Raw genomic sequence first — 54,779 nt, 5'->3', positions numbered from 1 at the left:
CCCCGCCGTTTCCGGCCGGGCGGCCTCGCGATTCCTGCCGCACGCTTCGAAAGGGCTGCCTCCATGGCCCCCGTCCGTCATACCCACCGCCCCGCCCGGCCCCGCATGGTCGAGGCGACCTTCCTGCCCGGGCTCGGGCGCTTCCTCGCCGACGAGCTCCGCGAACGGCTCCCCGGCGTCCGACCCCGGCCGGTGCCCGACCGCGACGACGCCCTCCGCTTCCCGTACGCCGGCCCCCTGTCGCGGCTGCGGTCGCTGCGGACGGCCGTCGCGGTCTTCACCGTGCTCGGCTTCGGGGTCGCCCGGCCCGCCTCGCTGCTGCACGGCGACCACCTGCGTCGCATCGCGGCCGCCGTCCGCGACGGGGCCGACGGAGCCGACCCGGCCCGGTCGTTCCGCATCGAGGCGGCCGGGCGGGACTCCATGGCGTTCCGGCACCTCGCGGTCGAACTCGCCCGCGTCACCGGCCTGGCGTTCGATCCGCACGGCGGCGACCTGGTGCTGCGGTTCCGCCGGTCGCCCGCCGCCGCGACCGGCTGGGACGTGCTGGTGCGCGCCTCGACGCGCCCGCTGTCGGCGCGGCGGTGGCGCGTGGCCGACTACCCGGGGGCCGCCAACGCCACGATCGCCGCGGCGATGGCGCGGGCCCTGCCGCTGCGGTCGGGCGACCGCGTCCTCAACCTCATGTGCGGGTCCGGGACGCTCCTGGTCGAGCGGCTCCTGGCGGGCCCGGCCCGGGCCGCCGTCGGCGTCGACGCCGACGAGTCGGCGCTCGCGGCCTGCCGGGCCAACCTGGACGCCGCCGGGGTGCGGGCCGACCTCGTGCACGCGGACGCGGCCGCACCGGACCTGCTGCCGCGGCGGCGGTTCGAGGTGATCCTGGCCGACCCTCCCTGGGGCACGCGCCACGGGGACCACGCCGCCAACGAGGCCCTGTACGGGGCGATGCTGCGCACCGCCCGCCGCCTCGCGGCCCCCGGCGCCCGGTTCGCGGTCCTCACCCACGAGGTGCGGCTGATGGAGCGGCTCCTCCCCCGGCACGAGCGCCATTGGCACGCCGAAGAGGTGCACCGCGCCTTCCAGAAGGGGCACCATCCGAGGATCTACGTGCTCGGAGCCGTACCGCCGTCCGACGACCATGCAGGAGAACGACGATGACCGAACCGACCCTCACCTACGACGACTTCTTCCGCCTCGCCGCCGCCGACCCGGCGGTGGTCGGGCTCGTCCTCATCGGCTCGCAGGCCCACGAGGGCCTGGCCACCGGGCGCTCGGACCACGACCTGTGGGTGGTCCTCGCCGACGGCGCCGCGACCGGCCTCGAACGGTTCAGGGAGCACCGCACGGCCCTGCTCGACCTGGTCTTCGTAACGCTCGCGCAGTTCAGGGGGGCCGGGATGCCCGGGTTCTGCCGCTACGCGCTCGCCCGCGGCCGCGTCGAACTCGATCGCCTCGACGGCGAGATCGCCGCGATCCTCGCGGCCAAGCGGCGGTTCGCGCCGGAGGAGGCGTTCCAGCGGTCCGCCGAGACCCTCGACGACTACATGAACTCGCTGTACCGCTCGCTCAAGAACGCCCGCGACGGCTTCGCGCTCGCCTCCCGGCTCGACGCCGCCGACAGCGTCGGCGCCCTGTTCGAGCTGCTCTTCGCGATGGACCGGCGCCCGAGGCCCTACAACAAGTACCTGGAGTGGGAGCTCGAGCGCCACCCGCTCCCCGGCTGGGACGCCCGCGGCCTGCTCGACGCCGCCGGGCGGATCGCGGCGACGGCCGACACGGCGGTCCAGCGGCGGCTGTTCGGCGAGGTGGAGGCCAGGGCGCGCGAGGCCGGGCACGGCGCCGTGCTCGACGCCTGGGGCGAGGACCTCGCCCTGATGCGGCCGCAGGGGTGAGCGGCGAGCGCCGCCGGGGCCCGGCCCCGGCGGCGCGCCGTCGTCTATCGGATCGGGTTCCAGCCGTCACTGCCCGCCAGGTAGCGCTGCGGCGTGTAGTTCGCCGCCTCGCCGGAGGACAGCTGCGGCCGGTTGCCGTTCACCGTGGCGCCCGGGCCGGTGTTCTGGTACTCGCGCAGCCGCGCGTCCTCCCAGGCCAGGCCCGACATGTCCGACCACGGCTCGGCGGTGCGGAAGTGCGCGCCGAGGTAGGTCTCGCGGTAGAGGACCTGGCCGCGCGCGGTGGTCGAGCCGCCGGCGGGCCAGGGGCGGCCGAGGTACACCGAGTTGTTCGGCGCGTTGCTGGTCATCTCGGACTGGTAGATGAGGATGCCGTACGGGTTGCTCAGCTCGGTGCTCGCGGCCGTCACGTAGCCGTTGTTGCTGCTGGAGCCGCGGCTGAGCGAGTGGATCGTGCACTCGTCGAACACGGCGGTGCCGCGCCCGAAGATGAAGTCGACGTCGCCTTCGACGTAGCAGTCGTGGTAGTACTGGCGCGAGACGGTCGAGGACGAGGGCGAGTCGGTCAGGAGCGTGTCCTGGTTGCCGAGGAACCGCACGTTGTCGAAGACCATCCGGTCGCCCTGGACCTTGACGGCGACGGCCTGGCTGTTGCCGTTCGCCGCCTCGTCGTAGGTGTTGGCGAAGGTCAGGTCCTCGGCGGTGAAGTCCGCCCCCTGCAAGAGGACGCTGGCGCTGCCGCTGGTCCCCCACGTGCCGCCGTTGCCGTTGTCGCAGCCGGCGCAGCGGTTCTCGTGGATGACGACGTCGCGGGCGTTGCCGGTGGCGCCGATGAGGGTGAGGCCGGTCTTGGAGGAGGGCACGACGACCGCGCCCTTGTAGACGCCGGCCTTGATGAGGATGGTGGAACCCGAGGAGGCGGCGTTCACCGCGGCCTGGACACCGGTGTAGTCGCCCGAGCCGTCGGCGGCGACCACGATGTCGGCGTCGATGTCGCCGCCGTCGCCGTCGACGGGCACGAGCCGCCACTGCTGGTTGGTGCCGCCGGTGGGCGCGTACTGGGAGATCCGGCCGCCCTTGGCCGTCGACCACTCCCACACGTCCAGCGCCTTACCCGAAGCCCGGTTGACGAACGTCGCATACCCGCCCGACTCGGTGACCCGCCACTGCTGGTTCGTCGAGTTCGCATCACCCCACTGCTGAACCAGCGCACCGTCCGCGGTACTCCCCGAGGCGACGTCCAGGACCTTATTCGAGTGCCGGGCCTGAATACGGTAATAGCCCCCGCCTGAGTCCAGGAACCGGAACTGCTGATCGGTCGAACCGTTCGAATCCCACTGGACGAGTTCGGCGCCGCTCTCGATGGAGGCGGCCCGGATGCCCATGACGAGCCCCGAATGGCGCGACTCGATGTTGTACCAGACCCCGGTCTCGAACGCCTGGGCGCTGGAGGTGGCGAAGAGGGCCCCGGTGGCGGCCAGGACGAGGCCCAGGAACAGGGACAGGAGCGCCGCGATGCGGCGCCCGCGCGGATACGTGAGGGTGTGCGATGGCATGACGACTCCATGGTGAGGCGCCCGGTCGCCGAGACATGCCGGGAGTTCCTCGGCGAAGCGGGCAATTATGTATGTCCATGAAACAATATAGGGCAGTCGTCGCCCGAAGTCGATCCCTCCGTGGGGAACACGTCTAGACGCTCACTCCCACGCCGCCGTCTCCGGGTCGACGCCGTTGGCCGCCGCGTTGGCCGACAGCACCTGCCGCAGCCACTCGGCCAGGCCGGGCGCGAGGCCGTCGTAGTGGGCCGCGAACCCGGGGTCCTCGGCGAACATGCGGCCCATGCACACCTGCATCGCGTGGGTGCAGTCGAAGTACGTCGACATCAGCGCGCGGTGGCGCTCGGCGAGCGCGTTCGCCTCGGCCGAGCCGGGCGCGACGCCGGCGCGCCCGGCCGCCGCCAGGTCCGCCTGCAGCGCGTCGGTCGCGGCCGCGACCCGCTCCCAGTCGGCGGGCGAGAGCGCGGCGGCCCGCTGGGCGTACTGGGCCCACTGGGCCGTCCCGCCCCAGCGCTCCTCGGCCTCGCCGACCCGTTCGGGCCGCCAGTCGTCGCCGAAGATCGCGACCTGCTCCTCGGGGCTCAGCCGCATCCCCGTCGCCGAGGCCTCCAGCATCCGGTCCACCGCGCCCACCATCCGCTCCAGCCGCTCGATCCGGTCCAGCAGCTCGCCGCGCTGGCGGCGCAGGTGGTGGTTCGCGTCGGCGCCGGGGTCGTCGAGGAGGCGCCCGATCTGGGCGAGCGGGAACCCGAGCTCGCGGTACACCAGGACCCGGTGGACGCGGGCCACGTCCTCGCCCGAGTAGACGCGGTACCCGGCCCGCATGAGTCCGTCCGCGGCGTCGTCGGGCCCGGGCCGGGCCGGCCGGGGGATGCGGAAGCCCTCGCCGCGCAGCCGTTCGGCGAGTTCGCCGTCGGGGTCGATCGGCCGGGCGGCGGTCATGACGACCCGGGTGCGCTCGGGGGTGGTCACGGTCAGCTCGACCGAGTTCCAGGGCATCTCGCGCGGTCCGTCGGTGCAGCCGGGGACCAGCCGCTCGCACCGCTCCCGGATCTCCTCGATACGGTCAGCCGTTGTCGGTGCGGCCCACGTAGACGTTGCGGGCCTTGAAATAGGTGTCGCCGCCCGGGCCCGAGCCGCCCGAGGAGCCCTCCATCTGGAGGTTGACGATGACGTTCATCGGCTTGCCGACGAAGTTCGAGCCGGTGTGGGCGGCCTTCCAGGTCCCGTCGAGGTAGTAGTGGATCTGCACGTCGGTGCCGGAGGTCTTGGTCATCCAGATCCGGTACTCGTGCCAGCTGCCGGGCGAGGAGACCGGGACGAGCGTGTTGTCCCAGGCGCCGTCGTAGGTGTTGAACCAGTTCCGGCTGTCGCCTTTGAACTCCAGGATGTCGCTCTCGGGCGGCCAGGAGTTCGCGCCGGTGATCCAGAAGGCCGGCCAGGTACCGGGCGAGGACGGCGCCTGGAACTCGCCGCGGATCTCGTAGTTCGGGTACCGGTCGTTCACCAGGACCTGGCGCTTGCCGTGGATCGCGGCCGAGTGGTAGCGGATGGGCAGGTACGGGTCCTTGGAGCTGCTGCCCTCGTCCCAGTCGATGCGGCTGGCCTTGATGTTGAGGACGCCGCCGGGCGAGAGGTACAAGTGGTTGTCGTCGGTGGGGCTCGCGTACATGCGGGCGGTGCCGTTGTGGTCGGAGCCCCACGGGTACAGGTAGTTCCAGGAGGCCTCCAGGGTGGCGCGGCTCGCGAACGAGGCGTCGATGAGGGTCTCCCAGGCCGCCGCGCCGACCCGGTCGGCGCTCGCGGCCGAGCCGATCAGCGGCGCGGCGGCCGCTGCCGCCGCCGCGGCCGCGATCCGCCTCAGGACCGCGCGCCGGGTGCCGCCCTCGGGGTTGTTCGTCATGATGACCGCCTTCACGTCGATGCGCGCCGATGCGACCGCGGTGGAACATTCGCGGTCACATCGACCATTTTCAATATATGGTGCGCATCGGGCGCTCAATTGTCAACGGTTTCCGACGGTTTCCAACGGTCAGTTGCGCAGGGCCACGACCACCATCGCGACGGCGATGAGGACGTCGAGGACGAGGCAGAACTCGGCCATCGAGCGGACCACGACCCGGTCGGCGCGGTGGTGGTGGAGGTCCCAGGCGGCGTGGCCGAGGAGTCCGGCGGCCACCAGGTACGCGCCGAGGTCGCCGCCGACCAGCAGGACGACCGCGGCGGCGCCGCCGAAGACGGCCATCCCGACCGCCTGGAGCGGCAGGCCCTCGGCCGGGCGGGCGGCCCCGCGCAGCAGGCCGTAGGCGGCGAACAGGGCGGCGAGTCCGATGAGGACCCACGTGGCCGCGTCCTCCCAGGGCGTGAACCCGGCCGCGCCGATGACGACGAAGGTCAGCGCGAACACCGGCCAGGCGGCCCCGCGCCGCCCGAGCGCGGCCGAGGCGAGGTAGACGAGGCCGGAGGCGGTGAGGACCGGCGCGAGGTCGGCCCCGGAGGCGAGGCCCCAGACCACGAAGGCGGCGAAGGCGATGCCGAAGGCGGTGGGCCAGCGCCGCAGGACCGCGCGGGCCGGGTCGCCGGATCGCGGCGGGCTGTCGGGGATAGCGGTGGTCATAACGGCTCCTCGTATACCTGGAGGGGGTATCTGATGCGTCCTACGATCCCGGGCCGGAGGGGGGCGGTCAAGCGCGGAGGGACGGCAGGTCCGAAATCTTGGGATCGTGGTCTTCCGGACCTAGGATGGAGGGCATGGACCGCCACCGCGTGCTCGTCGTGGGCTACGACGACGCCGAGCTGCTCGACATCGCCTGCGTGACCACGACCCTCGACGCGGTGCGCGTGATCGACCCCGCACGGGGCTACGACCTGGCCTTGGCGACGCCGGGCGGGCGGCCGGTCACCTGCTCGTCGGGGCTGGTGCTCAACGGGCAGGCGGTGCTGGAGCGCGTCCGGGGCCCGATCGGGACGCTGGTGGTCTCGGGCGGGCTGGGGCACGCGGACGCCGCGCGGGACGAGCGGTTCACGGGGCACGTGCGGCGGCTGGCGCGCGAGAGCGAGCGGGTGGCCTCGCTGTGCACGGGCGCGAGCGTGCTCGCGGCGGCGGGCCTGCTCGACGGGAGGCGGGCGACCACGCACTGGCGCTTCGCGCGGGAGCTCGCCGAGGAGTACGAGCGGGTCACCGTGGACCCCAGGCCGATCTGGGTGCAGGACGGGAACGTCTACACCGCCGCCGGGGTCACCAGCGCGCTGGACCTGTCGCTGTCGTTCATCGAGGCGGACTTCGGGGCCGACATGGCCCGCTGGGTCTCGCGGGCGATGGTCACCTACCTCCACCGGCCCGGGAACCAGGCGCAGATGAGCCTGTTCACGGCCGCGCCCGCGGCCGACCACGGCCTGGTCCGCAAGGTGACCGACCACGTGGCCGAGCGCCTCGACGGGGACCTGTCGACGGCGGCGCTGGCGCGGCTGGCGCGGGTCAGCCCCCGGCACCTGACGCGGCTGTTCCGCGCGGAGCTGCGGCAGACGCCGGGCCGGTACGTCAGGGGCGCGCGGCTCGCCGCGGCGGCGCAGCTGCTGGCGGCGTCGGGCCTGCCGGTGTCGCGCGTGGCGGCGCGGTGCGGGTTCGCCTCGGCGGAGGCGCTGCGGCAGGCGTTCACGCGCGAGTACGGGATCGCGCCCTCGCAGTACCGGTCGGTGGCCTCGACGGCCGCCTGAGCGCGCCGGTGCGCTGGACCGGCGCCGCGGCGTCACGGCACGGACTTGACCTTCCAGATCAGGAGGCCGCCCAGGAGCGTCACGGCGGCGGCGAGGGCGTAGAGGGACCCGTACCCGCCGAAGTGGGCGACGACCGGGGCCGCGAGCGCGGGGCCGAGGACCTGCGGGGCGGTGCTGGCGATGTTGATGATGCCGAGGTCCTTGGCGCGGTCGGCGGCCGCGGGCAGGACCTGGGTGATGAGGGCCTGGTCGACCGAGAGGTACACGCCGAAGCCCGCGCCCATGATCGCGGCCGCGGCGATCGCGGCGGGCCAGGTGTGCCAGAAGGTCAGCAGCAGGGCCGCGGACGCCATGACCGCGCAGGAGGCGGCGACCAGGGGCTTGCGGCGCCCGATCCGGTCGGAGACGACGCCGCCGGCGACCGCGGTGGCGACCGTGCCGAGGGTGTAGAGCACGACCAGGACCAGGACGCCCTCGTCGGCGCTGCGCCCGGGGAACAGCCGCTCGTAGCCGACCGCGTCCTGGAGGAAGTACAGGAGGTAGAGGGTGCCGATCGCGTTGCCGAGCATGACGAGGAAGCGCGTGAACCAGGCCCAGGCGAAGTCGGGGTGCTCGCGCGGGGAGACCCAGAACATGCCCCGAAGGGCCCGCCATGAGAAGGGCGCCCGGGCCGCGCGCGGCAGCGGCGGGTCGGGTGTGGACAGCACGAACGGGAGCGCCAGGGCGACGGCGGCGAGGCCGATGGCGAGGTAGCCGGCCGCGAGGTCGGTGACGAGCACGGTCACGACGACGGCGCCGAGGACGAGCCCGAGCGCCTGGGGGAAGCCGATCCAGCCGGAGACGACGGCGCGCTGGCGGACCGGGACGTGGTCGGGGATGCCCGCGTTGACGCTGGCGTACCCGGCGTTGAGCGCGGCCTGGGCGAGGCACCAGCAGACGAGGACGCCGAGGACGGTCCCCTGGTGGCCCAGGAGGGCGAGGGCGGCGGCGCCGAGGAGGACGCCGCCGAGGGTCCAGGGGTGGCGCCTGCCGAAGCGCCCGGAGGTGCGGTCGGAGAGGGCCCCGGCGAGCGGGTTGGCGACGACCGCGACGAGCGCGCCGACGCCGGTGACCAGGCCGAAGGCGGCGACCTTGCCGTCCTCGTCGATCGCGGCGAGCTGGAGCGGGAGCAGCACCTGGATCGGGGTGAAGAAGGCCGTGTAGAGGCCGAGGACGGCGGCGGTGATGCCGCCGATCCAGACGGGGCCCACCTCGCGGTCGGGTTCGGCGAGGGCGGCGGGCGGGGCGGGAGGGGCGGTGTCCACCGGTCAGGCCTGGGCGGCGATGAGGGACCGGTACCAGTGGTAGGAGGCCTTGGGGGTGCGGTCCCGGGTCTCGCCGTCCACGTGGACGAGGCCGAAGCGCTGGTGGAAGCCCTCGGCCCACTCGAAGTTGTCGAGCAGGCTCCACACGAGGTAGCCGCGGACGTCGGCGCCCTGGTCGACGGCGTCGGCGACGGCGCGCACGTGGGCGTCGAGGTAGTCGATGCGCTGCCGGTCGTCGACGGCGCCGTCGGGGCCGGGGGCGACGTCGTAGGAGCAGCCGTTCTCGGTGACCCACAAGGGGGGCAGGGCGTCGCCGTAGTCGCGGGTGAGGTCGACGAGGGTCTGGGTGAGGCCCGAGGGGATGACGGGCCAGCCGAAGTCGGTGGTCGGGGCGTGGTCGAACTCGGCGATGTCGAAGGGGAACACCGTCTCGGGGGACGGGGCGGCGAGGCGGGTGGGGTTGTAGTAGTTGACGCCGAGGCCGTCGAGGGGCTGGGCGACGGCCTCCAGGTCGCCGTCCCGGACGAAGGGCAGGGCGGACGGGTCTTCGGCGGTGTCGCCGAGGCCGAAGGCGGACAGGTCGGGGTAGCGGCCCAGGAGCACGGGGTCGGTGAAGACGCCGCGGTGGAGCGCGTCGTAGGCGTCGGCGGCGGCGAGGTCGGACTCGTTGCCGCTGAAGGGGACCGCGGGGGTGTAGCTGTTGGTGAGCATGACGTGCGGGGCGCCGGCGGCGCGGAGGGCCGCGGTGGCGAGGCCGTGGCCGAGCAGCTGGTGGTGGGCGGCGGGGAGGGCGTCGAGGAGGAGGGTGCGGCCGGGGGCGTGCTGCCCGAGCGCGTAGCCGAGGGCCATGTGCTCGAACGGCTCGTTCAGGGTGATCCAGTGGCGCACGCGGTCGCCGAGGCGGTCGGCGGCGAGGCGGGCGTACTCGGCGAAGCGGTGGGCGGTGTCGCGGTCGAGCCAGCCGCCGGGGGCGCCCGCGTCGTTGTCCTCGAGCGCCTGCGGGAGGTCCCAGTGGAAGAGGGTGGCCATGGGGGCGACGCCGGCGTCGAGGAGGGCGTCGACGAGCCGGTCGTAGAAGTCGAGGCCGGCCTCGTTGGCGGGGCCGGAGCCGGTGGGCTGGACGCGGGGCCAGCTGATGGAGAAGCGGTAGACGTCGATGCCGAGGTCCCTCATGAGGGCGACGTCCTCGGGGTAGCGGTGGTAGTGGTCGCAGGCGGTGCGGGCGGTGTGGCCGTCGCGGATCTTCCCCGGCGTGTCCGTGAAGGCGTCCCATACGGACGGACCCCGGCCGCCCTCGGTCGCAGCGCCTTCGATCTGGAAGGCCGATGTGGCGACCCCCCAGGCGAATCCGTCGGGCAGTCGCGACAGTGCGGCCACGGGAACCTCCGAGCGTGACGTGGATAACCTTCGTGAAGATACCATCCGTGCACCGCGCGTTAACCTCTGCGCGGCCTCGTGCCGCTCCCCCGCGGCCCGCACCGCGCGGGGCGAGGCGCCGAGCTCGCGGCGGCAGGCCTTGTTGAACGCCTGGAGGTCGGGGACGCCCACGGCCGCGGCGACGGCCGCGATCGACAGCGTCGAGTGCACCAGGAGGTGGCGGGCGCGCTCCAAGCGGCGGCGGCGGAGGTACGCGACCACGGTGGCGCCGGTCGCGGCGTGGAACAGGCGCGTCAGGTGGTTGTGCGACAGCCCGACCGCCGCGGCGATGTCCGGGACGGTGAGCGGCCGCGGCAGGTTCGCCTCGATGTGGGCCAGCGCGGCCGCGACGGCCGGGTGGGTGCCCTCGCGCGCGGGCGCCTCCCGGGGCGGCAGCTCGGTGAGCCGCCACAGGACGGTCCAGACCTCGGCGGCGGCCCTGGCGGGGGCCGCGGGGGCGGCGGCGACGGCGCGCCGCAGGGCCTCGGCGAGCGCGGGCGCGGCCGGCCCGGCGTCCTGCATGAGCGGGACGGTGTGCGCCGCGCCGGCCGCTTCGAGCCTGAAGTGGACGTAGAGGTGCTCGGAGGGGCCCCGGTAGCGGAAGCGGGCCTCGGTGTCGGGCGGGATGAGGCTGACGCGGCCGGGCCGGATCCGGTGGACCGCGCCGCCGACGACGAGTTCGGCCTCGTAGTCGTACAGGTGCAGCTGCCACAGGTCGGGCAGGCGGAAGACCTCCTCGCGCACGCCGCGGCCGTGCAGGCCGATGCCCGCCTGGGCGGGCGCGGGGGCCGCTTCGAGATGGAGTCGCACGTGATGCATGGTGAGAACAGACCACTTGTCGGTGATTCGGGCCAATGACAGCAACGAGATTAGTTCCTATGGTCGGTGCATGGCAACCACTGAACATCTGCTGACTTCGGTCGAGATGGCGCGGTTCGTCGCCTCCGGGTTCCACCGGATGGACGCCGTCGTGCCGCCCGACCTCAACGAGCGGGCCCTCGCCGAGTTCGAGGGACCACTCCCCCGCGTCGCGTACGGGACGCCGGTGGCGAAGGCCTTCCCCGAGGGCTCGTTCGCGCGGGCGCTCCTGGAGGTCCCGGCCGTGGCCGGGGCGCTCCGGAGCCTCGTGGGGCCCGACCCCGAGGTCGACCACCACTTCGTCCACGTCCGCGAGCCGCACGAAGGCTCGGCGCAGCCGCTCCACGCCGACGCGATCATCGACACCCGCGCCGACGCCTTCGACGTGCAGCTCATGTACTACCCGCACGAGGTCACCGGCGACATGGGCGGGACCCTGTCGGTGCCCGGCAGCCACCTGCGGCGCACCAACGAGAGCGACACCGGCCGGTACCAGAACCTGCGCGGGCAGAGCCGCCTGACCTGCCCGGCGGGCACGGTCGTGCTGCTGCACCACGGGATCTGGCACGGCGGGCGGCGCAACGACTCGGGGACGCGCCGGTACATGTACAAGATCCGGTTCAACCCGACCGTCCCGCAGGTGCGGACCTGGGACGCGGCCGACCTCGACGACCCGGCGGTGGCCGCCGAGCTCTCGCGCCAGTTCCCCTGGTACGAGACGGCGACCGGCCGCCTCGAGGTCTACAACCGCGTGCGGCTCTGGCGGGCGCTGACCGGGAACGCCGCCTTCGACATCGACCACTGGGCGACGCGCGTCGCCAACCGCCCCGGGAGGAGCGCATGAAGCAGCAGGTCCTCGTCCTCTACCTGAACACGTCGGCGCTGGACGCGGACGTGGTGGGCTGGGCGTTCTACGACGGCACCGGCCGGACGAGCCCGACCACCGGCGACGGCGACGTGCCGCCGTACGGCACGGGCGCCGAGGCGCTGCGGGACGGCTGGCGGCTCTTCCAGGCCTCGCAGCTCGTCCCGCCCTACCCGGGGCACGAGTACGACACGTCGTTCCTCAAGCACGAGTTCTGGTTCGAGAAGCTCGTCTAGGCCCTGCTCCGGCGGGCCCGGGCCGGTCCACCCAGTCCGGGTCCGCGCGGTCCGGAGCAGGCGCTCGCGCCGGTGGGCGTCGCGGACTGACCCCGGGTGGACCGGCCCGGCCGCGCGGGGTCGCCGCGCGGCCGGGCCGGTCCTTCTGGGAGGCAAGGTCAGGACAGGTAGGGGCCGTCGTCGCCGACCTGGCCGGGGGCGGGCGTCAGGGCGGTGTCGAGGACCCATACGGCCATGTCGCCCCGACCTGAGACCGAGGCGGTCAGGGTGCCGCCGGTGACCGTCTGCGTCGCGCCGGTGACGGCGTCGGTGTAGGTGCCGTCGGGGATGCCGCTGAACGTCGCCGATCCGGTGATCGCGACCAGGGCGAAGCTGTCGGTCGCGTCGTCGGTGTAGCGGCGCTTGAAGGCGATGCCTCCGCTGACGCCCTCGGTGGAGTACTGGCCCATGGACAGGGCCGGGACGGCGCGGCGGATCTCGTTGAGGCGCTGGAGGTGCTGGACCAGCGGCTGGTCCAGCGTGGCGGCGACGGCACCGGAGGCCGAGTCGACGCGGCCGAAGTCGCTCACCGCCAGGGCGCCCTCGAGGTGGTCGCCGAAGTAGGCGCGGCCGGTCTCGGCGAGCGGGCAGGTCGGCCCGCAGTCGATCCGAACGCCGGCCTGGAACTCGATCTCCGATCCATAGTAGAGGGTGGGGACGCCGCGGAAGGTCCACATGAGGTTCATGTTCTCGGCCCAGGCGTCGGTGCCGCCCGCGTAGCGGGTGCTGGACTTGTTGGGGCCGTAGTCGTGGGAGTCGACGTAGACGGCGTTGTAGGTCGCGTCGTTGACCCAGGCGTCGGAGTCCTTGCCGTTGAAGAACGCGTTCGAGGCCTCCCCGAAGTTCATGTGCATGCGCATGTCGATGATGTTCATGCCGGAGAACCGCGAGTGGTCCGGCTCGTGGTACTCGTTGCCGTCCAGGAAGGCGTTGTCGCTGGTGGGCTGGTTCTCGGTGCCCTGGGAGTTCTCCCACGCGTACTGCTCGAGCGCGGCGGCGGCGTCGTCCTGCGCGTACTCGCGGCGCTCCTGCCAGGTGTAGAACTGGGCGGAGTGGTTGACCGAGCCGCGGTTCCAGCGGTCGTGGACGAACGCGGCGACCTCGCCGAAGATGTAGAAGTCCTCGGCCTTCTCCTCCCCGTACTTGGCGACGAGGTGCTCCTCGAGGGCGGGCAGGAAGACCCGGTTCCAGGTGACGCGGGGGATGTGGACGGCCGTGTCCACGCGGAAGCCGTCGACGCCCATGTCGATGAACCGCTCGTAGGCGCCGAGCAGGTACTCCTGCACCGCCTCGTCCTCGGTGTTGAAGTCGGCGAGGTCCTCGTGGATCCAGCAGGAGCGGGCGTCCTCGCCCTCCCAGTTGCCGATCCAGCACTGGTGGTAGTTCGCGGCGGAGAACATGCCGGTGGTCGGGTTGGGCCACTGGCAGTGGTAGACCTTCCAGCCCTCGGCGCTGTGGTCGCCGGTGAACTGGCCCCAGTTGCGGCAGGTGTTGCCCGCGGGCTCCTCGGTGGACCACAGGTCGCCGTTGTAGTGCGAGCGGCCCGAGTTCGGCTCGACGGCGAGGCCGTCGTAGGCGAAGTCGGGGTTGTGCGTGTCGTAGAAGTCGCCCCACTGGTCGTCCTGGACGCCGTAGACGGTGGGCGTCTCCAGGCCGACCGCGCCCCACCGGGAGGAGTGGTTGAAGACGACGTCCTGGTAGATCTTCATGCCCTTGGCGTGAGCGGTGTCGATGAGGTCCTGGTAGGAGGCGCCCTCGGATTCGAGGCGGGCGTCGATCTCGTAGAAGTCGTACCCGTGGTAGCCGTGGTAGTCGTAGTCGGAGCGGTTGAGGACCACGGGGGTGATCCACACGGCGGAGAACCCGAGGGCCTTGATGTAGTCGAGTCGCTCGATGAGGCCGGAGAAGTCGCCGCGGAACATGGGGTCGTCGTATCCGGCGTTGCCGGAGGCCTCGTGCTTGGCGCCGCCGCGGTCGTTGGACGCGTCGCCGTCGTAGAAGCGGGCGGTCATGACGAAGTAGATGGGGTCTTGGCGGGGGTCGCCGCCGAGCATCTCGCCGGTGGTGGGCGCCTCGGGCTCGGGTTCGGGGTCGGGCGGTTCGGTGGCGGCGCAGGGGTCGCCGGAGCCGATCCGCCCGCCGGAGACGGTGATGTCCCCCGAGCCGATCCGGTAGTTCGCGCCGCGGTTGTTGTCCCAGGTGCCGGCGCCGTCGTTGAACACGATCTGCGCGCCGGTCGCGGTGCCGAGGTCGACGGTGTACGAGTGCCAGCCGGTGCAGGCGGGGGCCATGGCGACGCCGGGGACGGCGGTCCAGGAGCCGCCGTCGGGCGCGTAGTGGAGGTTGACGGCGGCCCAGTCGGCGGGGGCCCGGTAGTGAACGGTGGCCGTGGCGGCCGAAGCGGCCGAGGCGGGGCTGGTCAGCAGTGTTATGAGCATGGCGGCGAGGGCGAAGAGGGTGGCGAGCGGTCGGTGTCGCCGGGAGCGGCCGCGCAGTTCGCGTGTCATGTCGAACTCCTGTGGGCATGATCGTCGGTGAAGATGCTTCTTGCCATTCCCAGATGTTTTCTTGCAGTTCTTGCAAGAACTGACCGAACTTTAGCACAGGATTTTCTATATAGCCATGTATTGATATGTGGTCGAGGCGGGGGTACGACGACGACCGCCCGGCCCCTGGCGGGGGCCGGGCGGCGTTGATCGTCGCGCGCTAGTGGGACATGACGGCCTCGCCGGTCGGCGTGTCCGGCTTCCTGACCAGGAACGAGGCGGCCACGGACACCAGGGCCATGCCCGCGCCCCACAGGAACGCCTGGTGGATGCCCGCGGCCTCGGCGGCGATCCGGTCGGACCCGCCCTCGAGGCTCGCGGCGGCGCCGGTGGTCATCAGCGTGATGAACAGGGCGGTGCCCGCGGCCCCGGCGACCTGCTGGAGCGTGCTGACGATGGCGCTGCCGTGCGAGTACAGCTCCGGGCTCAGCGAACCGAGCGAGGAGGTCATGAGCGGGGTCATGAGCAGGCTCATGCTGAGGCTCATGGCGACGTGGATGACCACGACGAACCACGTCGGGCTGTCCTGGTCGAGCATCGTCATGAGGCCGAGCGCGCTCGCCACGCCGAACGCGCCCGGGATGACCAGGGGCCGGGGGCCGAAGCGGTCGAAGAGGCGCCCGACGACCGGGCCGGTGAGCCCCATCGCGAGGCCGCCGGGCAGGACCACCAGGCCGGTCTCCAGCGTGGTCAGCCCGAGCACGTTCTGAAGGTAGATCGGCAGCAGGATGAGCGAGCCGAACAGGGCCGCCATCGTCACCAGCAGCATGATCACGCCGACGGTGAAGGGGCGGCTGCGGAAGGCCCGCAGGTCCATCAGCGGCGAGCCGGTGCGCTGGAGCCGCAGCTGGCGGAGGACGAACAGGGCCAGCGAGAGGGCGCCGGCGCCGACCGCCGCGAGGGGCGGGACGGGCGTGTGCGCCCCGGCCGCGGACTCGCCGAAGCTGGAGAGGCCGTAGATGAGGCCGCCGAAGGCGACCGCGGAGAGCAGCGCCGACAGCAGGTCGAACTTGACCTGGCGGGGTTCGGCGAGGTTCTTGATGAGGACCGCGCCCAGGACCAGGCCGACCGCGGCGATCGGCAGCACGGCGATGAACATGAAGCGCCAGTTGAGCTGCGAGAGGATGAACCCGGAGAAGGTCGGGCCGAGCGCGGGGGCGACGGCGATGACGATCGTGATGAGCCCGATGGTGCGCCCGCGCCGGTCGGCGGGGATGAAGGTCATGACGGTGGTCATCAGGAGCGGCAGCATGACCGCGGTGCCGCTGGCCTGGATGACGCGGGCGGCGACGAGCACCGGGAAGACCGGGGCGGCCGCGGCCAGGACGGTGCCGGCGGTGAACAGGCCCAGCGAGGCGATGAAGACCGTCCGGGTGGTGAACCGCTGGAGGACGAGCCCGGTCATGGGGATGACCACGGCCATGGTCAGCATGAACGCGGTGGTCAGCCACTGGACGGTGGCCGCGGAGAGGCTGAACTCCTCCATCAGGGGCGGCAGGGCCACGCCCATCACGGTCTCGTTGAGGATCATGACGAACGCGGCGACGAGCAGCACGCCGAGCACGAGCTTGATCTGGCGCGGGACGGGCCCGGCCGGACCGGCCGGCGCGGCCGGGACGGGCTCGGGGGCCGCGTCGGGCGCCTCGGGGGTGTCGGGTGGTCGCTGGTCAACGGTCATGGGGAGGTTCCTTCGATGGTGGTGTTCCTGGACGGCGCCGAACCCGCCCAGTGCCCGGGTGTGGGGCGGGCGGGTCTTCCGTAAGTGTCAGCGACTGTCAATCATTGCAGTTGCTACCATCCGGTTATGGCCGCCGCTGGGAGTTTGCGAGAAGTGTCACGTCGGGCCGTGCAGTCGCGGATCGCACGGACCGCCGAGTCCCTGTTCGTGGCGAAGGGCTTCGAGGAGACGACGGTCGACGAGATCGCCGCGGCGGTCGGCATGTCGCAGCGCAGTTTCTTCCGGTACTTCGCCTCCAAGGATGAGGTGGTGCTCGACAGCCTGGCCCGGTTGGGCGAGGACATGGCCGAGCGGCTCACGGAGCGCCCCCGCGACGAACCGGAGTGGGACTCGCTGCGCCGCTCGTTCGATCCGATCGTAGAGCGCTACACCGACCCCGGTCACCGCGAGCACGACGCCGCGCTCCAGCGGATCGTCGAGTGCAGCCCGCGGCTGTTCGCCGCCTACCTGGGCAGGCTCGACCGGCTCCAGCGGACGCTGGCCGACCGGCTGGTGGCCCGCGCGGCGGACCGCACCGGATGCGAGCCGGACGCGCTGCTGCTGCGCGCGACCGTGGGCGGGGCGTTCGCGTGCCTGCACGCGACGATGCTTCACGCCGTGGCCGACCCGGAGGCGTTCGCGCGCTGCCTGGACCGGACGATGGCGGCGCTGCGCCCCGCCGCGGCCTGAGCCGCGCCCGATCAGGCCGGCCGCGCGGCGCTCCCCCCGGGGCGCCCGTTCCCGGCCGTTGCCCGGAAGTCGGGGGCCGTTCCGTAGGAGGATCCACAGTGCGTCGTGCGCCGCCCGCGCGCCCGAGGAGAGTGGAGCGCCCATGGAGCAGGCCCCGGCCGCCGGACCCCTGGAGCGGCTCGCGAGCACCCGCGGGTACCTGCGGGTGCTCGGTCTCTCCGCGCTCGTCGGCGTGCCCGTCTCGCTGGCGGCCTTCGCGTTCCTCGCGCTGCTGCACTGGCTGACCCACCAGGTGTGGGAGGGGCTGCCGTCGCGGTGGGGCCTGGACCCGGTCCCCTGGTGGTGGCCCGCGCCGTGGCTGCTGGTCGGCGGCGTCGTCGTCGCCGCGGCGATCACGCGGCTGCCGGGCGGGGGCGGGCACGTCCCGGTCCGGGGCCTGGGCGCCGACGCGGTCGCGCCCTCCCATCTGCCGGGGGTGCTGCTCGCCGCCGTGGGCGGCCTGCCGCTGGGGGTGGTGCTCGGGCCCGAGGCGCCGCTGATGGCGATCGGGGCCGGGCTGGCGGTCCTCCTGTCGCGGTGCTGGGGCCCCGCGGAGGGCACGCCCGAGAGCGGGGTGCTCGGGGTCTCGGGGTCGGCCGCCGCGGTCGCGGTGATCTTCGGCAGTCCCCTGGTCGCGGCCGTGTTCATCCTCGAAGCGGTCGGGTTCTCCGGTCCGAGGCCGACGCGGGTCGTGCTGCCGTGCCTGCTGTCGGCGGGCGTGGGCGCCCTGGTGTTCACCGGGCTCGGCGCCTGGACGGGCCTGCCGGTCGCCTCCCTGGCGCTGCCGGGACTCGAGGGCCCGGACCGGCCCGACGCCCCCGATCTTTTGTGGACGGTCCCTGCGGCGGCGCTCGTCGCGGCGGGCGCGGGCCTGGTCCACCGGCTCGGGCGCCGTCTCGAGCCGCTCGCCGCCGCGCGCCCGGCGCCGCTGGCCATGGCCGCGGTCGCGGTCACGGCCGTCTGCGCCGCCGCGTACGCGCTGCTGACGGGGCGCAGCCCGGTCGAGGTGCTCCTGTCGGGCCAGGACACGCTGGGAGTCCTCACGGCGGGGGCGGCGGCGCCCGCCGCGTGGGCGCTGGTGGCGCTCCTGGTCCTCAAGGGCCTGGCGTACGCGGTCTCGCTGGCCGCGCTGCGCGGCGGGCCGATCTTCCCGGCGCTGTTCCTGGGCGCGGCCTTCGGCGTCCTGCTCGGCGGCCTGCCGGGGTACGGGGCGGGCCCGGCGATGGCCGCGGGCATGGCCGCGGCGACCGCCGCGGTCCTGCCGCTGCCGGTCTCGGCGGCCGTGCTGGTCACGCTGCTGCTGGGGTCGGACGCCGCGGCGACGGCCCCGATCGTCCTCGTCGCGGTCGTGGTCGCGTTCGTGACCGCGCGGCTCGTCGACCGGCCGCGTGCCGCCGAGGGGTGATCGGCGGCCGCCGGGCCCGCGCCGCATTAGGCTCAGGGCGACGACGGACACCATGGAGGTGCGCATGGCCCTGCGGTCGCGGCTGGCGGCGGTGCGCCATCCGCTCATGTGCGCCGCGCTCGTCGCCGCCTACGCGGCGGTCCCGGTGCGGGCGGAGGGCGGCGTGCTCCCGCTGGTGCTGGGGTGGGCGCTGGCCCTGGTGCTGATCGGGGTGGTCGCCCTGGTGATCGGCCGCCAGACGGTGCGGCAGCTGCGCGACCCCGACGCGCCGCTGGGCGAACTGGTCGTCGGCGTCGTCGCCGGGCTCCTGCTGTTCGCGCTCGTCGACTACGCCGTCGCGGTGCACCGGCCCGGCGAGTTCACCGGCCTGGACACGCGGATCGACGCCCTCTACTTCGCGTTGAGCACCCTGTTGACCGTAGGGTTCGGCGACGTCTCGGCGCAGGGGCAGATCGCCCGGGCGGTGCTGTGCGCGCAGATGGCCTTCAACTTCACCGCGCTCGCCGGAGCGGCCTCGCTCGTGGCCCGCAGGGTCGCCTCGCGCGCAGCCAGGTCGGCCCGCCGGCGCGACCCGGCGTGACCCGGCGGCAGGCACGCTGTGCCTGCCGCCGGGGCGTCATTCGGCTGCGTCACTCGGCTGCGGCGCCGACCCGCGCGAGAGGTCGGCGCGCCGCCCGGGGCGCCGCGAGGAGGACGGCCGCGAGCACGAGCGCCGCGCCGACCAGGACCGGGCCGCGTGGACCGTACGCGTCGAGCCCGATCCCGGCGAGGACGGGGCCGAGCATCGCGCCGACGTTGAGCGCGGCGGTCGCGTAGGCCCCGCCCATCGTCGGCGCGCCCTCGGCGGCGGCCATGGCGCGCCCGATGAGCGTGGCGCCCACCGCGAACGAGAGCGCCCCTTGCGTGAACGCGAGCGCGTACAGGGCGGCGGGCCAGGCCGCGGCGGACGCGAGCAGGACCCAGCCCAGGAGCAGCAGCGGCGCGCCCGCGGCCAGGAGCGCCCGCCAGTGCCGGTCGGCGAGCCGCCCGGCCGTCCGCACCCCGGCGAACGCGCCGGCGCCGAACAGTGCCAGCACGATCGGGACCGAGGACGCCCCGAGCCCGGCGGGCCCGGTGGCGAGGGGCGCGAGGAAGGTGAACGCGCCGAACGTCGCGCCGTTCACCAGGACGCCGAGGGCCAGGACGAGCCGGAGCCCGGGCCGGGCGAGGACCCGCAGTTCGGCCCGCAGCACCGGCCGCGGGCCGCCGTCCCCGACGCGGGCGGGGACGGCGGCGAGCACGGCGGCCAGGGCCGGGGCGGCGGCGATCGCGACGGCCCACAGCGCCGCGCGCCAGCCGAGGGCGTCGCCGAGCAGCGCCCCGGCGGGGGCCCCGGCGACGAGCGCGAGCGTGGTCCCGCCCAGCACCGCGGCGAGCGCCCGCGCCCGCGACTGCGGCGGGACGAGGGCGGCGACGGTGGACAGGGCGAGGGCCAGGAAGCCCGCGTTCGCCGCGGCCGCGATCGCGCGGGTGGCGAGCAGCAGCCCGAAGTCGCCGGTGAGGGCGCCGACGACGTGCGCGGCGATGAACAGGCCGAGGAAACCCGCGAGGGCCGCGCGGGGCGGCCAGCGGCGGCCGAGCGCGGCCATGGCCGGCGCGCCGGCCACCATGCCGGCGGCGAACGCCGAGGTGAGCAGGCCCGCCTGGGCGACGGTGACGCCGAGTTCGGCGGCGATGCCGGGCAGCAGCCCGGCGAGCATGAACTCCGAGCAGCCCTGCGCGAAGACGGCGACGGCGAGCATGTGGAGGAGGAACGGCATGGAAAGGACTCCGAAGCGTGGAAGGAACGGGCGGGCGCATGGGTCGCCGGTGCTTCGGACGCGCGGAGGGCGGCCCTGCCGTTCACTGGGCAGGGCGGTGTGCCCGGGGGACCCGGGACCGGGTCGGCGGGCGGCGTCGCGGGCTACCGGCGGACCGGCAGCCCCCGTCTGGACGCTTCGGGAGCGGACATGGGCGGGAACCTATCACGCGGCGCGGCGGCGGCGCACCGCGTTTTCGGCGCCGTCAGCCGGCGGCCTCCATCAGGACCGCGTAGAGGGTGAGGCCGGGGCCGAAGGCCAGGGCCACGAGCGGGCCCGGCGGCAGGCCGCGGTCCATGAGCTCGCGCAGGACCAGCAGCACCGTGGCCGAGGAGCAGTTGCCGTGCTCGGCGAGCACCCGCCGCGAGACCTCCAGCGCGGCGGGGTCGAGGTCGAGGCCCTCCTGGATCGCGTCGACCACGCGGGGCCCGCCGGGGTGGACGGCCCACGAGCGCACGTCGGACGGGTCGAGGCCGTGCCGGGCCAGGAGGTCCTTCACCATGGGCCCCACGTGCTCGGCGAGCGCGTCGGGCACCTGCGGGGACAGTCCCATCCGGAAGCCCAGGTCGGTGACGCGCCAGGTCATGTACTCGGTCCTGGCGGTGTCGGTGCGGGCGGCGACGTCCACGACCCGCAGGCCCGGGGCGCCGTCGCCGGGGCGCACGACGACCGCGGCGGCGGCGTCGCTGAACAGCGCGTGGGTGACCGCCTGCTCGATGTCGGTCGAGCCCGGCTGGAGGTGCAGCGAGGTCAGCTCGAGGCACAGGAGCACGGCGGGCCGGTCGTTGGCCGCGACGTACTCGCTCACGGCGCCGAGCGCGGGCAGCGCCGCGTGGCAGCCCATGTGGCCCACCAGGAGGCGGCGCGCGTCGGGGCGCAGCGGGAGCGCGGCGGCCAGTTCGATGTCGGTGCCGGGCGTGCCGTAGCCGGTGCACGTGGCGACGGCGAGCAGCCCGATCTCGTCGGCCGCGGTGCCGGCCTCGGCCAGGGCCGTGCGGACGGCCCGCAGGCCCAGGGCGGGGGCCCGGTCGGCGTAGCGGCGCATGCGCGCCTCGGTGGACCAGGCGGCGACGTCGGCGAACTCGTAGGGGGCCGTGGCCGAGTGGCGGCGGTCGACGCCGGAGCCGTCGAACATGCGCTTGGCGATCCGGCTGCCGTTGAAGTGGGTGCGGAAGACGTTGTCCCACAGCCATTCCTGCGTGTACTCGGGCGGCAGGGCGGTGCCGAGCCCGGTGATGGCCGCGGTCACCACCGCGGCGTCCCGGTGTCGTGGTCGGGGTCGGCGCCGAGGGCGGCGGCGCCGAGCCAGTCGGCGCACACGTCGGAGGTCGCCGGTTGGAGCGCGCCGCAGCGGGCGTCGCGGTAGAGCCGCTCGAGCGGGTGGCCGCGGCGCGAGGCCGAGGTCCCGGCGGCCTCGAGCATCGAGGAGGCGACCTGGAAGGCCGTGTCCCCGGCGGTGAGCTTGGCGCGCCACACCCAGCGGTTGGTGTCGGGGGCGCCCGGGTCGGCGTCGACGCGGGCGGCCGCCTCGGCGACGACGAGTTCGGCGGCGGCGACGGCGGCCTCGGCGCGGCCCAGGCGGGCGCGCACCGGCGCGAGGCCGTCGAGGCCGCGGGAGCGGGCGTGGTCGGCCGCGGCGTCCACGGCGGCGCGCGCGACCCCGGCGTACACCGCCGAGTAGGAGGCGACCAGCCACTGCGGCATCGTCTCGGCGAGGACGAGCGCGAGGCCCTCGATGCCGCCCAGGAGCGCGTCGGCCCCCACTTCGGCGTCGAGGTGGAGGTCGTGGCTGCCGGTGGCGCGCATGCCGAGCGAGTCCCAGGTCTCCTCGACGCGGACGCCGTCGCCGGCGGGCACCAGGAAGTGCGAGACCTGCGGCTCCCCGTCGCCGTCGTCGTCGCGGGCGGTCACGAGGTAGGCGTCGGCGTGCCCGGCGCCGGAGACGAAGGCCTTGCTGCCGGTGATCCGGTAGCCGCCTTCGACGGCGCGGTAGCGGGTCTGGGTGCGCGAGAGGCGCGAGCCGCCGCCGCGCTCGCTCATGGCGACCGCGTAGAGGGCGCCGTCGGCGGCGGCCGCGAGCGCCTTGTCGCGGGCCTCGAAGGAGCTCTCGGGCGCGCCGAGCGAGCGGATGAGGTGGTCGGGGGTATGGGCGAGCGCGCCGGTGACCGAGGCGTGCATGTTGAAGATGAGCGCGGTCGAGCCCGCGCCGCGGGCCAGTTCCCGCGCCACGGCGGCGTACTGGGCGAAGGACGCGCCGAAGCCGCCGAGCCGGGCGGGGACCATCAGGCCCAGGAGCCCGGCCTCGCGCAGGTCGGCGAAGTCCGCCTCGGGGAACCGCCCCCGCTCGTCGTGGGCCGCGGCGCGGTCGGCGAAGCGCGGTGCGATCTCGCGGGCCGGCGCGAGCGCCGGATTGTCGTCGGGGCTGGTTCCGGTCGTCACGGGCGCACTCCTCCGGTCGGCGGTCCCGGCCGCGCGGCGGCCGTTCCGTGACCAGTGCCCTGGGGGTCCGCTTTGAAACCGGACCGGGGCACCGATCCCGCCGGTCTAGGAGAGCCCCGGGCCGGCGGCGACCCCAGTATGGAGGAGGAGCACGACGTCGACAAGGGCAACGAGCAGCACGGCGCGGAACGCGGCCCGGGAGCCGGGCCGGCGGCCCAGGAGCAGTCCGGCGGCGAGCACGGCCGCGGCGAAGGGCACGGCGGCGAGGCCGAGGGCCGAGGGCGGCCCGGGCGGGGCGAACGCCAGGAGCGCCGAGGCGGTCAGGACCAGGGCCGCGGCGGCGAGCACGGTCGGCCCCGGGCCCATGCGGTGCGGGAGGCCGCGGATGCCGGTGGCGGCGTCGTCGTCGAGGTCGGGCAGGACGTTGACGAAGTGGGCGGCGCTGCCGAGCGCGGCCGCGGCGGCCGTGAGCCAGAGCGGCGGCCAGGGGGCGCCGGGCCCGCCGAGCGAGACGATCGCCGGGAGCAGCCCGAAGGAGACCGCGAAGGGGACCACGGAGTACGCGGTGGCCTTGACGCCGAGGTCGTAGGCCCACGCAGAGGCGAGGGCGGCGAGGTGGGCGAGCGCGGCGGGGACGCCGGAGGCGAGCGTGAGGAGCACGGCGGCGGGCGCCGCCGCGGCGATGGCCGTGCTGACGATCGCGGGGTGGACCTCCCCCGCCGCCACCGGCTTCCCGGCGCGGCCGGTCGCGGCGTCGCGGGGCGCGTCGACGAGGTCGTTGAGCCAGCCGACGGAGAGCTGCCCGGCGAGGACGGCGGCCGCGAGGACGAGCACGCCGGGCAACGGGCGGCCCGCGGTGGCGGCGAGCCCGGCCGCGACGAGGGTGACCGCGAGCGCCGGGAGCGGATGGGACGCGAGGACGAGCGCCCTGGTCGTCTCGACTGCCCGTTTCATGTCCGCCAGTGTGCCATCCTGGCGGTATGCGCCGCCAGAACGAGTCTTCGCCCCGTCGGCCGGTTCCGGACGACCCCGAGTTCTACGAGCGGCACGCCGACGAGTGGTGGCGGCCCCGCGGGAAGTTCGCGATGCTCCACTGGCTCGCCGCCGCCCGGGCCTCGCTCATCCCCCGGGCCCCGCGCGAGGGGGCGGTCCTGGTCGACCTCGGCTGCGGCGCGGGCCTGCTGGCGCCGCACGTGGCGGGGCGGGGCTACCTGCACGTCGGGGTGGACCGGTCGCCGAGCGCGCTGCGGCAGGCGGCGGCGCACGGGGTCAGCGCCGTGCGCGGCGACGTGCTGGCCGTGCCGCTGGCCGACGGGTGCGCCGACGTGGTCGCGGCCGGGGAGATCCTGGAGCACGTGCCGGATCTGCGCGGCGCGGTGGCCGAGGCGTGCCGGGTCCTGCGGCCCGGCGGGCTGCTGGTGATCGACACGCTCGCGGCCACGGCGCTGTGCCGGTTCGTGGCGATCGACCTGGCCGAGCGGGTCCCGCACATCGCGCCGCGCGGCACGCACGACGCGGCGCGGCTGGTGGACCGGGGGGTGCTCAGGGACGCGTGCGCCCGGGAGGGCGTGGCGCTGACGCTGCGGGGCGTCCGGCCGTCCGTGCTCGACTTCGCGAAGTGGGCGGTCAAGCGCCGCTCGGGGGTGCGGATGGTGCCGGTGCCGACGACGGCGGTGCTGTTCCAGGCGTGGGGGCGCAAGCGGGGGTGAGACGGCCGCCGCCCCGGCGGCCGGCCGGGTGGGCCGGTCTCCGGGGCGGCGGTCGGGCTGCCGCGCCGCGCTAGTGGGCGGTGCGGTGGCCTCGTGAGGCGATGGCCTCGGCGACGCCGATGAGCAGGACCGAGGCGATGACGGCGACGACGAAGCCGAGGACGTTCAGCTCCCAGATGTCGCCGGTGCCGAGCAGGTTGGCGATCACGCCGCCGATCACCGAGCCGACGAGGCCCAGGAGGAGTGTGGCGATGATGCCGAGGTTCTGCTTGCCGGGCTTGATGAGGCGGGCGAGGGCGCCGATGATGAGGCCCGCGACGATGAAACCGATCATGGATGGACTCCTTGTCTGTGAGTGTGGTCGGTTGCGGATGGCGGTCAGTGCGCGACGCTCCGGGAGCGCCTGCCGAGCAGGGCGCCCAAGGCGATCATGCCGACGCCGAGCACGAGGTGCAGCCAGTTGTCGGCGTCGTTGAGCGGCACGAAGTTGGCGCTGGAGTCGAGGTCGATGATCAGGCCGTACAGCCACAGGACCAGGTAGATGGCCCCGCCCCAGAGCAGGTACATCACCGAGCCGGTCACCGAGCGGGCCGCCAGGAAGCCGACGACGCCGAACAGCAGGTGGACGAGGTTGTGCAGGATCGAGACCTGGAACAGGCCCAGCAGCTCCGCCTCGGAATGGTGGCCGGCGAAGCTCATCGAGTCGAAGTTCTGGGTGACCCCCGGGACGAACCCGAGGAGGCCCACCAGGAGGAACACCAGCGCGACGACCATCGTCACCGCTTGGACCGGTGTGCGTCCCCCTGTCGCGGATGCGTGCGTCTCTGCCATCTCAGCTCCCCTTTCCGGTCGGCGAGGTCGCCAGGGGTGTACCCCTCGCAGGGGGTTCCACACCTGGCGGTCTTCCGCCGCTCCTGCGGCGCAGGAGGATCACCTGCGGGCGGACGCGATGGCGGCGCGTTCGGCGGTCTTGTCGGCGGCGCGGTGGCGCCGGTAGGCCCGCCAGGCGCGGCGGCCGAGGGCCATGGCGACGGCGAGTGCGATGTTCCTGATGATCCAGTTCATGCGGAGGGTCCTTCCGTGTCCGGTTCCGGGCCGGTCTTCGATCGGGCCTGCGCGAGTCGGCACAGGCGGCGGAGCGTCTCGCGGTTGCGCGGGGCGATGAGCCTGGCCTGGAGCGGCGCGGGGAGCATCACGGCGGGCCCGCGCGAGGCCAGTTCGGTCATGCGGATCGTCGTCCGCCGGTCGTCGCCGGCGAGGTCGAAGCGGATGCGGGTCCGGCCGACCGGCCAGATGCGGGCCTCCAGGACCAGCAGGCGGGGCGGGTCGACGGCGAGCACCTGGGTGAAGTCCTCGATGACGAGGGGCCAGGGGCCGACGCTGTGGTGGATGCGGGAGCCCTCGGCGGGCCAGTCGGGGTCGGCGTCGCGGATGCGGGAGGCGCCCACGACCCAGGACGAGTAGTCCCAGCCGTCGGCCAGCACGTCGAAGACCGCTTCGGCGGGGACCGGGGCGTCGATCACGACCCCGGGGTCCGTTCCGGTCACCGTTCCCCCTCTTCGGCGCACCGGCGCCGGTCCGGCGGCCGCGCTCCGCGGCCACTGCCGAGGTACCCGAGGCGGGCGGCCTGCAAACAGGACGGTCAGTCGCGGCCGTACAGGAGCCGGCGGACGCCGGCGGCGGCGGCGCGGTAGCAGGGCCCGGCGAGGCCGTTGCGGGCCATCGCGGCGCGGGCGGCGTTCGCGCCGGGCGCGCCGTGGACGGCGCCGCCGGGGTGGGCGGAGGCGCCCGCGAGGAAGAGGCGGTCCAGGGCGGTGTCGGCGCGGGAGGCGCCGGGGACGGGCCGGAACACCAGCTGCTGGTGGACGGCGGCGGAGCCGGCGTTGATGGCGCCCTCGACGAGGTTGCGGTCGAGGGCCTCGAGTTCGGGCGGGCCGCTGAGGGCGCGGCCGACGATGCGGCCGCGGAAGCCGGGGGCGTGCCGTTCGATCGCCGCCTCGATGCGGTCGGCGCGGCTGCGCGCGAGGTCGGGGGTCCACGCCAGGCCGCGGGGCAGGCGCGTGTAGGCCCACAGGGTCTCGGTGCCGTGCGGGGAGCGCGTGGGGTCGGCGGTGGTCATCTGGCCCATGAGGAGGAACGGGTCCTCCGGTTCGCGGCCGACGGCGCTCTCGGCGCTGTGCATGGAGAGGCCGTCGAGGTCGGCGCCGAGGTGGACGGTCCCGGCGGCGGCGGCCGCCTCGGTCCGCCAGGGCACGGGCGCGTCGAGGGCCCAGTCGACCTTGAACGTGGCCGGGTCCCAGTCGAACGTGTCGAGGTCGGCGAGGAGGCGGGCCGGGAGGTGCTCGGCGCCGATGAGGTCGCGGTACAGGTGCGGGGCGGTGACGTCGGCGAGGACGGCGCGGCGGGCCCGGATCGGGGTGCCCTCGGCGTCGCGGACGCCGACGGCGGTGCCGCGGGCGTGGAGGATCCTCGCGGCGGACCTGCGGCAGTCGACGCGGCCGCCGTGGGCTTCGAGGCGGGCGACGAGCGCGGCGGTGAGGCTCCCGGCGCCGCCTTCGGGGACGGGGAAGCCCGCGTCCTGGCCGACCATGGACAGGAGCCAGCCGAAGAGGGCGCTGCCGGCCTGGTCGGGACCGAGCCCTGAGTGCATGGCGTTCCCGGCGAGGAGGATGCGGGCGCCGTCGCCGGTGAAGCGCTCGTCGACGAGGCGGCGGGCGGGCATGACGGCGAGGCGGGAGAAGCGGAGGGCGTCGCCGGGTCCGAGGGCGCGCAGGAGGGCGGTGGCGGCGCGCACCGGCGGGAAGGGGCGGAGCATGGCCTCGACGAGGGGTTCGCGCAGGCGCCGCCAGAGCGCGTACTCGGCGCCCCAGGCGTCGCCGTCGCCCTCGGCGAAGGCGTCGAGCGAGGCGGCGGTGCGGGCGAGGTCGCGCGAGAGCAGGGCGGTCCGGCCGTCGGGCAGGACGTGGGCGAGGACTTCGGGCGCGCGGCGCCAGCGCAGGCCGTACTCGTCGAGGCCGAGCCCCGCGATGACGGGCGAGACGGCCGCGAGCGGGTAGAACGCGCTGCACCGGTCGGCGCGGAAGCCGGGGGCGGCGAGCTCGGCGGTGCGCACGGCCCCGCCGGGTTCGTCGGCGGCTTCGAGGACGATGACCTCCCAGCCCGCCTGGGCCAGGAGGTTGGCGGCGACGAGCCCGTTCGGGCCCGCTCCGATGACGACGGCGTCGGCCGTCTCGACTCCTGCCATGCGTGCGGCACCTCCTTCGTCGGCCCGGGTACCCGGGGGCGCGGCGGATAGGCGGCGGGCGTGCCCGGCCCCGGTGTCGAGTAAACCGGAGGCGGCGGGCCCGCAGCGGCGTTCGCGTCGAATGCGTTTGTCGAACGCCCGCCGGGGGTGCAAGCTAGGCGGGGCCCGGCTCCGGGCCCGCGCCCGTACCGTTCGATTGGACCGCCGTGACCGACTCTGCCGTGCGCGAGCGCACCGACCCCGCCCTGGCCCGCTGGCGCAACGCGGTGTTCGCGGTGTTCGCGCTGTCGGGCTTCGTGTTCGCCAACTGGGCCGCCCGCATCCCGAACGTGCGCGACATCCTCGGGGCCTCGACCCAGGAGATGGGCGTCCTGATCCTGGGGATGGCCTCGGGCGCGATCCTGGGGCTGCTGACCTCCAGCCACGTCATCACGTACCTGGGCGCGACCCGGGCGATCGGCTGGTTCCTGGGGACCACGGCGGTCGGCCTGACCGCCGCGGGCCTCATCGCGGGGCTGGTGCCGAGCTTCTGGGCGCTGTTCGCGGCGCTCATGGTGCTGGGGGCGGGCAACGCGGTCCTGGACGTGGCCATGAACCTGTCGGGCGCGGCCAACGAGCGGCGCGTCCGCAAGACCCTCATGCCGATGTTCCACGCCGGGTTCAGCCTCGGCACGATGCTCGGCGCGGGCTTCGGCGCGCTCACCGAGCAGCTGGGCGTGCCCGTCCTGGTGCACCTGGTGGCCATCGGGCTCGCCGTGATCGCGGCGGACCTGTACGTGGTGCGGTTCCTCCAGCCGGCCGAGGAGCCGGCCGAGGCCGGCGCGGGGACGGCCGCGGGCTGGCGCTCCCGCCTGAGCGTGTGGACCGACCCGCGCATCCTGCTCATCGGCCTGATCATCCTGGGCATGGGGTTCACCGAGGGCACCGCGAACGACTGGCTGGGCCTGGCGATGGTCGACGGCTACGGGCTGACCAACCCCGGCGGCGCGGCCGTCTTCGCCGTGTTCGTCACCGCGATGACCGCCGGGCGCGTCGGCGGCGGCTACCTGCTCGACCGGTTCGGGCGGGTGCCGGTGCTGGCCGGGTCGGCGTTCCTGGCGTTCGCGGGCCTGCTGCTGGTCATCCTGGGCCCGACCGCGCCGGTGGCGATCGCCGGGACGGTCCTGTGGGGCGTGGGGGCCTCGCTGGGGTTCCCGGTCGGCATGTCGGCCGCGGCCGACGACCCGCGGAAGGCCACGGCGAGCGTCGCGGCCGTGGCGACGATCGGATACTTCGCGTTCCTCATCGGACCGCCGCTCATCGGGCTCCTGGGCGACCAGTGGGGGCTGCGCAACGCGTTCTACGTGGTGCTGGTCCTGGTGGGCGTGGCGCTGCTGTGCTCCCCCGCCGCGCGCCCGCCGAAGACCGCCGGGGCGGAGGCCGGGACCGGCCGTTGACAGCCGCGGCGGGCCGGGCGACACTCACGGTGTCGCCGCACTGAGGAGGGCCATGCCGCACGAACCGGACCCGACCGACCCCGGCCCGCTCTACTCGCTGGTGGAGGACCCCCTCGGGCGGACCTACCTGCGGCTGCTGGGCCGGCCCGACGGCGGGGACATGGTGTACCGGATCTCCGGGTCCGTCTGCGCCGACGTGCCCGGCGACGCGCTCGCGCCGCGGCTGCGCCACGGGACCCGGCTGTTCGGGTTCGAGGGCTTCAACATCCGGCGCCTGCACCGGGAGCCGGGGACGAACCGGCTGCACCTGCTCACGCGCGAGCTGGTGTTCTACACCGACCCGGCTGAGCCGGCCCGGATCCTGCGCGAGTGGCGCAACCCGGTCGACGGCCGCACCTACCCGGTGGTGCCGGTCAACAACGACCCGGTGAACCAGGGCCCGTTCCCGATCACCCGGGACTTCACCGGGCCGCCGCCGCTGGAGGTCCACGGGCGCCTGGTGTGGTCGCTCGACATCCCGCCGCGCACCGACCTGGGCGCGCAGCTCGGGGAGGGGTTCGGGCTGCCCGGCGGGGTCTACACGACTTGGGAGCTGTTCGACTTCGCCGTCGATGCGGCCGCGGTCGACCGGGGCGGCGTCGCAGAAGGCCCGGTCGCAGGGGGCCGGGGCGTGCCGCGGGGGGCGCTGCCGGTGGTGTGCAACTGGAGCCGGGTGGGGCCGTGGCCGCCGTTCACGGGGCTCGCCGAGTCCGCGACGGGCGGCGCGGGCGTGGTCTACCACGCCAGGAGCTGGACGCTGGAGGGCTTCGGCGATCTGGAGCCGTGGCTGAGGGAGGCCGTGGAAGCCGAGTTCCCGGCCTATGCGGCCGCTCCGGAGGAGCCGGGCCCGAGCCGGACGTCGTGGAGCTCGTTCTGGAGGCACCAGCTCGGCGAGGGGTCGCTCAGCTGGGCGCAGTGGTGCGAGGAGAACGGGACCTGAGCGACCGCGCCGAGCGCGACCGCACCGGAACCGCCGCATCGGAACCGCCCGGCGCGAACCGCGTCGGCGTCCGTACCGGTTCGGCCGTCCACGAACCCCCACCCACCACGAGAGGGGAAAGTACTGTCGCGCCGCTCGATCGTTCCGCGGGGGTCCGACAGAAAATCCGCGCGACAGGCCCGCCGCCGCGAGATTTCACTCGAAGGTGTCACGCCGGAGGCGTTCCGGCCCCGGACGCGGCGCCCGCGCGGAGGCGCCGGAGCATCCTGGCGTCGGCGAAGCCGACCGCCCGGGCCGCGGCCTCGACCGTGCCGCCCTGCGCGATCAGGTGCTCGGCGCGCTCCAGCCGCAGCAGGGACTGGTAGCGCAGGGGCGTCATGCCGGTGGCGGCGTTGAACAGGCGCGTCAGGGTGCGCTCGCTGACGCCGGCCCCGGCGGCGAGGCCGGCCAGGCGCAGCGGTTCGGCGAAGCGGGCGTCGATCACGTCCTGGACGCGGTGGACGGCGTCGGACAGGTGCGAGCGGTGGCGCAGCATCACGCTCACCTGGGAGGCCTCGCCGCCGCGGCGGGCGTAGACGACCATCCCGCGCGCGATCCGGGCCGCGAGGGCCGGGCCGTGGCGGGTCGCGACCAGGTGCAGGGCCAGGTCGATGCCGCTGGCGATGCCCGCCGAGGTCACCACCCGATCCTCGCTCGTGAACAGGCGGTCGCGCAGCACCGTCGCCGCCGGGAAGCGCCGCTCCAGCTCGTCCTGGAGTTCGTGGTGGGTCGTGCAGCGGCGGCCGTCGAGCAGCCCCGCCTGGCCGAGCGCGAAGGCGCCCGAGCAGACGCTGCCGACGGTGCCGCCGCGGCCGTGGTGCTCGGCCAGGCGCCGCGCCTGGTCGGCGGACAGGCGCGGCCCGCCCGCCGAGCCCGGGGAGCGCCAGCCCGGCACGAGCACCAGGTCCTCGGGGCCGAGGTCGGGCCAGGCGGTGGCGGCCCGGACCGGGAGGCCCTGCGCGGTCGGCACCTCCTCGCGTTCGGCGACGTAGTGCGACTCGTAGCCCAGGCCGAGGTCGGCGGCCCCCGAGAACACTTGGGCGGGGCCGGCCAGGTCCAGCAGGTGCAGGTTCGGCACCAGCAGGAAGACGACTCGGGTCATGCGGGACCTCCCGATCCGGTCAGGCGGCTACTACCTCGTCGACGGTACTGATCCGCGCGAAGCGGCCCGCCAGCGCGTACTCGGTGCGGGCGATGACAGCGTCGGTGCCGAGGGTGCGGGGGTCGGCCAGGATCTCGTCGAGGGTGCGGCCGGGGGCGGCGTCGCGGTGCTCGACGGGGTGGGTGGCGGTCGCGTCGATGACGAAGGTGACGTCGAAGCCTAGGTCGGAGGCGACGCGGGCGGTGGTCTCGCAGCACTGCTCGGTGCGGATGCCGCTGATGAGGACCTCGCGGATGCCGCGCTGCGTGAGCAGCTGCTGGAGGTTGGTGGTGGTGAAGGCGTTGTGGGAGGTCTTGGTCAGCTCGATCTCGCCGTCCCGGGGCTCGAGGCCGTCGATGTAGCGGACGAAGCCCTGGGCGGGGTCGAAGGCGTTGCCGGTGCCCGGTTCGGTGTGGAGGACCCAGACGACGAGGTCGCCGGTGTCGCGGGCGTGGCGCACGAGGCGGTCCACTTTGGCGGTGATGTCGGGGTCGGAGACGGCGGCCCAGTTGGGGCGCTGCCGGAAGGACTCCTGGACGTCGATGACGATCAGTGCGCGTTGCATGGGTCCATCCTGTCGTCTTGCAGGGCATGGCGACAGGCACGATCACGGCCGGGGGCGGAACGATCCGGTCGCGCCGGGAGGGGGCGGGCCCGGCTGGCGCGGGCGCATTAGCATCGGCGGCGCAGCGAGGCACGGAGGTCGCCATGCACGAAGGCCCGGTCAAGGTGGTGGTGCGGCACCTGTTCGAGCAGAAGTCGCTCTTCCTCGTGGTGGCGGTGCGCGAGACCTTCCGATACCGGCTCTTCTCGGCCGAGGTCGACCGGCCCGAGGCCGGGATGCGGATCATCGACCTCCGGTGCCCGGCCTGCGGCGAGGAGCTGCTGCTGGTCGTCGACAGCGACGGGCTGCTGCGGACGCGGCGGCGCACCAGGTTGCTGACGGCGCTGATCGCGGCCGCGGTCGCGGTGCTGAGCGTCCTGCTGGGCTTCGGTGTCGAGGCCGCGGCCGGGCCGATCCCGATCGGTTCGCCGCTGGGCGTGGCGCTGATGCTGGGGTTCCTGCTCGGCGGCCTGGTGGCGGGCGTGGCAGGGTACTCCTGGTGGCAGTACCGCGGCGTGCGCCTGTCCATCGGGCTGGGCGACACGGACGGGGTGCACTCGTTGCAGGACTCGTGGCCGCTGCGCCGCGGCGATTCCTGAGCATTCCTCACGGCGCCCCGGAGCCGCGTCGGCACACTCGGTACAGTCTCGGGCATGACAGTGGCTCTGGCTATCGACCTCGGCGGCACCAAAGTGGAGGCGGCGCTGGTCCGCGGCGACGGCCGGGTCCTCGAGCACACGAGGACGCGCGCCGCCACGGGGGCGGGCGCCGCGGCGGACCGGGCGGTCGGCGAGGCGGCGATCGCGGCGGCGGTGCGCGGGTGCATGGAGGCGCCGGAGTGGCGCGAGGTGTCGGCGGCCGGGATCGGGTCGGCGGGACCGGTGGACCTGGCGAAGGGCACGATCGCGCCGATCAACCTGCCGTCGCTGCGGGACTTCGCGATCGCGGCGTTCGTACGCGGGCTGACCGGCCTGGAGGAGGTGGCGTTCCGGCTCGACGGGACGTGCATCGCTCTGGCCGAGTCGTGGCTGGGGGCCGCCCGCGGGGTGCGGAACGTGCTGGTCCTGGTGGTCTCGACCGGCGTGGGCGGCGGTGTGATCGCCGACGGCCGCCTGCTGTCGGGGGCGGGCGGGAACGCCGGGCACCTGGGGCAGCTGGTGGTCGAGCGAGTGGAGGGCCCGGTCGAGGCGGCGACGGTCGAGGGGATCGCGGCCGGGCCGCGGACCACGGCGTGGGCCCGGTCGCGGGGCTGGCGGGGCGAGACGGGCGAGGACCTCGCCCGCTCCTACCGCGACGGCGACCCGGTGGCCGTCGCGGCGGTCGGCCGGTCGGCCCGCGCGGTGGGCCTGGGCCTGGTGAACGCCTCGACCCTGCTGGACCTGGAGCTGGCGGTGATCGGCGGCGGGTTCGCGGCGGTGGCCGAGGACTACCCGGACCTGGTCGCGGCCGCGATCAAGGAGCACGCGGTGAACGCCTACGCGGCCGAGATCGCGGTGGTGCGGGCCGGGCTCGGCGGGGACGCGCCCCTGATCGGCGCCGCGGCGCTCGTCCACCGCGCGGACCTCCTGGGCTGAAGCGGTGCGGCGGGCGGCGGGGGCGCGCTGTCGCAGTGGTAGCGGGCCGGACCGGCGCGCCGCCCGGGTTCCCTGCGAACGCCCTGGGTTTTAAGGTTATAAATCGACCGTCGAACCGCGGGTTCGGCGCCTCGGCACCTCTCGCGTCGAAGCTCCCGGCGGGCTGCTCAAGCGAGCCGGATCGGCACCCTGCCCTCGCCGCGAAAGCGCTGGGTTTTAACGTCATAAATCGGCGGTTGAGCTGCGTATTCGTCGTCTTGGCGGCGATCGGGGGTGAAGAGCTCCGGGTGCTCATTTGTTGTACAGGTTGTGTACAGGTACAGTACAGATATGGCTTCTTATAGCGGGGCGGCGGCGCGGCCGCCCAAGAAGAGCACCGTCGTCGCCGAGTCCCTGCGCTCGGCCATCCTCGCCGGGCGCTACCGGGACGGCGAACTCCTGCCCGGCGAGCAGGACCTCGCCCAGCGCTACGACGTCAGCCGCGGCACCATCCGCAAGGTCCTCGCCCAGCTCGCCGAGGAGTCCCTGATCAACACCCGCACCGGCGTCGGCTCCTTCGTGAGCTTCGGCGGCAGGGCGATCGACCAGCGCCTCGGCTGGGGCCGCGCCCTCGCCCGCGGCGGCGCCGAACTCCGGACCACGGTGCTGCGCGCCGAACTCGTCGACGACCCCGACCTCGCCGTGAGCGCCGACGCCGCCGCCTCCCGCTTCCTCGCGCTCGACCGGGTGCGCGCCCTGCCCGACGGGACGCCGATCTCGCTGGAGCGCAGCCGCGTCCCCGCCGTCGGCGCCCTCGCCGCCGTGCCCGAGCAGGGCCTGGTCGAGGGCTCGCTGACCGCCACGCTGCACGAGGCGGGCCTGCACCCGGCCTCGGGCGAGCAGTGGGTCAGCGTCGCCGGGCTCGACCTGGAGGACGCCGCGCACCTCCAGCGCGCGGTCGGCACGCCGTTCCTGCACAGCACCCGCGTCGTGCGCGACGCCGGGGGCGCCTTCGTCGAGAAGGTCGTCAGCTGGCTCGACCCCGAGCATTTCCGCGTCCACATCAGCTTCGGGGAGGGCTCATGAGCACCGCAGACAAGGCACTGGGGGCGTTCGCCGGGCTCGCGCTCGGCGACGCCCTGGGGATGCCGACCCAGTCCATGTCCCGCCAGGAGATCGCCGAGGACTACGGCGACATCGGCGGGTTCCTGCCCGCCGGGCCCCGGCAGCGGATCGCGGCCGGGATGCCCGCCGGGCGCGTCACCGACGACACCGAGCAGGCCGTGCTCCTCGCCGAGCTGCTCATCGAGCACGACGGGGCGCTGCCGGCGGACGAGTTCGCCCACCGCCTCCTGGCGTGGGAGCGGGCCATGATCGCCAAGGACTCCCTCGACCTGCTCGGGCCCTCGACCAAGGCGGCGCTCCAGCGCCTCCAAGACGGCGAGGACCCCGAGGTCACCGGGCGGGGCGGCAGCACCAACGGGGCCGCGATGCGGATCGCGCCGGTCGCGATCAGCGCGCCCGTGCACCCGCGGGTGCCGTTCCTGGACGCCGTCCAGGACTCGGCCCGGATCACGCACAACTCGAGCATCGGCCTGGCCGCGGCGGCGGCCGTCGGCGCGGCCGTCAGCGCCGGGATCGACGGTGCCGGGGCCGAGGAGGCCGTCACCGCGGCGGCCGAGTACGCCGACCTGGCCGAGCGCCGCGCGCACTGGGTCGCGGGCGGGCGCATCGGGCCCCGCGTCCGCTGGGCCCGCACGCTGCTGCGCGAGAGCGACCCGGCCGACCACTCCCGGCTCGTGACCGACCTGGTCGGGACCTCGGTCGCGGCCCAGGAGTCGGTCGTGGCCGCGCTCGCGCTCGCCGCGGTGAGCACCGACCCGTGGGCGACCGTCCGGACCGCCGCGGGCCTGGGCGGCGACACCGACACCGTCGCCGCGATGGCCGGCGCCGTGCTCGGCGCGGTGCACGGGACCGCCGCCTGGCCCGCGGGCGCGGTCGCGGAGGTCCAGGAGCGCAACGGCCTCGACCTGGAGCCGCTGTGCGCCGGACTGCTCGCCATACGGGCGAAGCGAACCTGAAACCTTTCGTCCCCCTTGCCTTTCCACTCAAAGAAGACTGGAGTCGGACCATGACCACCACTGATGCCGTCCCCGGCGGCACCCTCACCGCGGTCGAGCAGCGCGGCATCGAACCGGTGCCCGCGGACGAGCGCAACGGCAACCCGTTCCAGCTGTTCTGGGTCTGGTTCGCCGCCAACATCTCCGTCCTGGGGCTGCCGCTGGGCGCGACCCTGGTCGCCCTGGGCCTCAACATCTGGCAGGCGGTCCTCGTCGCCTTCCTCGGCGCGTTCGGGTCCTTCGCGCTCGTCGGCGTCGTCTCGGTCGCCGGCCGCCGCGGCGGGGCCCCGAGCATGACGCTCTCGCGCGCGGTCTTCGGCGTGCGCGGCAACGCGGGTCCCACGGTGGTCTCGCTGCTGTCGCGGCTCGGCTGGGAGACGGTGAACACCACCACGGCCGCGTTCGTGCTGCTCTCGCTGTTCTCGATCGCCGCGGGCGAGGAGATCGCGGCGAAGGACTCGCCGGTGCTGACGCTGGTGGCGATCGGCGTGTTCGTCGTGTGCACGCTGCTGGTCTCCGGGCTCGGCCACGCCGCGATCCTCGTCATCCAGCGGTGGGCCACCTGGATCTTCGGCGCGCTCAACCTGGTGGTGGCCGCGTTCCTGATCGCGACCGTCGACTGGGACGCGGTGACCGCGACCCCGGCGGGCTCCTGGAGCGCGGTGCTGCTGGGCGTCGGCACCATCGCGGCGGGCACCGGCATCGGCTGGGCCAACGCGGGCGCCGACATGGCCCGCTACCAGAAGACCTCGGCGAAGGCCGCGCACCTGGTCGCCTCCAGTGCGGCCGGCGCGGGCGTCCCGCTACTGCTGCTCATCGCGCTCGGCTCGCTCCTGACCGCGGGCAGCCCCGAGCTCGCGGAGGCGCCCGACCCGGTCGCGGCGATCCGCGCGATGCTCCCGGCCGGGATGGCGGTCCCCTACCTGATCGCCGCGTTCGGCGGGCTGCTCCTGTCCAACCACCTGTCGGTGTACTCGGCGGGCCTGACCACGCTGACGCTGGGCGTCCGGGTCAAGCGCGTCTACGCGGTGACGCTGGACGTGGTGGTGACCTTCGCGGGCGCGATCTACTTCATGCTCATCGCGGGCGACTTCTACGGGCCGTTCATCGCGTTCATCTCGCTGCTGGCGATCCCGATCACGGCGTGGCTCGGGGTGTTCCTGGTGGACATGGCCAAGCGGCGGACGTACGACCCGGCGGCGCTCATGGACGTGCGGCGCACCAGCGGCTACTGGTACCGCGGGGGCGTCGAGTGGCGGGCGACCGGCAGCTGGCTGGCCGCGATCGTCCTGGGCTACGCCATGCGCGGCCTCGGGCAGGACGGGACGGCGTGGATCGCGACCTTCATCGCCGCCGCCGTGCTGTACTCCGTCCTGGGCGGGGCCCGGACGGGCCGGAAGGAGACCGTCGCATGAGCGGACGCATCGTCTACACCGGGAACGTGATCGTCGACATCGGGCTGGTGATCGACGCGGTCCCCGAGCCGGGCGGCGACACCGTCGCCTCGGCCTCCGAGATCACCGCGGGCGGCGGTTACAACGTCATGGCCGCGGCGGTGCGCGACGGCGCGTCGGTCTGCTACGCGGGCCAGTACGGGACCGGGTTCTTCGGTTCGATCGTGCGCGGGGCGCTGGCCGAGGGCGGCTTCGACGTCGCGCAGCCGGGCCTGGTCGACGTCGACAGCGGCTACAGCGTGGCCCTGGTCGACGCGAGCGCCGAGCGCACGTTCATCACGCACGTGGGCGCCGAGGGCCGGCTCGGGTTCGAGGACCTGGTGCGGGTGCGGGTCGACCCGGCGGACGTCGTGGTGGTCTCGGGCTACGGGCTCGCCTACCCGGTCAACGGGGCGGCGCTGGCGCGGTGGCTGCCGGGCCTGCCGGAGGCGGCCGCGGTGGTACTGGACCCCTCGCCGCTGGCGGGCGAGCTGCCCGCGCCGGTCCTGGAGGCGGTGCTGGCGCGCACGGACGTGCTCAGCGCCAACGCGAGGGAGGCGCGGCTGCTGACCCCCGGCCTCGCGAAGGCGTACCTGGGCGAGCGGGCGGAGGCGCTGCGGGGGCGGCTGCGTCCCGGCGGGGTCGCCGTCGTCCGCGACGGCGGGCACGGCGCCTGGGTCGCCGACGGGCAGGGGGTGCGGCTCGTGCCGGGCTTCGCGGTGACGGCGGTCGACACCACGGGCGCGGGCGACGCGCACGTGGGCGTGTTCGCGGCGGCGCTGACGCGCGGCGAGGGCCTGGACGCGGCGGTGCGGCGCGCCAACGCCGCGGCGGCGATCGCGGTGACCAGGAGGGGCCCGGCGACGGCGCCCGAACGCGACGAGACCGACCGGCTCCTGGAGGGCTCCTAGGCCCTGTCGCCGAACCAGCGGGTCGGCATCCGGCCCGACCTCGTCGCCGCGGCGCTCCAGCGGTTCCTCGCGCGGTCGTAGACGCGGGTTCGCGAACGGGCGCGGCGGCGTCCCGCCTCCCAGTCGGGAGCGGGACGCCACCGGCTCAGGCCGGCTCGGTCGCGCGGCTCTTGAAGGTGCGCAGGCGCAGGGAGTTGCCGACCACGAAGACGCTGGAGAAGGCCATGGCCGCGCCGGCGAGCATCGGGTTGAGCAGGCCCAGGGCCGCCAGCGGGATCGCGGCGACGTTGTAGGCGAAGGCCCAGAACAGGTTCCCCTTGATGGTGCCGAGGGTCCGGCGCGAGAGCCGGATCGCGTCGGCCGCGCCGCGCAGGTCGCCGCGCACCAGCGTCAGGTCGGCGGCCTCGATCGCCGCGTCGGTGCCGGTGCCCATCGCCAGCCCCAGGTCGGCGGTGGCGAGCGCGGCCGCGTCGTTGACGCCGTCGCCGACCATCGCGACCACCTTGCCCTCGGCCTGGAGCCGGGCGACCGCCGCGACCTTGTCCTCGGGCAGGACCTCGGCGATCACCTCGTCGATGCCGACCTCGGCGGCGATCCGCGCGGCCACGGTCCGGTTGTCGCCGGTGAGCAGCACCGGGGTCAGGCCGAGGGCCTTGAACTGCGCGACGGCCTCGGCGCTGGTCGGCTTGACCGCGTCGGCCACGACCAGGACCCCGCGGGCCTCGCCGTCCCAGGCGGCCGCGACGGCGGTCCTCCCCTCGGCCTCGGCGGCCGCCTTCGCCTCGGCCAGTTCGGGTCCCAGTTCCAGCTTCCAGTCGGCGAGGAGGCTCTCGCGGCCCACGACCACGTAGCGGCCCTCGACGACGCCCTGGACGCCCTTGCCCTCGACGTTCTGGAAGTCCTCGACCGCGGGGAGCGGGCCGGCCTCATCGGCCGCGCCCGCGGCGACCGCCTGCGCCACCGGGTGCTCCGAGGCGTGCTCGAGGGCCCCGGCGAGCCGCAGGAGCTCGCCGCGGTCGACCCCGTCGGCGGCGACGGCGCCGGTGAGGGCCATCCTGCCGGTGGTGACGGTGCCGGTCTTGTCGAGCACGATCGTGTCGACCCGGCGGGTGGACTCCAGGACCTCGGGGCCCTTGATGAGGACGCCCATCTGCGCGCCGCGGCCGGTGCCGACCAGCAGCGCGGTCGGCGTGGCGAGCCCGAGGGCGCACGGGCAGGCGATGATGAGGACCGCGACGGCCGCGGTGAAGGCGGCCGTGGCGCCGAACCCGGCGCCGAGCCAGGCCCCGAGGGTGGCGACCGCGATCGCGATCACGACGGGCACGAAGATCCCCGAGACGCGGTCGGCCAGGCGCTGGACCTCGGCCTTCCCGGACTGCGCCCGCTCGACCAGGCGCGCCATCTGCGCCAGCTGCGTGTCGGACCCGACCGCGGTGGCGCGCACGACCAGTCGGCCGCCCGCGTTCACCGTCGCCCCGGTGACCGGGTCGCCCTCGCCGACCTCGACGGGCACCGACTCGCCGGTGAGCATCGAGGCGTCGACCGCGGAGGTGCCGGAGACGATCACGCCGTCGGCGGCGATCTTCTCCCCCGGGCGGACGACGAACTCGTCCCCCGTCGCGAGGTCGCCGATGGGCACGCGGGTCTCGGCGCCGCCGCGGAGGACGGCGACGTCCTTGGCGCCCATCTCGAGCAGGGCCCGCAGGGCCGCGCCGGCCCGCCGCTTCGAGCGCTTCTCGAAGTAGCGTCCGGCGAGGACGAACATGGTCACGCCCGCGGCGACCTCGAGGTAGAGGTTCCCGGCGCCGTCGGAGGGCTCGACGGTGAGCGCGAACGGGTGGGTCATGCCGGGCGTCCCGGCGGTGCCGAAGAACAGCGCGTACAGCGACCACGCGAACGCCGCGAGCACGCCGACCGACACCAGGGTGTCCATCGTGGCCGCGCCGTGGCGCAGGTTGGTCCACGCGGCCTTGTGGAACGGCCAGGCCGACCACGCGATGACGGGCCAGGCCAGCGCCAGGGACGCCCACTGCCAGTAGTCGAACTGGAGGGCCGGGACCATCGACATGGCGATGACCGGCACGGACAGGACGACGGCCGCAACGAGGCGGTGGCGCAGCCCGGTCAGCTCGGGGTCGGGCCGGTCCGCTTCGGCCGCTTCGGGTTCGGGCGGCGCGGGGAGGGCGGCGGTGTAGCCGGTCTTCTCCACGACGGCGATGAGCTCGGCCGGGTCGGTGCCGGCGGGGGCCTCGACCTGGGCCTTCTCGGTGGCGTAGTTGACGCTGGCGGTGACGCCCTCGAGCCTGTTGAGCTTCTTCTCGATGCGCATGGCGCAGGAGGCGCAGGTCATGCCGCCGATCTCGAGTTCGATGCGGTTCGCGCCGGCGGGGGCCGATGCCATGGTGCTTCCTCTCCTTCTGCTCGTGTCGTTCAGTCGCCGTGCGGGGACTCGGTGCCGTCGTGGCCGTGCGGGGTCGCGGACTCGGTCGCCGCCGGTTCGGCGCCGCCGGTGTCGAGGACGAACGGCGCGGTGTGGACCCGCCCGTCGACTTGGAAGTCGAGGTAGAGCAGGTACCGGCCCTCGGTGGGCGCCGTGGTCGCGAAGGTGATCGCGGGCCCGGCGGTGGCGCCGGGCTCGGGGTCGTCGCCTTCGGGGTGGACGTGCAGGTAGCCGAGGTCGCCTTCGCGGAGGGCGACGAGGTGGCCCCAGGCGCCGAGGTAGGGCTCCAGGGCGGTGACGGGTTCGCCGTCACGGGCGACCTCGACGGTGAGTTCGGCGGCGGCGCCCGCCGCGAGGTCCCCGGTGAGGGTCACGTCGAAGCCGTCGACGCTCGCGGTGCGGGTGACCGGCGGCTCCGCGCGGGGGGCGTAGTCCCCGGCGACTTCGACGGTGCGGGAGAGGGTCACGTCGAGCGTCTCCTCCGCGTCCCCGGGGACGAAGTCGGCGAAGACGCGGTAGGTGCCCGGCTGTTCCCAGGACCAGGGCAGCGACCAGGTCTCGCCGTCGAACTCGGGGTGGACGTGCCGGAAACCGGTGCCGTCGGCGCGGACGACGACGAGGTGGAGGTCCTTCTCGTGGGACTCGGCGTACCGGTCCAGGACCGTGCCGTCGGGGGCGGTGACGCCGAAGGCGAGCACGCCTTCGGTCCCGGCGGTCGCGGGCGCGCTGATCTCGCTCAGGAGGTAGCCGTCCTGCTCGATCGCGAGTCCGCGGACGGGTTCGGCCTCGTGGCCGCCGTGGTCCTCCATGCCGGTCTCCATGTCCATGTCGTGTTCGGGGGCGGCCTCGTCCTGCCGGGCCTCGACGGTGGAGGCGGGGACGACGGCGCCGGCAACGAGGTAGGCGCCCGCGAAGAGCGCGGCGAGTCCGGCGGCGTAGAGGCCGAGTCGGGCCGGGGTGTTCATCGGGTCCGCACCGCCTCGTAGCCGGCCTCCTCGACCGCGGCCAGCACGGCGGCGTCGTCGACCGGGGCGTCGGCGGTGACGGCGAGCCGGCCGGTGGCGGCGCTGACCTCGATGCGCTTGACGGGCGCGATCGCGCCGACCTCTTCGCGGATCGCGGCCTCGCAGTGGCCGCAGCTCATGCCCGTGACCGCGTACTCGGCGGTGTGCTCGGCGGCGGTGCTCATGACGGCTCCTTCATCTCCATGATACCCCCTGAGGGTATCTCCATACCCCAGATTTATACCCCTAGGGGGTATCAATGTCAACCGCGAGGGCGCCGGAACCGCGCTCCGGTGACGCGTCACACGGCGACGGGCCGGGCGACCAGTGGTCGCCCGGCCCGTCGCCGCAGGTCGGAGGTCAGCCGATGACGTCGCAGTACGGCTTGATCGTCTCGACGAGCGAGGGGCCGTCGGCCTCCTCGACGCCGAACAGCTCGGCGGCGTCGCGGGCGAGCTGCTCCTCGTCGGCGCCGTCGGCCGCCGACTGGCACAGGTCCCTGGAGTGGTCGAGCACCTCGTCGGCGGAGAGGTCGGGGGCGAGCTCCTGGAGCTCGGACCCGAGGTCGGTCGGCAGGTCCGGCGCGAGCTCCTCCAGGGACTCCTGGAAGTCCGGCACCGAAGGCGCGTCGATGGGAAGGTCCTCCTCACCGCAGGCGCCGAGGGTCAGCGCGGCACCGAGGGCGAGAGCGAGCGCGGCGATGGTACGTCGTGCCATGGGTGTTCTACTCCTTCGCGAGATGTCCGGCCACGGTACCAACGCATTCCGGCAGTTCCCTGGCAATCGCCCATGCGATGGCCCACAGCCCCGCGCCGCGCCCGAAGCCCCGCCGCCCCTTGGAGAACCGCGGGGCTAGTGCGGGACGGGGCGGCCGGTCGGGGCGTACTCGACCAGGAGGAGGCGCCCGTCGAGCACGCGGTGGCCGACCAGCTCGAGGTCGGCCTCCCCGACCCCCTCGAGCATGGCCTCCCGGCCGCCGGGGCCGACCAGGAGCGGGAAGACCATGAGCCGGAGCCGGTCCACCAGGCCCGCGTCCAGCAGCTGCCGCACCACCGACAGGCTGCCGACGGTGCACAGGGGCACGTCGCTCCGCTCCTTGAGGGCGCGGACGGACTCGATCAGGTCGCCGGACTCGAGGGAGGCCCCCGGCCAGTCGACGGCGGCGAGCGTCGTGGAGAACACGGTGGTCGGCGTCCGGGCCATCCGCTCGTAGCCCTCGTCGCGGTGCTCGGGCGGCAGCGCGTCCAGGGCCTCGTACGTGCGGCGCCCCATCAGCACGCGCCGGGGACGGGCCGAGCCCTCCTCGAGCCAGCGCTCCAGGTCGGGGCCGAAGTAGCCGAAGTACCCGGGCGAGCGCTCCCCCCGGGCCCAGCCGTCGGCGGACACGAACAGTTCGGCGCTGAGCGTCGCTGCCATCTGCGTTCCCTTCGTCGTGCGGCGGGCCGGCTCGGGGCGCGCCGCGGCGGTGCGGCCGGCGCGGCCCGCGGGACCGCGGACGAGGCCGCATACCAGTGGAGACGCGCCGGGCGGCGCCGAATCATCGGCGCCGCCCGGGTTTCTCGATTCGGCGCTCCGGACCGATGCCCGGCCGCGGCGGGCGCACCCGCTTAAGACACCTCGTTGCCGATGTATATCACTGATCGCAGCCGGTGGCGGCCCGGTTCGAGCACGCCGGTGAGGACCGGGAGGACCGTCATCGGCCAGTACAGGTGCGTGCCGGGCATCGGGGCGATCACCTCGGCGGTGCGGGCGCCGTCCTCGTCGGCGATCTCGCTGCGGAGCCCCTGGGCGACGGCGGCCGCCCGGCCCCCGTCCGCCTCGGTGGCGGCGCCGGGTTGCGGGACGCACCAGCCGCCCTCGCCGGTGTGGAGGGTCCGGGCGGTCGCGATCTCGTGGACGCGGACGTGGCGGCCGTCGGTCGTGCCCGAGAGCGTGGTCGTGACCGTGACGTCGTCCCAGGGGCGCCAGGTCACGGTGACGGTGCCGTCCGGGGCGACCTCGCCGTGCGCGGGGTCCTCGCGGCCCCTCCAGTGGAGGCCGTCCTCGGAGAGCGCCAGGCCGCCGTCGGGCGCGAAGCACTCCAGGCCGAGCCCGTCCACCGCGCGCGAGAACCCGGCGAGGGAGGAGTACGCGAACTTCGCGTAGGCGTCGCGGCCGCCGCGCATCTTCGGGTGCCGGGCCTGCGCGTTCAGGCGGGTCACGTGCCCCTGCTCGTCGCGGACGTGGACCGCCCGGGCGGCGGGGTGCGGTTCGACGGCCGGGCCGGGCTCAGCGGCCTCGGCGGTCCAGAAGGGATGTGCAGCGGGGGCGAGGAGGCCGAGGAAGGCCTTGGCGGCCCACCAGGGGGAGCCGGCCGTGAGGTACTGCTCCACGACGCCGTCGTTGGGGTAGCCGTAGCCGACGGTGAGGCGCCCTGCCGGGTCGAGGATGGGCCGGTCCCACCACCAGGCGAGGTGGCGGCGGGCGTGCCCCGCGGCCTCGCCCCACGGCACCGCCTCCACGTCGGCGGCCGCCAGAGCGCCCCACAGCGACGACTGCGCGAAGCGGTAGCCGAGGCTGCGGCCGTAGGGAACCCCCGCGCCGTCGGCGCCGAACCAGGACCCGAACCGCCGCGCGAACGCGGCGGCGTGCTCGACGTACCGGTCGTCACCCGAGAGCTTGAAGTGCAGCAGGGCGTAAGTATGGAACGCGAAGGGGTTGTAGTAGTCCACGCGGCCGGTCGGGCCGTCGGCGAAGGCGCCGTCGCCGAGGAGGAACTCCCCTATCCGGTCCAGGTGCGCGGCGGCGACGGACGGGTCCTTCGCGACGCCGACGCGGTCGAGGCCGTGCCCGGCGAAGACCGGGAAGTAGTGCCAGTTGTTGTCGACCACGCCGGTGGCGTAGGCCTGGGAGAGCCAGGCGGCGACGTTGTCCCTGTCCTTGGGCGCCAGGGGGTCCCACAGCCGCTCGGGGACGGTGGCGAGCGCCTGGCCGACGGCGGCGGCCTCGACGCAGCGCTGGCTGGCGTGGGCGACCTCGCCGACGTACCAGGGGTCCGCGGGGTCGAGGGCGCGGGCGAGGGTCCGGGCGAGGCCGGGCCAGAGGTCGTCGGCGGCGGTCCCGGCGACGCCCGCGAGGCCCCACAGGGGGCGGGTGAGCAGTTCGAACCAGTTCTCGGCGTGGGAGTGGTTCGACATGGTCACCGGCATCTCGTCCGGCCCTCGGACGGCGAGGTCGACGGCGGGGCGGGCGAGTGCGACGGCGGCGGCCTCCCAGCCGTCGCGGTCCTGCACCAGTGGCCCGAAGGCGCGCAGCGGGGAAGTCATGTTGGAATACGCTATCAAGGCCGTGGCGGGGCGGCAAGACTTGCCGTCCGCTTGCCGCGCGCGACGCGTGGGGCCGCTGGGACCGCAGTGGCATTTTTGCACAAAAAAGACATTGCGCAGAACCCTGAATGATCGTCATATTCCATAGAATCTCGGGTGGAAACGAACACCCGGGCTGCCGCGTGGCGGCCCGGGTCCCCTTCAGCCGGAAGGACACCCGTGCGACCAACCACCCGCACCATCGCCGCCTCGGCCGCGGCACTCCTCGCCGCCACCCTCCTGGCGGCCGCCCCCGCGGCCGCCGCGGGCGGCCCCCGCCACGGCGGCATCGACTGGCAGCCCTGCCCCGACCTCGGACCGGGACAGGTGGTCGAGTGCGCCACCATCGAGGTCCCGCTCGACTACGACCGCCCCCGCGGCGAGCAGATCGAGATCGGCCTCGCCCGCCGCCAGGCCACGAACCCCGACGAGAAGATCGGCACGATCCTCATGGACCCCGGCGGCCCCGGCGGCTCGGGCGTCGGCTACGTCATGAGCACCAACCCCCTCACCGAGGAGGTCGCCGAGCGCTTCGACATCGTCGGCTTCGACCCCCGCGGCGTCAACACCAGCACGCAGGTCCTCTGCGGCGAGGACGCCTTCGTCGACGTCTGGTCGATCGGCCTCCCGACCGACCAGGACTCCTTCGAGGCCCTGGAGGACGCCAACGCCGCGCTCACCGCGGACTGCCGCGAGCGCACCGGGAAGCTGTTCGACCACGTCTCGAACCTGGAGACCGTCGAGGACATGGAGCGCATCCGCCGCGCCCTGGGCGAGGGGAGGCTCAACTACCTCGGCTACTCCTACGGCACCATCATGGGCCAGCAGTACGCCGAGGCGTACCCGCGCCACATCCGCACGATGGTCCTGGACGGCAACATGGACCACAGCCTGGACTCGCCGTGGGAGTTCGCCAGCACCGAGACCGCGCCGGTCGAGGAGAACTTCACCGCCTTCGCCGACTGGTGCGAGTCCGCGCCGGAGTGCGCGCTCCACGGCGAGGACGTCGAGGCCGCCTACGCGGACCTCAAGGCGGCCGCGCGGGCCGGGGAGCTCCTGGACCCCTACCTCGGCGAGCCGCTGGACTTCCCGACGCTGAACGCCGCGTACACCTTCAACGTCAACTTCCCGCAGGACTGGCCGCAGCTGGCCGCCGACTTCAAGGCGATGGGCGAGGGCGAGGCGCTCGCGGGCGCGCGGTCCTACCAGGAGGAGGCCGAACTCGAGAACCTCTCCTACCCGGCCTGGTGCCAGGACTTCAACTTCGCGCTCGAGGACTACGCGGAGCTGGCCGCGCTCCAGGACAAGCTCGCCGCGGAGTTCCCGAACGTGGAGTGGTCGCCGTACAACGACTACGTGGTGCAGTGCGTCGGCTCGGGAATCGAGCAGACCAACGAGGCCGACGAGCTGGACGTCCACCGCAGCGCGCCGCCGCTGGTGTTCATCGGCAACGAGCACGACTACGCCACGGTGTACGAGTGGAGCCTGGCCTCCTCGGAGCAGGCCGAGGGCCACCTGATCACCTACGAGGGCTACGGGCACACGATCTACGGCGGCGCCTCGGAGTGCGTGAACGCGCCGGTGGCGGCCTACTTCATCGACCGGACCGTGCCGCAGGAGGGCCTGAGCTGCCCGAACCTGGACTTCCCGGGCGCGGTGACCACGATGGACGACCGCCGGGCCCCGGTCGGCGGGTTCTAGGACGGCGATGACGGCGGCCGGGCGGGTGCCCGGCCGCCGTTTCGCTTGCGGCCCTTATCGCCCGAGGACGGCCATGGCCGCGTTGTGGCCGGGGATGCCGCTGACGCCGCCGCCGCGCACGGCGCCCGCGCCGCACAGCAGGACGTTCGCGCGCGCGGTCTCCACGCCCCACCGCCCCTGGGCCCCGCCGGTCCGGAAGGGCCACGAGAGGTCCCGGTGGAAGATGTTGCCGCCCGGGAGCCGCAGGTCGTGCTCGAGGTCGACGGGGGTCTTGGCCTCGATGCACGGGTCGCCGTTCGCGTCCTCGGCGAGGCAGTCGGCCAGGGGCTCCTCGAGGTGGGCGTCGAGCTGCGCGATCGTGGCGTCGAGCAGGCGGGCCCGGGCCTCGCGGTTCGCGGCCGCGCCGCCGCGGAAGAGCCGCGCGGGCGCGTGGAGGCCGAACAGGGTCAGCGTCTGGTACCCCCGGCGCACCAGGTCCTCGCCCAGGACGGACGGGTCGGACAGCGAGTGGCAGTAGACCTCCGAGGGCGGGGCCGCGGGGAGGCGCCCGGCGGCCGCTTCGGCGTAGGCGGCCTCGAGCTGCTCGAACGTCTCGGAGACGTGGAAGGTCCCGGCGAAGGCCTCGCGCGGGTCGACCTCCCGGTCCCGCAGTCGCGGCAGGCGTTCGAGGAGCATGTTGACCTTCAGCTGCGCGCCCTCCGCCGGTTCGGGGCCCGGTTCGCCGAGGAGGGCGGCGAGGGCCTCCGGGGAGGCGTTGACCAGGACGTGGCGGGCCTCGACGGTGCCGGTGCCGTCCTCGTTCGCGTAGGCCACCTCGGCGCGGGTCCCGTCGGCGTCGATGCCCGAGACCTCGTGGCCGGTCAGGATCTCCGCGCCGGCCGCCCGGGCGGCGTCGGCGAGGGCGTCGGTGAAGGCGCCCATCCCGCCGACCGGGACGTCCCAGTCGCCGGTGCCGCCGCCGATCACGTGGTAGAGGAAGCAGCGGTTCTGCCGCAGGTCCTCGGCCCCGGCCGGACTGAAGGTGCCGATGAGTCCGTCGGTGAGCACGACGCCGCGCACGAGGTCGTCGGCGAAGGTCCGCTCGACGGTCTCGCCGAGGGGCGTCGTGAAGAACATGTCCCAGATCCGGTCGTCGCCGACGCGGCGGCGCAGTTCGTCCTCTTCGGGCAGGGGTTCGGTGAGGGTGGGGAAGACGCGCTCGGCCGCGTGCGCGGCCGCGCCGTAGAACGCCCGCCAGGCCTCGAACTCGGCGTCGGAGCCGGTGAGGCGCCAGAAGGACTCGCGGGTCCGGTCGGGGTCGCGGTGGACGAGCAGCCCGGTGTCCCTGCCGCCGCGGCGCGTCGGGGTGTAGGAGGAGACGGGCCGCTTGCGCACCGCGAAGCGCAGGCCGAGGTCGTCGAGGATCTTGCGCGGGAGCAGGCTGACCAGGTAGGAGTAGCGCGACAGCCGCGCGTCCACGCCGGGGAACGCCGGGGCGGAGACCGCCGCGCCGCCGGTGCGGCCCAGGCGCTCCAGGACGAGGACGCTCCTGCCCGCGCGGGCGAGGTACGCTGCGGCGACCAGGCCGTTGTGCCCGCCGCCGACAATCACGGCGTCGTAGCGTTCACGCCGCATGGCGCCAGTCCGCGGCGAGGAGGCCGCGCGCGTACGCGGCCTGGCCGGTGTGCTGCTGGTTGTCGTTGACGACGCTCACGAGCCGCACGCCGAGCGTCACCGGCGGGTTCCAGTTCTCGTCCACGATCCGGTCGAGGTCGGCGGCGGCGAGGCCGGCGACGTAGTCGACGGTGGCGGCGTGGACCGCGTCGTAGTAGGCGCGCAGTTCGGCGGCGCTGACCCCGCTGACCTGCGCCACCTGCTCGTCGGTGTGGCCGTAGCCGATGTCCTCGGGCGCGAGGGGCAGCCCGAACCGCTCGTGCCACCCGTCCGCGGTCCAGGTCTGCGCGCGCCCGGCGGCGCCCGCGACGTGGTCGTCCTGGACCCGCGCGATGTGCCACACGAGCCAGCCGACCGGGTTCGCCCCGGGCGCGGGCCGCGCGTCCAGGTCCTCCTGGGAGATGCCGTCCAGCACGGCGTGGACCTCCTCCCGCACGCGTCCGAAACCGTCCGTGAAGACTTCGCCGATCTCCATGGAGCACACCCTTTCCGCAAGTTAGCGAGGACCGCCGGTCCGGCGTCGCGCCGGACGACGGGACCATCCTCGCATCGTCGCGCGGCCGCGTCCGCCCGACCGCGGCAAGGCGCGGCGCGGGTCAGGGGAGGCGGTGGGTCTCGCCGCGTTCGAGGGTGCGGACGCGGTCGCCGATGCCCGCCGCGGCGGCCGCCTCGACGAAGTCGGCCAGCGGCGAGGTGAACACGTCGTAGTCGTCGTAGTGGATCGGGATGACCGTGCCGGGGTCGATGATCCGGGCCGCCTCGACGCCCTGCTCGGCGTCCATGGTGACCATGATGCCCATGACGCGGGTGCCGCCGAGGTGGAGCAGGCCCGTCTCGATCTCGGGGAACCGCTCGGGGATCTCGCGCAGCCCGTCGAAGACGAGCGTGTCGCCGCTGATGTAGAGCCGCCGCGTGCGGCCCGGCCGCGCCTCGTACTCGATCACGCTGCCCATGACGTCGGGCAGCAGCAGGTCGGTGACGCCGGGCCCGTGCCTGCCGGGGCAGGCGGTGACGCGCAGCCGCGAGTCGCCCTTCGCGACCTCCACGCGGTCCCAGGTGCCGAGCCCGGTCGTGCGGTGGAAGCCCCGCTCGGCCAGGTCGCCCTGCGCCTGCGGCGTGGTGACGATCGGCAGCTCCCTGTCCAGGTCGCGCTGGGCGGCCTGGTCGAAGTGGTCGCCGTGGAAGTGCGAGAGCAGGACGAAGTCGAGCGGCGGCAGGTCCGCGACGTCCATCGCCGGATCGGTGAGCCGCGTCGTGGTCAGGCCCCACCCCAGCGGCACCTTCTCGTGCCGGTGGACGAAGGTCGGGTCGGTGAGCACGGTGAACCCGCCGATCCGCAGCAGGACGGTCGCGTTCCCGATGAAGCGCACCGAGTCGCCGTCCTCGTCCTCGCCGACCCGGTCCTCGGCGCCGTCCGGTTCGAGCCGGAGCTTGTGGTCCATGCGGTGCCAGTACCCTCCCGGGGCGGGATCATGCGGGCCGGCGTCAGGGGTGGAGGACGGCGCGCACGCAGCCGTCCCGCTTCTCCTTGAACAGCTCGTAGGCCTCGGCGCCCCGGCGCAGCGGCATCGTGTGGGTGGCGAGGTGCCGGGTCTGGAGGGCGCCCTCGGCCATCCGCTCCAGGAGCATCGGGATGTACCGCTGGCCGTGCTGCTGCGCGCCCCGGACGGTGAGCCCCTTGTTCATGACCGCGCCGAGCGGGAACTTGTCGACCAGGCCGACGAACACGCCGAGGAGGAAGACGCTGCCGCCCTTGCGGCAGGCCATGACCGCCTCCCGGGCGGCCTGCGGGCGGTCCGTCTCCAGGCGCAGCAGCTGCTTGACCTTGTCGTAGACGTGCTGGGGGCCGGTGCCGTGCGCCTCCATGCCGACCGCTTCGATGCACACGTCCGGGCCGCGCCCGCCGGTGCGCTCGCGCAGTTCGGCGCCGACGTCGGTGGCCGTGTAGTCGATGGTCTCCACGCCGAGGTGGCGCTGGGCCATGTCGAGGCGGTCGCGGAGGCGGTCGATGACGATGACCCGCTCGGCCCCCAGCTGCCCCGCGCTCCAGGCGGCCATCTGGCCGACCGCTCCGGCGCCCCACACCGCGACGGTGTCGCCGCCGGTCACGCCGCCCAGTTCGGCGCCCATCCAGCCGGTGGGCACGGCGTCGGAGGCGAACACGGCCGCGTCGTCGTCGATGCCGTCGGGGACGGGGAACGCGCCGTAGTCGGCGAAGGGCACGCGGACGTACTCGGCGTGGCTGCCGCGGAAGCCGCCCGTCGCGTGGGAGTAGCCGTAGAGGCCGCCGGTCTCGTAGCCCCACAGGGCCGCGCCCATCCCCGAGTTCGGGTTGCCGTTGTCGCACAGCGACCACAGGCCGTCCTCGCAGTAGCGGCAGCGGCCGCAGGCGACGACCGAGCACACCACGACCCGGTCGCCGACGCCGAGGCGGCGCACGCCGGGGCCGGTCTCCACGACCTCGCCGATGAACTCGTGGCCCAGGACGTCGCCGGCCTGCATCGCGGGGATGTAGCCGCCGATGAGGTGGAGGTCGGAGCCGCAGGTCGCGCTGGCGCGGACCCGCACGATGGCGTCCTGGTCGTTGAGGACGGCGGGGTCGGGCACGCGCTCGACCCCGAGTTCGTTGACGCCTTGCCAGCACAGTGCCTTCACAGTCGTCCCTCTCCTCCCGAGCGGCGCGCGAGGGCCGCCATGAACCTGCCGCCGGGGGTGCGCGGGCGGGTCGGCTCGGTGCGCAGGACCTCGCCGGTCTCCAGCATCGACTTGGTGTTGCGCAGGGCCCGGCGCACGGGCTGGCGGGGGTCGCGCCCGGCGATCCGGGACAGGGGCCCGGTGCGGCCCGCGAGCGCGTCGCCGGTGAAGCGGGCGGCGATCTCGGTCGAGCGGCCGCCGGGCGCGGGCGTGAGGCGCACCTTCAGGCCCGGGACGTCCTGGAGGCGCCGGACCTGCGGGTCGGCGGCGACCGTCTCGGGGGCGGCGTTGACGGTGACGGCCAGCCACCGCTCGGCGGGGTCGGAGGCGGGGCGGGTCCCGCGGGCGGCGATCCGGCGTTCGACGGCGCGCAGCATGAAGCGCAGTATCGCCACGCCCACGGTCAGGGCGACGTTCTTGGCCAGCCAGTGCATGCGGGCTCCTCTCCGCTCAGCCGCCGTCGGCCTCGGCTTCGGCCAGGCGGGAGAGGCGGTCGAGTGATTCTCGGTTGCGGGGCGCGATCAGGCGGGTCTGGACGGCGACGGGCAGGACCGAGAGCGGGCCGCCCAGGGCCAGTTCGGTCATCCTGACCTCGGTCCCCTTGCCGCCCTCGGTGAGTTCGAAGCGGATCCGGGCCCTGCCGAGCGGCCACATCCGCGCGTCCAGCACCAGCAGGCGCGGCGGGCGGGCGACGGCCACGGACGTGGTGTCCTCGATGAGCAGCGGCCAGGGGCCGATGCTGTGGTGGATCCGGGTGCCCTCGGCGGGCCAGTCCTCGTCCGCCTCGCGGACCCGCGAGGCCCCGACCACCCACGACGGGTAGTTCCAGCCGTCGGCGAGCACCGCGAAGACGGCCTCCGGCGGGGCCGCGACGTCCGCGGTCACGCCGATGTCCGACAGGTCCCTCACGGCGCCTCGCCTCCCCGTCCGGACCCGGTGCCCGGGCCCCCTCAGCACTTCGCAGGTACCCCCCGCCGCGGGGCCGAAACGCGGTCGCGCTCCGAGCGGGCCGGCGTCGAACACGAGGAAGAGTGCACGTTTACGGCCCGACGCCCCTGACAGGTGTGACAGGGTGGGGGTTCCCCCAGCGGCCACAGTGCCGGACCGAGTCGAGCGACCGAGAGACCGAACGAAGGACGGCCTTTATGACTTTCAATCCGCTGGAGCACCGGGGGATCCCGCTGGACAGGCAGCTGCGCAACTGGCGCGAGCTGGACGTCGAGCCGATCGACCCCGACCACGCCGACCCGTACACGCGGTGCCGGATCATCGCGATGAACGGCATCGAGGTGGAGGCGATCCTCTTCAGCCACCAGTTCGCCCGCAACTGCCCCTCGATGGACGTGAAGCGGCAGCTGGCCGAGGTGCGCTACATGGAGCAACAGCAGCAGCGGGCGGTCAATTGGCTGCTGCCGGGCGTCTCGTCGGCGCTGGAGAACACGATCGCCTACGAGCAGGTCGCCGTCGACCTCACCGCGTGGGTGGCCCGCATGGAGCCCGACCCGTACCTCAAGCAGGCCTACGAGTTCGGCGTCCTGGAGGACTTCGACCACCTCTACCGCTACGCCAACCTCTACGAGATGGTCCAGCACCGCAAGGCCGAGAAGATCGTCGACGGCCTGACCGAGGTGATCCCGGGCCGGCCCACCAGGTACCACCACCGGCACCCGCACGACAACGTGCGCGAGCCCTACGACCGCAACGCGGCCGCCCCGATCTCGAAGCTGCACGCGCTCACCATCATGGCCGCCGAGCAGCAGACGATGAACTACTACATGAACGTCGGCCCCGAGTACATGGAGCCGATCGCCCGCCAGCTCTACCAGGAGATCGGGCTGGTCGAGGAGGAGCACGTCACCCACTACGAGTCCCTGGTGGACCCGGGCGAGACCTGGTGGGAGCGGCTGGTCAACCACGAGTACAACGAGTGCTACCTGTACCACTCGTTCATGGAGACCGAGTCCGACCCCCGGATCAAGGCGATCTGGGAGCTCCACCTCGACATGGAGCTGGAGCACCTGCGGCTCGCCTGCGACCTCATGCGCGAGCACGACGGGCGCGAGCCCGAGCAGGTCCTCGCGCCCGAGCTGCCGCCGCCGGTCACGTTCGAGCCGAACAAGGCGTACCTGCGCGAACTCCTCGACACCCAGATGGACCTCACCACGCTCGGCGCCGGCTACGTGTGGGAGGCCCACGAGCGCTTCGAGCGCATGCAGGAGGGCATCCACGGCGGCGAGGCCCCGCCCAGCGACCGGGTGGTCGACGCGCACCGGGAGCGGTTCGGGTCCGACTACCGCCTCTCCACCGAAGGGGAGCACCCCGATCCGCGGCTGCGCGAGCAGCCCTCGCAAGAACGGTGAGGGGAACGCGCATGTCGGTGGAGGACCGCCCCGAGCACGCCGAGGACGTCATCGAGCTGCTCGTGGGCCAGCACATGCTCATCAGGGACCTGTTCGCCGAGGTCCAGACCGCGACCGGCGAGCACCGCGCCGAGGCGTTCGCGCGCTTGGTGCACCTGCTCGCCGTCCACGAGACCGCCGAGGAGGAGGTGGTGCACCCGCTCGCGCGCCGCGGCATCGACGGCGGCGAGCAGGTCGTCGAGGACCGCCTCCACGAGGAGCGCGAGGCCAAGGAGGCCCTGGTCCGGCTCGAGGGGATGGACCTGGGCTCCGAGGAGTTCGACGCCGCGCTCGCCCTGCTGCGGGACTCGGTGCTCCAGCACGCCCACTACGAGGAGGCCTACGAGTTCCGCCACCTGCGCGGCCGGTACGACCAGGACCGGCTCGAGACGCTGGCCGCGCAGGTGCGCATGGCCGAGAAGGCGGCGCCCACGCACCCGCACCCGGGGAACGAGACGGCCGTGAAGAACCTGACCGTCGGCCCGGTGCTGGCCGTGTTCGACCGCGTCAGGGACGCGATGCGGGGCGGCGGGTCGCAGGGCGGTTGAGAGCGGGCCGCAGACGGGCCCGGCACGCCTGGGAAGGCGTGCCGGGCCCGTCGTCCGCCGTCCGGATCAGCGCGGGGTGCGGCCGCCGGGCTCCCACGGGCGGTCGTCCGCCGTGGCAGCCTGGGTCAGCGCGGCCACGGTCTCCTCCAGGCCCTGCTGCACCTCGCCGCCCCGCGCCTCGCGGACGCTGTGCAGGCTGACGGTGATGCGGCTGTGGCCGGGTTCGACCTCGTCCACCTGGAGTTCGCCGTGGTAGTCGTCGGGCCCCTGGGCGCCCCACTCGAGCCGGCGCCCGGCCTCGTCCGAGTGGAGCCAGGCCTCCCCTTCGACGTGCTCGCCGTGCACCTCCGCCTCGACGTGGACCGCCTCGCCGCCCTCGGGTTCGGCGGCGGTCATCTGCGGGAAGTAGCGCGGCAGGTTGCGCGGGTCGGCGAGGAAGCCGAACAGCGTGTCGGCGTCGATGTCGGCCTCTGCGGTGTGCGTGTAGGTGGTCATGTCCCCTGCTTCCTTCTGGTGCCCCGGTTCACCGGTCGGCCACCGATTCGTTCGCCACGGCCTCGTGGCCGGGTTCGCCCGCCGAGCGGCGGTGCCGCTTCAGGTCGGCCTCGTACACGTGCGGGACGCCGCCGGTGAGTCGGCGCGTCTCGCGTTCGAGGTCGCGGAAGACGTCGTAGTAGGTCGCCTCGTAGTCCTCGATGACCTGGAAGGTCCAGCGCCCGGGGAGGACGTTGCGGCCGAGGAGCTCGCGCGCGAGGCGCCGGGCCAGGTCCCGGTGCCCGGCGGCCTCCAGCAGCCCGATGGCGTCCTCGACCTTGAAGTCGGCGGCGCCGGTGAGCTGGTGGAAGGCGTACAGGTGCCCCCGGGCGATCTCGACCGTCTCGAGCGCCTCGGTCAGCTTGCCCACGGCCTCGACGGTGCGGTCGTCCAGCGCGGCGCGCCACTCGCCGCCGTCGAGCCGCGGGTCGGCGCCCCCGCCGGCCGGCGGGCGGCCCGCGTCCTCAGGTGTCGTCATGGGCTCGCGGTTACCCCTTTCGCCACGGGATGATGCGCCGTGGTCACGCGATGGTCCTGAGCGGGAGCGTGATGGTCGAGGGGTGCTCGGCGTCGAAGTGGACCTCCTGGTCGGCCGGGTGCGAGTGGGCGGGGTCGTCCGGGTTGCGGTGGTAGCGCGGGAAGGCGCCGCTGGAGACCTGCACGCGGATGCGGTGGCCGGTCTTGAAGCGGTACGCCGTGGGCCACAGCTCGACCTCGACCGGTTGCAGCCCGGTCG

Annotated in this window: 54 protein-coding genes and 1 pseudogene (1 of these 55 only partly in view); 20 read left to right on the top strand and 35 right to left on the bottom strand. The window is 74.3% G+C overall.

Annotation, left to right across the window (positions count from 1 at the left end):
- The first annotated feature begins 63 nt into the window (after positions 1–63).
- Positions 64–1,158 (top strand): methyltransferase, encoded by a 1,095-nt coding sequence (locus LO763_RS15895; protein ID WP_230786058.1) that lies wholly within the window; start codon positions 64–66, stop codon positions 1,156–1,158.
- Complete coding sequence (locus LO763_RS15890; RefSeq protein WP_230786056.1) at positions 1,155–1,892, top strand: hypothetical protein; 738 nt, start codon at positions 1,155–1,157, stop codon at positions 1,890–1,892. Before LO763_RS15895 ends, LO763_RS15890 begins: the two co-directional genes overlap by 4 nt.
- 44 nt (positions 1,893–1,936) lie before the next feature.
- Here the strand turns inward: LO763_RS15890 and LO763_RS15885 are convergent, their stop codons facing one another.
- From LO763_RS15885 to LO763_RS15870, 4 genes are all read right to left on the bottom strand, one after another.
- Positions 1,937–3,448, bottom strand: a complete 1,512-nt coding sequence (locus LO763_RS15885; protein WP_230786054.1) for a pectinesterase family protein — start codon at positions 3,446–3,448, stop codon at positions 1,937–1,939.
- A 141-nt stretch (positions 3,449–3,589) separates the two neighbouring features.
- Positions 3,590–4,447 (bottom strand): MerR family transcriptional regulator, encoded by an 858-nt coding sequence (locus LO763_RS15880; protein WP_230786052.1) that lies wholly within the window; start codon positions 4,445–4,447, stop codon positions 3,590–3,592.
- Between the two features lie 67 nt (positions 4,448–4,514).
- Positions 4,515–5,351, bottom strand: a complete 837-nt coding sequence (locus LO763_RS15875) for a glycoside hydrolase family 16 protein (protein ID WP_230786050.1) — start codon at positions 5,349–5,351, stop codon at positions 4,515–4,517.
- A gap of 129 nt (positions 5,352–5,480) precedes the next feature.
- A complete protein-coding gene (locus LO763_RS15870) occupies positions 5,481–6,065 on the bottom strand; it encodes a hypothetical protein (RefSeq protein ID WP_230786048.1) in 585 nt (194 codons plus the stop codon).
- 134 nt (positions 6,066–6,199) lie between these two features.
- Here LO763_RS15870 and LO763_RS15865 point away from each other — a divergent pair, with 134 nt between their 5' ends.
- Positions 6,200–7,165 carry a GlxA family transcriptional regulator gene (locus LO763_RS15865; protein WP_230786046.1) on the top strand — a complete coding sequence of 322 codons (966 nt, stop codon included), beginning with the start codon at positions 6,200–6,202 and terminating at the stop codon, positions 7,163–7,165.
- A 32-nt stretch (positions 7,166–7,197) separates the two neighbouring features.
- Here the strand turns inward: LO763_RS15865 and LO763_RS15860 are convergent, their stop codons facing one another.
- From LO763_RS15860 to LO763_RS29905, 3 genes and pseudogenes are all read right to left on the bottom strand, one after another.
- Entirely contained in the window at positions 7,198–8,469 is a 1,272-nt protein-coding gene (locus LO763_RS15860) for an MFS transporter (RefSeq protein WP_230786044.1), read from the bottom strand.
- A 3-nt stretch (positions 8,470–8,472) separates the two neighbouring features.
- Positions 8,473–9,891, bottom strand: a complete 1,419-nt coding sequence (locus tag LO763_RS15855) for a GH1 family beta-glucosidase (protein ID WP_369432010.1) — start codon at positions 9,889–9,891, stop codon at positions 8,473–8,475.
- Positions 9,892–9,951: 60 nt separating this feature from the next.
- Positions 9,952–10,407, bottom strand: a pseudogene (locus tag LO763_RS29905) (helix-turn-helix domain-containing protein); the annotation flags it as partial.
- Positions 10,408–10,774: 367 nt separating this feature from the next.
- Here LO763_RS29905 and LO763_RS15850 point away from each other — a divergent pair.
- Entirely contained in the window at positions 10,775–11,587 is an 813-nt protein-coding gene (locus LO763_RS15850) for a phytanoyl-CoA dioxygenase family protein (protein ID WP_230786040.1), read from the top strand.
- Positions 11,584–11,844 (top strand): hypothetical protein, encoded by a 261-nt coding sequence (locus LO763_RS15845; RefSeq protein ID WP_230786039.1) that lies wholly within the window; start codon positions 11,584–11,586, stop codon positions 11,842–11,844. Before LO763_RS15850 ends, LO763_RS15845 begins: the two co-directional genes overlap by 4 nt.
- A gap of 158 nt (positions 11,845–12,002) precedes the next feature.
- On the opposite strand, the gene LO763_RS15840 is transcribed toward LO763_RS15845, so the two are convergent.
- Together LO763_RS15840 and LO763_RS15835 are read right to left on the bottom strand one after the other, a co-directional pair.
- Complete coding sequence (locus LO763_RS15840; protein WP_369432009.1) at positions 12,003–14,321, bottom strand: alpha-amylase family glycosyl hydrolase; 2,319 nt, start codon at positions 14,319–14,321, stop codon at positions 12,003–12,005.
- A 268-nt stretch (positions 14,322–14,589) separates the two neighbouring features.
- Positions 14,590–16,107 (bottom strand): MDR family MFS transporter, encoded by a 1,518-nt coding sequence (locus LO763_RS15835; protein ID WP_230786035.1) that lies wholly within the window; start codon positions 16,105–16,107, stop codon positions 14,590–14,592.
- Between the two features lie 168 nt (positions 16,108–16,275).
- On the opposite strand from LO763_RS15835, the gene LO763_RS15830 reads away from it, so the two are divergent.
- From LO763_RS15830 to LO763_RS15820, 3 genes are all read left to right on the top strand, one after another.
- A complete protein-coding gene (locus LO763_RS15830) occupies positions 16,276–16,836 on the top strand; it encodes a TetR/AcrR family transcriptional regulator (RefSeq protein WP_230786034.1) in 561 nt (186 codons plus the stop codon).
- Between the two features lie 142 nt (positions 16,837–16,978).
- On the top strand, positions 16,979–18,280 hold the full coding sequence (locus LO763_RS15825; RefSeq protein ID WP_230786032.1) for a chloride channel protein: 1,302 nt from the start codon (positions 16,979–16,981) through the stop codon (positions 18,278–18,280).
- 64 nt (positions 18,281–18,344) lie between these two features.
- A complete protein-coding gene (locus LO763_RS15820; RefSeq protein WP_230786030.1) occupies positions 18,345–18,860 on the top strand; it encodes a potassium channel family protein in 516 nt (171 codons plus the stop codon).
- A gap of 49 nt (positions 18,861–18,909) precedes the next feature.
- Here the strand turns inward: LO763_RS15820 and LO763_RS15815 are convergent, their stop codons facing one another.
- The 4 genes from LO763_RS15815 to LO763_RS15800 form a co-directional block, all read right to left on the bottom strand.
- Positions 18,910–20,079: a Cmx/CmrA family chloramphenicol efflux MFS transporter gene (locus LO763_RS15815; RefSeq protein ID WP_230786028.1), complete on the bottom strand. Its 1,170-nt coding sequence runs from the start codon at positions 20,077–20,079 to the stop codon at positions 18,910–18,912.
- A 244-nt stretch (positions 20,080–20,323) separates the two neighbouring features.
- Positions 20,324–21,370, bottom strand: coding sequence for a type III polyketide synthase (locus LO763_RS15810; RefSeq protein WP_369432003.1), 1,047 nt, complete (start codon positions 21,368–21,370; stop codon positions 20,324–20,326).
- Positions 21,364–22,557 carry an acyl-CoA dehydrogenase family protein gene (locus LO763_RS29900; RefSeq protein WP_230786024.1) on the bottom strand — a complete coding sequence of 398 codons (1,194 nt, stop codon included), beginning with the start codon at positions 22,555–22,557 and terminating at the stop codon, positions 21,364–21,366. The genes LO763_RS15810 and LO763_RS29900 overlap by 7 nt, the downstream gene beginning before the upstream one ends.
- 105 nt (positions 22,558–22,662) lie before the next feature.
- Positions 22,663–23,511, bottom strand: a complete 849-nt coding sequence (locus tag LO763_RS15800) for a UbiA family prenyltransferase (RefSeq protein ID WP_230786022.1) — start codon at positions 23,509–23,511, stop codon at positions 22,663–22,665.
- Between the two features lie 26 nt (positions 23,512–23,537).
- On the opposite strand from LO763_RS15800, the gene LO763_RS15795 reads away from it, so the two are divergent.
- Complete coding sequence (locus tag LO763_RS15795; protein WP_230786020.1) at positions 23,538–24,266, top strand: methyltransferase domain-containing protein; 729 nt, start codon at positions 23,538–23,540, stop codon at positions 24,264–24,266.
- Between the two features lie 70 nt (positions 24,267–24,336).
- On the opposite strand, the gene LO763_RS15790 is transcribed toward LO763_RS15795, so the two are convergent.
- The 5 genes from LO763_RS15790 to LO763_RS15775 form a co-directional block, all read right to left on the bottom strand.
- Positions 24,337–24,600, bottom strand: a complete 264-nt coding sequence (locus LO763_RS15790) for a GlsB/YeaQ/YmgE family stress response membrane protein (protein ID WP_230786018.1) — start codon at positions 24,598–24,600, stop codon at positions 24,337–24,339.
- A 44-nt stretch (positions 24,601–24,644) separates the two neighbouring features.
- Positions 24,645–25,097: a DUF4383 domain-containing protein gene (locus tag LO763_RS15785; protein WP_230786016.1), complete on the bottom strand. Its 453-nt coding sequence runs from the start codon at positions 25,095–25,097 to the stop codon at positions 24,645–24,647.
- A 99-nt stretch (positions 25,098–25,196) separates the two neighbouring features.
- Positions 25,197–25,331: a hypothetical protein gene (locus LO763_RS29020; RefSeq protein ID WP_255672559.1), complete on the bottom strand. Its 135-nt coding sequence runs from the start codon at positions 25,329–25,331 to the stop codon at positions 25,197–25,199.
- Positions 25,328–25,813: an SRPBCC family protein gene (locus LO763_RS15780; protein ID WP_230786014.1), complete on the bottom strand. Its 486-nt coding sequence runs from the start codon at positions 25,811–25,813 to the stop codon at positions 25,328–25,330. The genes LO763_RS29020 and LO763_RS15780 overlap by 4 nt, the downstream gene beginning before the upstream one ends.
- Before the next feature lie 95 nt (positions 25,814–25,908).
- Positions 25,909–27,510 carry a phytoene desaturase family protein gene (locus LO763_RS15775; protein WP_230786012.1) on the bottom strand — a complete coding sequence of 534 codons (1,602 nt, stop codon included), beginning with the start codon at positions 27,508–27,510 and terminating at the stop codon, positions 25,909–25,911.
- 206 nt (positions 27,511–27,716) lie between these two features.
- On the opposite strand from LO763_RS15775, the gene LO763_RS15770 reads away from it, so the two are divergent.
- Entirely contained in the window at positions 27,717–28,946 is a 1,230-nt protein-coding gene (locus tag LO763_RS15770) for an MFS transporter (RefSeq protein WP_230786010.1), read from the top strand.
- A gap of 52 nt (positions 28,947–28,998) precedes the next feature.
- The gene (locus LO763_RS15765) at positions 28,999–29,925 is read left to right on the top strand and encodes a DUF1838 family protein (RefSeq protein ID WP_230786008.1); all 927 of its coding nucleotides are present in this window, start codon (positions 28,999–29,001) and stop codon (positions 29,923–29,925) included.
- Positions 29,926–30,133: 208 nt separating this feature from the next.
- On the opposite strand, the gene LO763_RS15760 is transcribed toward LO763_RS15765, so the two are convergent.
- Both LO763_RS15760 and LO763_RS15755 read right to left on the bottom strand, forming a co-directional pair.
- A complete protein-coding gene (locus LO763_RS15760) occupies positions 30,134–31,066 on the bottom strand; it encodes a GlxA family transcriptional regulator (RefSeq protein WP_230786006.1) in 933 nt (310 codons plus the stop codon).
- Between the two features lie 19 nt (positions 31,067–31,085).
- Complete coding sequence (locus tag LO763_RS15755; RefSeq protein WP_230786004.1) at positions 31,086–31,670, bottom strand: cysteine hydrolase family protein; 585 nt, start codon at positions 31,668–31,670, stop codon at positions 31,086–31,088.
- Between the two features lie 143 nt (positions 31,671–31,813).
- Here LO763_RS15755 and LO763_RS15750 point away from each other — a divergent pair, with 143 nt between their 5' ends.
- The 6 genes from LO763_RS15750 to LO763_RS15725 all read left to right on the top strand — a co-directional run bounded on the left by LO763_RS15750 (position 31,814) and on the right by LO763_RS15725 (position 37,726).
- Positions 31,814–32,308, top strand: a complete 495-nt coding sequence (locus LO763_RS15750; protein ID WP_230786003.1) for a hypothetical protein — start codon at positions 31,814–31,816, stop codon at positions 32,306–32,308.
- 54 nt (positions 32,309–32,362) lie between these two features.
- Positions 32,363–33,283, top strand: a complete 921-nt coding sequence (locus LO763_RS15745; protein WP_230786001.1) for an ROK family protein — start codon at positions 32,363–32,365, stop codon at positions 33,281–33,283.
- 330 nt (positions 33,284–33,613) lie between these two features.
- The gene (locus LO763_RS15740; RefSeq protein ID WP_230785999.1) at positions 33,614–34,348 is read left to right on the top strand and encodes a GntR family transcriptional regulator; all 735 of its coding nucleotides are present in this window, start codon (positions 33,614–33,616) and stop codon (positions 34,346–34,348) included.
- Entirely contained in the window at positions 34,345–35,343 is a 999-nt protein-coding gene (locus LO763_RS15735) for an ADP-ribosylglycohydrolase family protein (RefSeq protein ID WP_230785997.1), read from the top strand. The genes LO763_RS15740 and LO763_RS15735 overlap by 4 nt, the downstream gene beginning before the upstream one ends.
- A 50-nt stretch (positions 35,344–35,393) precedes the next feature.
- The gene (locus LO763_RS15730; RefSeq protein ID WP_230785995.1) at positions 35,394–36,797 is read left to right on the top strand and encodes a purine-cytosine permease family protein; all 1,404 of its coding nucleotides are present in this window, start codon (positions 35,394–35,396) and stop codon (positions 36,795–36,797) included.
- A complete protein-coding gene (locus LO763_RS15725) occupies positions 36,794–37,726 on the top strand; it encodes a PfkB family carbohydrate kinase (RefSeq protein ID WP_230785993.1) in 933 nt (310 codons plus the stop codon). The genes LO763_RS15730 and LO763_RS15725 overlap by 4 nt, the downstream gene beginning before the upstream one ends.
- A 145-nt stretch (positions 37,727–37,871) precedes the next feature.
- Here the strand turns inward: LO763_RS15725 and LO763_RS15720 are convergent, their stop codons facing one another.
- From LO763_RS15720 to LO763_RS15690, 6 genes are all read right to left on the bottom strand, one after another.
- Positions 37,872–40,127 carry a heavy metal translocating P-type ATPase gene (locus LO763_RS15720; protein ID WP_255672554.1) on the bottom strand — a complete coding sequence of 752 codons (2,256 nt, stop codon included), beginning with the start codon at positions 40,125–40,127 and terminating at the stop codon, positions 37,872–37,874.
- A 29-nt stretch (positions 40,128–40,156) separates the two neighbouring features.
- Positions 40,157–41,131, bottom strand: a complete 975-nt coding sequence (locus LO763_RS15710) for a DUF8832 domain-containing protein (protein WP_230785991.1) — start codon at positions 41,129–41,131, stop codon at positions 40,157–40,159.
- Complete coding sequence (locus LO763_RS15705) at positions 41,128–41,355, bottom strand: heavy-metal-associated domain-containing protein (RefSeq protein WP_230785989.1); 228 nt, start codon at positions 41,353–41,355, stop codon at positions 41,128–41,130. Before LO763_RS15705 ends, LO763_RS15710 begins: the two co-directional genes overlap by 4 nt.
- A gap of 175 nt (positions 41,356–41,530) precedes the next feature.
- A complete protein-coding gene (locus LO763_RS15700; protein WP_230785987.1) occupies positions 41,531–41,887 on the bottom strand; it encodes a hypothetical protein in 357 nt (118 codons plus the stop codon).
- A gap of 135 nt (positions 41,888–42,022) precedes the next feature.
- Positions 42,023–42,586 carry a dihydrofolate reductase family protein gene (locus LO763_RS15695; protein WP_230785986.1) on the bottom strand — a complete coding sequence of 188 codons (564 nt, stop codon included), beginning with the start codon at positions 42,584–42,586 and terminating at the stop codon, positions 42,023–42,025.
- 191 nt (positions 42,587–42,777) lie between these two features.
- Positions 42,778–44,475, bottom strand: coding sequence for a DUF2264 domain-containing protein (locus LO763_RS15690; RefSeq protein ID WP_230785984.1), 1,698 nt, complete (start codon positions 44,473–44,475; stop codon positions 42,778–42,780).
- Positions 44,476–44,694: 219 nt separating this feature from the next.
- On the opposite strand from LO763_RS15690, the gene LO763_RS15685 reads away from it, so the two are divergent.
- Complete coding sequence (locus LO763_RS15685; protein WP_230785982.1) at positions 44,695–46,215, top strand: alpha/beta fold hydrolase; 1,521 nt, start codon at positions 44,695–44,697, stop codon at positions 46,213–46,215.
- Positions 46,216–46,269: 54 nt separating this feature from the next.
- On the opposite strand, the gene LO763_RS15680 is transcribed toward LO763_RS15685, so the two are convergent.
- From LO763_RS15680 to LO763_RS15655, 6 genes are all read right to left on the bottom strand, one after another.
- Positions 46,270–47,829, bottom strand: coding sequence for a phytoene desaturase family protein (locus LO763_RS15680; RefSeq protein ID WP_230785981.1), 1,560 nt, complete (start codon positions 47,827–47,829; stop codon positions 46,270–46,272).
- Complete coding sequence (locus LO763_RS15675) at positions 47,819–48,343, bottom strand: mycothiol transferase (protein WP_230785979.1); 525 nt, start codon at positions 48,341–48,343, stop codon at positions 47,819–47,821. Before LO763_RS15675 ends, LO763_RS15680 begins: the two co-directional genes overlap by 11 nt.
- 121 nt (positions 48,344–48,464) lie before the next feature.
- Positions 48,465–49,310, bottom strand: a complete 846-nt coding sequence (locus LO763_RS15670) for an MBL fold metallo-hydrolase (RefSeq protein WP_230785977.1) — start codon at positions 49,308–49,310, stop codon at positions 48,465–48,467.
- Positions 49,311–49,353: 43 nt separating this feature from the next.
- The gene (locus tag LO763_RS29895) at positions 49,354–50,523 is read right to left on the bottom strand and encodes a zinc-dependent alcohol dehydrogenase (RefSeq protein WP_230785975.1); all 1,170 of its coding nucleotides are present in this window, start codon (positions 50,521–50,523) and stop codon (positions 49,354–49,356) included.
- A complete protein-coding gene (locus LO763_RS15660; RefSeq protein WP_230785974.1) occupies positions 50,520–50,996 on the bottom strand; it encodes a hypothetical protein in 477 nt (158 codons plus the stop codon). The genes LO763_RS29895 and LO763_RS15660 overlap by 4 nt, the downstream gene beginning before the upstream one ends.
- Before the next feature lie 16 nt (positions 50,997–51,012).
- Positions 51,013–51,471: an SRPBCC family protein gene (locus LO763_RS15655; RefSeq protein ID WP_230785972.1), complete on the bottom strand. Its 459-nt coding sequence runs from the start codon at positions 51,469–51,471 to the stop codon at positions 51,013–51,015.
- Positions 51,472–51,707: 236 nt separating this feature from the next.
- On the opposite strand from LO763_RS15655, the gene LO763_RS15650 reads away from it, so the two are divergent.
- A complete protein-coding gene (locus tag LO763_RS15650) occupies positions 51,708–52,922 on the top strand; it encodes a hypothetical protein (protein ID WP_230785970.1) in 1,215 nt (404 codons plus the stop codon).
- 11 nt (positions 52,923–52,933) lie between these two features.
- Positions 52,934–53,509: a hemerythrin domain-containing protein gene (locus LO763_RS15645; RefSeq protein ID WP_230785968.1), complete on the top strand. Its 576-nt coding sequence runs from the start codon at positions 52,934–52,936 to the stop codon at positions 53,507–53,509.
- A 66-nt stretch (positions 53,510–53,575) separates the two neighbouring features.
- Here the strand turns inward: LO763_RS15645 and LO763_RS15640 are convergent, their stop codons facing one another.
- The 3 genes in view from LO763_RS15640 to LO763_RS15630 are tightly spaced (at most 43 nt apart) and all read right to left on the bottom strand, a layout consistent with a single transcriptional unit that may run on beyond the window.
- Positions 53,576–54,004, bottom strand: a complete 429-nt coding sequence (locus tag LO763_RS15640) for an SRPBCC family protein (RefSeq protein ID WP_230785966.1) — start codon at positions 54,002–54,004, stop codon at positions 53,576–53,578.
- Between the two features lie 28 nt (positions 54,005–54,032).
- A complete protein-coding gene (locus LO763_RS15635; protein ID WP_230785964.1) occupies positions 54,033–54,521 on the bottom strand; it encodes a hypothetical protein in 489 nt (162 codons plus the stop codon).
- Positions 54,522–54,564: 43 nt separating this feature from the next.
- On the bottom strand, positions 54,565–54,779 hold the end of the coding sequence (locus LO763_RS15630; protein ID WP_230785963.1) for a CocE/NonD family hydrolase. 1,126 nt of this gene lie beyond the right edge of the window; 215 of the gene's 1,341 nt are visible here — the last part of the coding sequence; its start codon lies beyond the right edge, outside the window — the gene reads right to left on this strand; its stop codon occupies positions 54,565–54,567.

It is taken from the genome of Glycomyces amatae (genome assembly GCF_020991375.1).
Lineage (GTDB): Bacteria > Actinomycetota > Actinomycetes > Mycobacteriales > Micromonosporaceae > Glycomyces > Glycomyces amatae.
Note: the sequence above shows the minus strand (reverse complement) of the source record. Positions and strands in the feature narration are given on the sequence as shown.

Bases quoted from the DNA above. Each gene is read 5' to 3' on its own strand.
- LO763_RS15825 (WP_230786032.1), top strand. From the start codon at position 16,979: ATGGAGCAGGCCCCGGCCGCCGGACCCCTGGAGCGGCTCGCGAGCACC.
- LO763_RS15690 (WP_230785984.1), bottom strand. From the start codon at position 44,475: ATGACTTCCCCGCTGCGCGCCTTCGGGCCACTGGTGCAGGACCGCGAC.
- LO763_RS15640 (WP_230785966.1), bottom strand. From the start codon at position 54,004: ATGACCACCTACACGCACACCGCAGAGGCCGACATCGACGCCGACACG.
- LO763_RS15800 (WP_230786022.1), bottom strand. From the start codon at position 23,511: ATGAAACGGGCAGTCGAGACGACCAGGGCGCTCGTCCTCGCGTCCCAT.
- LO763_RS15740 (WP_230785999.1), top strand. From the start codon at position 33,614: ATGGCTTCTTATAGCGGGGCGGCGGCGCGGCCGCCCAAGAAGAGCACC.
- LO763_RS15695 (WP_230785986.1), bottom strand. From the start codon at position 42,586: ATGGCAGCGACGCTCAGCGCCGAACTGTTCGTGTCCGCCGACGGCTGG.
- LO763_RS15645 (WP_230785968.1), top strand. From the start codon at position 52,934: ATGTCGGTGGAGGACCGCCCCGAGCACGCCGAGGACGTCATCGAGCTG.
- LO763_RS15710 (WP_230785991.1), bottom strand. From the start codon at position 41,131: ATGAACACCCCGGCCCGACTCGGCCTCTACGCCGCCGGACTCGCCGCG.
- LO763_RS15875 (WP_230786050.1), bottom strand. From the start codon at position 5,351: ATGACGAACAACCCCGAGGGCGGCACCCGGCGCGCGGTCCTGAGGCGG.
- LO763_RS15745 (WP_230786001.1), top strand. From the start codon at position 32,363: ATGACAGTGGCTCTGGCTATCGACCTCGGCGGCACCAAAGTGGAGGCG.
- LO763_RS15855 (WP_369432010.1), bottom strand. From the start codon at position 9,891: ATGGTATCTTCACGAAGGTTATCCACGTCACGCTCGGAGGTTCCCGTG.
- LO763_RS15680 (WP_230785981.1), bottom strand. From the start codon at position 47,829: ATGCGGCGTGAACGCTACGACGCCGTGATTGTCGGCGGCGGGCACAAC.
- LO763_RS15850 (WP_230786040.1), top strand. From the start codon at position 10,775: ATGGCAACCACTGAACATCTGCTGACTTCGGTCGAGATGGCGCGGTTC.
- LO763_RS15755 (WP_230786004.1), bottom strand. From the start codon at position 31,670: ATGCAACGCGCACTGATCGTCATCGACGTCCAGGAGTCCTTCCGGCAG.
- LO763_RS15870 (WP_230786048.1), bottom strand. From the start codon at position 6,065: ATGACCACCGCTATCCCCGACAGCCCGCCGCGATCCGGCGACCCGGCC.
- LO763_RS15785 (WP_230786016.1), bottom strand. From the start codon at position 25,097: ATGGCAGAGACGCACGCATCCGCGACAGGGGGACGCACACCGGTCCAA.
- LO763_RS15775 (WP_230786012.1), bottom strand. From the start codon at position 27,510: ATGGCAGGAGTCGAGACGGCCGACGCCGTCGTCATCGGAGCGGGCCCG.
- LO763_RS15660 (WP_230785974.1), bottom strand. From the start codon at position 50,996: ATGCACTGGCTGGCCAAGAACGTCGCCCTGACCGTGGGCGTGGCGATA.
- LO763_RS15880 (WP_230786052.1), bottom strand. From the start codon at position 4,447: ATGCCCTGGAACTCGGTCGAGCTGACCGTGACCACCCCCGAGCGCACC.
- LO763_RS15750 (WP_230786003.1), top strand. From the start codon at position 31,814: ATGCACGAAGGCCCGGTCAAGGTGGTGGTGCGGCACCTGTTCGAGCAG.
- LO763_RS15890 (WP_230786056.1), top strand. From the start codon at position 1,155: ATGACCGAACCGACCCTCACCTACGACGACTTCTTCCGCCTCGCCGCC.
- LO763_RS15670 (WP_230785977.1), bottom strand. From the start codon at position 49,310: ATGGACCACAAGCTCCGGCTCGAACCGGACGGCGCCGAGGACCGGGTC.
- LO763_RS15675 (WP_230785979.1), bottom strand. From the start codon at position 48,343: ATGGAGATCGGCGAAGTCTTCACGGACGGTTTCGGACGCGTGCGGGAG.
- LO763_RS15895 (WP_230786058.1), top strand. From the start codon at position 64: ATGGCCCCCGTCCGTCATACCCACCGCCCCGCCCGGCCCCGCATGGTC.
- LO763_RS15705 (WP_230785989.1), bottom strand. From the start codon at position 41,355: ATGAGCACCGCCGCCGAGCACACCGCCGAGTACGCGGTCACGGGCATG.
- LO763_RS15820 (WP_230786030.1), top strand. From the start codon at position 18,345: ATGGCCCTGCGGTCGCGGCTGGCGGCGGTGCGCCATCCGCTCATGTGC.
- LO763_RS15795 (WP_230786020.1), top strand. From the start codon at position 23,538: ATGCGCCGCCAGAACGAGTCTTCGCCCCGTCGGCCGGTTCCGGACGAC.
- LO763_RS15840 (WP_369432009.1), bottom strand. From the start codon at position 14,321: ATGCTCATAACACTGCTGACCAGCCCCGCCTCGGCCGCTTCGGCCGCC.
- LO763_RS15845 (WP_230786039.1), top strand. From the start codon at position 11,584: ATGAAGCAGCAGGTCCTCGTCCTCTACCTGAACACGTCGGCGCTGGAC.
- LO763_RS15735 (WP_230785997.1), top strand. From the start codon at position 34,345: ATGAGCACCGCAGACAAGGCACTGGGGGCGTTCGCCGGGCTCGCGCTC.
- LO763_RS15790 (WP_230786018.1), bottom strand. From the start codon at position 24,600: ATGATCGGTTTCATCGTCGCGGGCCTCATCATCGGCGCCCTCGCCCGC.
- LO763_RS15835 (WP_230786035.1), bottom strand. From the start codon at position 16,107: ATGACCGTTGACCAGCGACCACCCGACACCCCCGAGGCGCCCGACGCG.
- LO763_RS15885 (WP_230786054.1), bottom strand. From the start codon at position 3,448: ATGCCATCGCACACCCTCACGTATCCGCGCGGGCGCCGCATCGCGGCG.
- LO763_RS15720 (WP_255672554.1), bottom strand. From the start codon at position 40,127: ATGGCATCGGCCCCCGCCGGCGCGAACCGCATCGAACTCGAGATCGGC.
- LO763_RS15760 (WP_230786006.1), bottom strand. From the start codon at position 31,066: ATGACCCGAGTCGTCTTCCTGCTGGTGCCGAACCTGCACCTGCTGGAC.
- LO763_RS15730 (WP_230785995.1), top strand. From the start codon at position 35,394: ATGACCACCACTGATGCCGTCCCCGGCGGCACCCTCACCGCGGTCGAG.
- LO763_RS15865 (WP_230786046.1), top strand. From the start codon at position 6,200: ATGGACCGCCACCGCGTGCTCGTCGTGGGCTACGACGACGCCGAGCTG.
- LO763_RS29020 (WP_255672559.1), bottom strand. From the start codon at position 25,331: ATGAACTGGATCATCAGGAACATCGCACTCGCCGTCGCCATGGCCCTC.
- LO763_RS15635 (WP_230785964.1), bottom strand. From the start codon at position 54,521: ATGACGACACCTGAGGACGCGGGCCGCCCGCCGGCCGGCGGGGGCGCC.
- LO763_RS15650 (WP_230785970.1), top strand. From the start codon at position 51,708: ATGACTTTCAATCCGCTGGAGCACCGGGGGATCCCGCTGGACAGGCAG.
- LO763_RS15815 (WP_230786028.1), bottom strand. From the start codon at position 20,079: ATGCCGTTCCTCCTCCACATGCTCGCCGTCGCCGTCTTCGCGCAGGGC.
- LO763_RS15700 (WP_230785987.1), bottom strand. From the start codon at position 41,887: ATGGCACGACGTACCATCGCCGCGCTCGCTCTCGCCCTCGGTGCCGCG.
- LO763_RS15765 (WP_230786008.1), top strand. From the start codon at position 28,999: ATGCCGCACGAACCGGACCCGACCGACCCCGGCCCGCTCTACTCGCTG.
- LO763_RS15725 (WP_230785993.1), top strand. From the start codon at position 36,794: ATGAGCGGACGCATCGTCTACACCGGGAACGTGATCGTCGACATCGGG.